Genomic DNA, 54,527 nt, shown 5'->3' with positions numbered 1-54,527 from the left:
GAACCACGGACTACCGGCAGGTCATCACCCGGGAAGTCGTACTCGGACAGCAGTTCGCGAACTTCCATCTCGACCAGTTCCAGCAGCTCTTCGTCATCTACCATGTCACACTTGTTCATGAACACGATGATGTACGGAACGCCTACCTGACGACCCAGCAGGATGTGCTCACGAGTCTGCGGCATCGGGCCGTCAGTCGCTGCTACTACCAGGATCGCGCCGTCCATCTGGGCAGCACCGGTGATCATGTTTTTAACGTAGTCGGCGTGACCCGGGCAGTCTACGTGCGCGTAGTGACGGGTAGCGGTGTCGTATTCTACGTGGGAGGTGTTGATGGTGATACCACGCTCACGCTCTTCCGGTGCCTTGTCGATCTGGTCGAAGGCGAAAGCTTTACCACCGAAGTGCTTGGCCAGCACGTTGGTGATAGCTGCAGTCAGGGTGGTTTTACCGTGGTCAACGTGGCCGATGGTACCCACGTTAACGTGCGGTTTATTACGCTCAAATTTTTCTTTAGACATGATCGTCCCTCTAAACTAACGCTGAGTACGCGGTGGCAAGCTAACCACAGAACAGTTTATATGATGGATTTGAATCTGGTGGGGAAGAGAGGCTGGTGCTGACAGACAGGTTCGACTGCCGACTTCACCCTGAGGGCGTAGCTCTTGGTATCGCCTGAGCCATATCAGCATCTTGGAGCGGGCAGCGGGAATCGAACCCGCATCATCAGCTTGGAAGGCTGAGGTAATAGCCATTATACGATGCCCGCATTTCTCTAACCCAAAGAACTCAAACCGCAGAGAAATATGGTGGAGGGAGAAGGATTCGAACCTTCGAAGGCAGAGCCGTCAGATTTACAGTCTGATCCCTTTGGCCGCTCGGGAACCCCTCCAGATGCCAGATTGTCACAGTGGTAATTCTGCTTGCACCCACTGTTTTTTATCGCTTTTGCCGAGCAAACAGGCGACAGACATCCAAGCGTCGCGCATTTTATTGTAAGGATTTGGGGGATGCAACCATTGCACCTTGCAAAATGTGGATTATTGCCGGGATCCGGGCAAAAAAGTGGAGGGATTCAGGCCAATCTGGATGCGTCCCTTGTCGCTCTCCACCCCTTGGTGTATGGTCGCCGTGCCAAAGAAACAGTGATGACACCATGACGACAGAGCATAACCCCTATCTGCAATTCACCCGCGAAAAATGGGCGTTATTGCGCGATTCGGTCCCCCTGACCCTGACCGAACACGATCTGCAAACCCTGCGCGGGATCAACGAAAAGGTGTCATTGAAGGAGGTAGAGGAGATCTATCTGCCCCTCTCCCGCCTGCTCAATCTCTATGTCAAAGCCAAGCAGCGCCGTAGCCGGGTACTGGAACAGTTCCTCGGCCAGTCGCGCGGCAAGGGTACTTATATCATCAGCATCGCCGGCAGTGTGGCGGGGGGCAAAAGCACCACGGCTCGTATCCTGCAAGCACTGCTGGAACGCTGGCCGGAGCACCCGCGGGTGGAGCTGGTCACCACCGACGGCTTTCTCTACCCAAACAAGGTCTTGGAAGAGCGTGGCCTGATGCGCCGCAAGGGGTTCCCGGAATCCTACGACATCCGCCATCTGGTGGAGTTTGTCGCCAATATCCGGGCCGGCCACGAGAAGGTGGAAGCACCGGTCTACTCCCACCTTATCTACGACATCATCCCTGACGAGAAGAAGGTGGTGGAGCAGCCGGACATCCTGATCCTGGAAGGGCTCAATGTACTGCAGAGCGGCATGGATTATCCGCAGGAACCGCACCGGGTGTTTGTCTCCGATTTCGTCGACTTCTCCATCTATGTGGATGCCGAAGCCGACCTGCTGCGCACCTGGTATATCGAGCGCTTCCTCAAGTTCCGCAGTGGCGCTTTCTCGGACCCGGACTCCTACTTCCACCACTACGCCAAGCTGACCGAGAGCGAAGCGACCCAGATCGCCAACAACATCTGGCAGGATATCAACTATCTCAATCTGCAGGAGAACATCCTGCCGACCCGAGAGCGGGCCAACCTGATCCTGACCAAGGGCAACGAGCACGCCATCGAACAGATCAAGCTGCGCAAATAAGGACGGCAGTTCGCACAGTTCCGGATAGCCGGATAACCCGGATAACAAAGAGGGGACCCGCAGGTCCCCTCTCTTTTTTGTCGCTAACGATTATCGTCAGGCGCAACGCTCAATCACCCCGGCGCAGGGAGAGTTCGCCACCCAGATAGAACTTGGTGCCCTCTTCCGTCTCGAGCCGCAGGGCGCCGCGATCGTCGATACCACGGGCGATACCGCGGATCTCCTGCTCCCCCATCAAGAGACGGACAGGGCGACCGGCAAAGTGGTCGAGCCGGTTCCACTGATCGACAAAGCTCGCCAATCCGCTCTGCTCGAAGGTCTGCATCGCCCGCTGCAGATAGGCGATCATCCGGGCAGCGAGCTCATTGCGATCAACCAGCTCGGGATTGATGTGGCGCAACTCGGCCCAAGCCTGATCGATCTTCTCCCCTTCGCGGGACGGCATCGCCAGATTGAGGCCGATACCGATCACCAGATGGCAACTGGCACCGGCGCTGCCGCTCATCTCCACCAGAATACCCGCCAGCTTGCGCCCCTGATAGTAGAGATCGTTGGGCCACTTCAGCTCGACGCCGTGATAACCGAGCGACTCCAGCGCCTCTACCACGGCAACACCAACCGCCAGACTCAGCCCCATGGCGGCAGCCATCCCCTGCTCCAGCCGCCAGTACATGCTGAGGATCAGCTGGCAACCAAACGGCGAGACCCAAGGCTTGCCACGACGACCGCGCCCGGCGGTCTGGCACTCGGCAAGGCAACTCTCGCCAGAGCGCAGTTGATTGACCCTCTCCAGCAGATGCTGGTTGGTCGAACCGATCACCGGGAAGCAGTGCACCGGCGCCATCGGGGCCAGCGCCTGCAGCTTCGCCTCGTCATAGAGCGCCATCGGCACCGCCAGCCGGTAGCCTTTGCCGGTCAGGCTAAAGAGATCCAGCCCCAGCTCCTTGAGTGCGGCCATATGCTTGCTCACTGCCGCCCGGCTGATGCCGAGCTGCTCGCCCAGCTGTTCGCCGGAGTGAAACTGGCCGTCGCTGAGCAGGGTGATCAGGGTCTGTCTGATTGGAGTCAACGTCATGAGAGCACCTCATCGAGCCAGGTTTCACCCTGCGCGCCCATGAAGCGCACCTCGTGTTCCAGCACCACACCAAACTTCTGCTCCACGCTGTCGCGCACGTGGGCCGCCAACGCGATCAGCTCCATGGCGCTGGCGCCCCCCAGATTGACCAGTACCAGCGCCTGCTCCTGATGAACGGCGGCGCGGCCGATGGCAAATCCCTTGAGACCGCACTGATCGATGAGCCAGCCAGCCGCCAGCTTGGCTTGCCCCTCCCCGGCCGGATAACAGGGCATCTGCGGATATGTCAGTTTGAGCGAATCGGCCAGCGCGGCGGGCACCACCGGATTCTTGAAGAAACTGCCGGCGTTGCCGAGTACGGCGGGATCCGGCAGCTTGGCCTTGCGGGTGGCGCAGACGGTGTCGAAGATGGCCTGAGCACTCGGCTGGCCGCCAAGCGCGGCCAGCGGGCCATAGCCCAGCACCGGCTGCCACGCCTTGGGCAACTTGAGGCCGACCGCGGTGATCAGATGGGAGTCCTGATACTCGTGCTTGAAGATGCTGTCGCGATAGCCGAAGCGGCACTGCTGCGCCTCGATCCGCTCGATCTCGCCGCTCTGCCAGTTGAAGGCCTCGACATAGGCACAGAAGTTCGCCAACTCGACCCCGTAGGCGCCGATGTTCTGCACCGGAGCAGCCCCGACCGTGCCGGGGATGAGCGCCAGATTCTCCAGTCCGTACCACCCCTGTTGCAGGGTATGGCAGACCAGCTGATGCCAATCCTCACCCGCTGCGACATGGAGCAGCCAGTGATCGCCCTGATCCTGAGCGGTAATTCCCTTGAGCCGGTTGAGCACCACCAGACCGTGGAAGTCGGTCGTAAACAGCACATTGCTGCCACCACCCAGGTTCAGACGGGGCAGTGTATTCAGCTCGGTATCACTTCGCAGGGCAGCCAGATCAGCGATCAGCTCCACCTCGGCCAACCAGAGGCAGTAAGCATCGAGGGCGAGGGTGTTGAGTTTCAACAAGGAGGCGTTGGCATTCAGTTTCATCTGTCTATCCCGGCTTGGTGCAAGGACGCAGTCTACCTCAAGTTGCCGGTGACGAAAAATCTGTGCTCTTTTCGGACGAATAACAGTGGTTTAGAGTAGTCAGCTTCAACTGTTGAGGAATAACTCATGAACAACCAGTTTGCCGTCATCGGCCTGGGCCTGTTTGGCAGCGCGCTGTGCGAAGAGCTGCAGCGGCAGGATGCCGAGGTGCTGGCTATCGATATCGACGAGAGCAAGACCCGCCAAATCGCCACCCTCTGCAACCACGTCGTCGTGGCGGATGCCACCGATGAGGCCACCGTCGCCGAGCTGGGGCTGGCCAACTTCGACATCGTCTTCGTCGCCATCGGTGACAACCTGGAAACCAGCATCCTCACCACCCTCGTATTGAAAGAGGCGGGTGTGAAGAAGGTGTGGGTGAAGGCACGCGACAAGTTCCACGCCAAGATCCTGCAGAAAGTGGGCGCCGACAAGGTGATCAACCCCGAGTGGGACATGGGCCGCCGGGTCGCGCAGAGCATGCTCGACAACCGCCTGTTCGACTATCTGGAACTGGGTCACGACATGGTGCTGACCGAGTTTGTCATCGGCTTGCAGCAAAATGGCAAGGCGCTCAGCGACTTCCACCTGTTGCAGCAGAACGACTTCCAGCTGCTCGCCATCAAGCGCGGCGATGTGCTGCACAACGTGCTGACCGGCAAGATGGAGCTGCAACTGGGTGACATCCTCATCCTGGCAGGCAACAAACACGCGATCGACCACTGGCTGGAAACCCTATGACCCGTTGGCGCAACAGCTTTGCCTTCGCCCTTCACCGGGAGGATGACTCCCGCTGGAGCGAGGCCAAGCTGATCCTTGGCAGCTTTCTGATCATCCTGCTGATAGGTACCGTCTTTCTGGTGCAGCCCTCCAGCCATAACGGCGAGGTGAGCTTCATCAACGCCCTGTTCACCGCCACCTCGGCCATCTGCGTGACAGGTCTTGGCGTGGTGGACACCGGCACCGCCTTCACCCTGCAGGGGCAGATTTTTCTGATCATGTTGATGGAGATTGGCGGGCTGGGGCAGATGACCATGACCCTGCTGCTCATCGCCATCTTCAGCAAGCGGGTCGGCCTGCGCCAGCAGGTACTCGCCAAGGAGGCGCTGGGACAGGAGGGCTCGGTCAACATCATCCAGCTGGTGAAGCGTATCGTGCTGTTCGCCTTCATCGCCCAGCTGATCGGCACCGGCCTGATGGCCATTCGCTGGGTGCCCGAAATGGGTTGGAGTCGCGGCCTCTATGTCAGCTTCTTCCACGCTGTCTCAGCCTTCAACAACGCAGGTTTCTCGCTGTTTGCCAACAACCTGATCAGCTACCGGGATGACCCCCTCATCTGTCTGACCATCGCCGGCCTGCTGATCCTCGGTGGTATCGGCTTTACCGTTATCGTCGATCTGGTGCGCAACCGTCGCTGGCGCAAACTGAAGCTGCACAGCAAGCTGATGATCCTGATGACGCCGGCCCTGTTGCTGCTGGGGACCGTGATCTTCTGGCTGCTGGAGCGCAACAACCCGGGCACTTTTGGCAACGCCGGTATTGGCGGCCAGCTGCTGGCGGCCTTCTTCCAGTCGGCCAGCGCCCGTACCGCAGGTTTCAACTCCATCGACATCGGCCAGATGGTGCCCGCCTCGCTGCTGTTCATGATGATGCTGATGTTTATCGGTGCCGGTGCCACCTCCACCGGTGGTGGTATCAAGGTGACCACCTTTGCCGTGGTGCTGCTGGCGACCAAGGCGTTTCTTACCAAGCGCCCTCACGTCACCGCCTTCGGCCGCACCCTGTCGCCCCAGATCGTCACCCGCTCGCTCGCCATCATCATCGTCAGCACCATGGTGCTGATGCTGGCCATGTTCCTGCTGATGATCACCGACGCCCTGCCGTTCGACAAAATCATGTTCGAAACCATCTCGGCGTTTGCCACCGTCGGCCTCTCCACCGGCATTACCCCGAGCCTGAGCGGCCCGGGTAAGTTCATTCTGGTGCTGGTGATGATCTGCGGCCGTCTCGGCCCGCTCACCCTCGCCTTTATGCTGGCCCGCCCGAGCGAGACCCGCATCAAGTATCCGGAAGAGAGCGTCTACACCGGCTAATGGCTGCTGATCATTACGCCGACAAAAAGAGAGGGGCCATCATGGCCCCTCTCTTTTTCCTGCTGACACCCCATGGTCAGGCCGCCTGGCTTTTGGTCGTCCGCTTGCCCGTGATCCTGCCCGCACTTCTGCCTGAACTCTTGCGAGGTGCAGCGCCGCCAGCAGCCGGACTCTTGCGCTTGGCAAAGCGCCGCTTGCCGGCACCCGGCGCCTCCTTGGGCAGGGCGCTGAAGCTGGCGCCAGAGTCCTGCCGCGCCCCCTCGATCAGGCCGTGCAGCTGCTCGGTGAGCGGCCCCATAAACTGCTGATAGCTGCCGTGACGCTCGGCGATCTGGCCGAGGCTCTGCTCCCACAGCGCCGTCATATCCGGCGTGGTGGCAGTGGCAGGCAGCGCCTGCACCAGTGCCCGCCCGGTCGGTGTCGCCTTGATGCTCTTGCCCTGACGCACCAGAAAGCGGCGCTTGAACAACAGATCGATAATGCCCGCACGGGTCGCCTCGGTGCCAAGGCCGTCGGTCTCGCGCAGGGTTTTGCGGATCTCGGGATCCTGCACATAGCGGGCGATGCCGGTCATGGCCGCCAGCAGGGTGGCATCGGTGAACGACTTGGGCGGCTGGGTCATCTTCTCCTGTAGCTCACCCCGCTCGCACAGCAGCTGCTCCCCCTCTTTAAGAGCAGGCAGGGTTCCGGCCTTCTCTTCGTCGTCATCCTCCTCCACTCCGAGCAGCGCCTTCCAGCCCGCTTTCAGAATGCGGCGTGCCTTGGCCTGAAACAGGCCACCGGCGATGCGCAGAAGCACCTTGCTGTCGTTGTATTCGAACGGGGGATAGAACTGCAGCAGGTACTGGCGGGCAATCAGGCCGTAAAGCTTCGCCTCGTCGGCCCCCAGCGTGGCGGGGTTGCCCTGCTTCTCGGTGGGGATGATGGCGTGGTGGGCATCCACCTTGCTGTCGTTCCACGCCTTGCTGCGGATCTTGCCGTCCGCCTCGCTCACAGCCTTGGCCAACGCTGGAGCAGTGGCGGCGATGGCGCCGCGCACCTGCTCGGCCCGGTTGAAGTGGTCGGTCGGCAGATAACGGCTGTCGGAGCGCGGATAGGTGATGAGCTTGTGGCGCTCGTAGAGACTCTGGCAGATGTCGAGCACCCGCTTGGCATCCATGCCGAAGCGCTTGGCGGCATCAATCTGCAGGCTGGAGAGATTGTAAGGCAGCGGCGCCGCCTGCTTGCGGGCCTGCACCTCCACCGATTCGACCTGTGCGGGCTGACCGTTGATCCGGCTCACCACCTTGTCGGCCAGCGCCCGGTTGAGCACCCGCCCCTCCTCGTCCTGCCACGGCAGGCAGGCTTCGGACGGCAGCCACTTGGCGGTGAAGCGCTCGTTGCTATCGGTCAGCAGATGGGCCAGCACCTCGTAGAAGGGTTTGGGGACGAAGGCCTCGATCTCGAGATCCCGCCGTACCACCAGCCCGAGCAGCGGGGTTTGCACCCGACCGACCGAGAGCAGCTCGCTGCAACCGGCCTTGCGTCCGAGCAGGGTGTAGGCGCGGGTCATGTTGATGCCGTAGAGCCAGTCGGCCCGACTACGAGCCAGCGCCGAGACCGCCAGCGGCACGAACTCCTTGTTGTCTCTGAGCTTGTCGAGGGCGCGGCGCACCGCGGGCGGGTTGAGATCGCTGATGAGGCAGCGCTGCACCGGCCTGGTTTTCGGGTAGCCGAGAAAGTCGATCACCTCGTCCACCAGCAGTTGTCCTTCCCGGTCCGGGTCACCGGCGTTGACCACGCAGTCGGCCTGCTTGATCAGCCGCTTGATGACGGTGAGCTGGGTTTTGGTCTTGGGTTTGGCCACCAGCTGCCACTGGGCGGGGACGATGGGGAGATGCTCCATCCGCCACTGCTTGAAGGCGGCGTCATAGGCATCGGGCTCGGCCTGCTCCAGCAGGTGGCCGATGCACCAGGTGACCACATCCCCCTGGGCGGTCTCGATAAAACCGTCGCCCTTCTTGTGTGGCTTGGGCAGGGCATCGGCAATGGCGCGCCCCAGAGTGGGCTTCTCGGCGATGAAGAGTCGCATCGGTGACTACCTGAAACACTGTATATGCAGACAGTATACAGCGCCTACCGGTAAAGCCCAACCGCGACTATTCGTCGAACGGATTGTCGTGAATGGCGGCAAACAGCCGCGCCTGATTGAGCACGGGGGCATAGTGGAAGGCGTTGTCGCCATCCTCCGTCAGCAGATAGTCGGTCAGCTGCTCGCGCACCGCCTCTTGCAGGATCTCCAGCTTCCACGGCTTGGCGAGGTAATAGTGCAATCCGCCGCGATTGACCGCCTCTATGGTCGCCTCCAGCCCCGCCTGCCCGGTCAGCAGCAGCTTGCGGCTGGCCCGGGTCGCGCTACGCCGGTTCAGCTCCACCAGAAAATCGACCCCCAAGGTCCCCGGCATGATGTGATCGCAGAGGATCAGCGCCAGCCTGCCCCCCTCCCGCTCCCACTCGTGCACCACCTCGCGCGCCTCATCGACGCTCTCGGCGCCATCCAGCTCGAAATGGCTGCGAAACGGTGCGAGGTCGTGGAGCACCGCCTCCAGCACCTCCCGCTCATCGTCCACGCACAGGATCAGATAGTGTTTGTTCATTGCTCCTCCTTGGCGGCGCACCACGGCACGCCTTCTTATGGCAGATGCGTCCGCTCAGGCCGCATGCTCGTTGTGGCGGGGCTCTCCCCCGTAGTCGGCCATCCCGATATCCCCCAGCGGCAGGCAGACCCGCATCCGGGTGTAACGCCCCGGCTCGGAGGCCACCTCGATCCGGCCGTGATGCTGCTGCACTATCTGCAGCGAGACGCTAAGGCCAATGCCGAGGCCGAAGTGCCCCTCCCGCTTGGTGGTGAAGTTGAGATCGAAGATCCGCTGCCACAGCTCGGGCTCGATGCCGCAGCCGCTATCCTCCACCTCCACCATCACCCAGCCGGGCTCCGGCAGGCCGGTGCGCACCGTCAATCTTCCCGGCTCGCTCATGGCATCCAGACTGTTGGCAATGAGGTTGGTCCACACCTGCTGCAGGGCGGCGGGATGGCAGCGCACCAGCGGCAGGGGTTGGTACTCCTTGCAGAGCTCATGCTGCTTGAGGCGGTTTTCGAACATCAGCAGGGTATCTTCCAGCCCCTCGTGCAAGTCCACCAGCGAGGGCTCGTCCCTGTCCTGCCGGGCATACTGCTTGAGGCTCTTGACCAGATCGCCGATGCGGCGGGCACACACCTCGATATTGCGCAGGAAGCTGCCGGTCTGCTGGAACAGCTCCAGCTGCACCAGCAGTGCTTCCCGCTCACTGGCGGTGCGCCCGGCAAACCAGCGTTGCCAGCTCAGCTCGTCATCCAGATTCATCTGCACCGCCAGCCGCGCTTGCTGACGCTCGCCAAAGCGCCGCTCGGCCTGCCGGGTCTTGTCGCGGATCTCGCTGGTCGAGACCGGCTGGGAGGAGAGCGCCTGACAGAGGGTCTGATTGCCCAGCCCCTTGAGGGGGGCGGGCAGTTCGAGGTTGATGAGATCGGGAATGGCGGCGCGCAGGGTCTCGCTACCGCGGATAATGGCCGCCACCGGGTTGTTGAGCTCGTGGGCAACACCGGCCACCAGCTGGCCCAGCATCGCCATCTTCTCGCTCTCCATCAGCTGGGCATGAGCCGCTTCGAGGGAGTCGAGAGTCTGTTGCAACCGCATCTCGGTGCGGATGCTGTTCTGCAGGCGGCGGTTGAAGTGACGCAGCAGCAGGTTGGTAAAGGAGGGGAGCAGCTCGCTGCGCGCCTCCATGACGCGGGAGAACTGCAGCTTGTCGAGCTTGATCACCTCGGCACCGGTCAGGGTCACTCCGGTGGTAAAGGCGGGTTCGCCGGTGACGAAAGACATGCCCCCCACCAGCGCGCCGGAGCGGTAGTGCACCACCTCCTGGTCGACCCCGTGGGCGTCGCGCTTGCGCAGTACCACCTCCCCCTTGGCGATAAACCAGAGGAAGCTGTTGGGCTCCCCCTCGCGGGTCAGCACATGGCCCGGGCTGTAGTGGCGGCAGACCCGCGCCTCATCGTTGCCTTCGAAAAACTGGTAGAGGCCGTCGATCACCACCCGCGACAACTCCTCGTCGCTGCAGCGGGTGTAATCCATAAAGCCCTGACGATACTCGGCCAGCTGGCGATCGACATGGGCCCGCAGCAGCCGCTGGTTGTCGAGCACGGTCGCATAGCTCAGCAGATCCGCCTCTGGGCAGTGGAGCACGAACTGGCTCGCCTGCTCGATGACGGCGCGGCGCAGGCTACCATCGCGCCAGGGGCGCTGCAGGTAGTAGTCGAGGCGGCCAAGGTTGACTGCCTCGATGATCGATTTCATCTCGGGCTGGCTGCCCAGCAGGATCTTGCGGCACGCCTCGTGCTGGCTGCCGAGGCGGATCAGAAAGTCGGCCCCGCGGCCATCCCCCAGATCGCTATCGCACACCACCACGGCCGGCGGCTGCCCCTTGCGCTCCAGCTCCTCAAGCGCCAGCTCGGCCGACTCCTGCCCGGTGGCGACCACCAGCGCAAAGCGGCTGAGCAGCGGGGCCAGCTCCTGTTCGAACTCGGCCAGCAGCTGGACATCGGCGGCGACACACAGCAGGGAGAAAGGGCTCATCAGCGACACTCCGTTGAGGCTCGATCCCGACTATATCAACGAATCCGTCAGGGTTTTGCGAGGGGGCTAACAGCGGCAGAAGAAAGTAAAATAATCATTAAATCGACAATTTGCAGAACTAAATTCGACAAATCAGTCAATAACAAAACATTAATCACAATGTGACGCACATCTTAAAATTCAAACCATGATTGAGGTCAACGCCCCCTGCGCCTCCGATGACTACCATGTACCTACTACTATGTTGGTATTCATCGACCACAGGACACAGCCCCCATGATTGGAAAACTGATAAGAAAAACCTGGTTCTGGCTCCTGCTGCTGGGCGCCATGCTGGGTATCGCCGCCCTCGGCGTCACCGTGACCGTGCTGCACAAGACCAGCTCCACCGAATTCTGCGTCTCCTGCCACTCCATGCAGACCCCGCTGGCCGAGTATCAGGGCAGCGTCCACTTCCAGAACACCAAGGGGATCCGCGCCGAGTGTGCCGACTGCCACATCCCGGGCGACCCCACCTCCTATCTGTGGACCAAGATCCGCGCCGTGAAGGATATCTATCACGAGGCGATCGGCACCCTCGACACGCCCGAGAAATACGAGGCCCACAAGCTGCGGATGGCCCAGACCGTGTGGGACGAGCTGAAAGCCAATGACTCCGCTACCTGCCGCAGTTGCCACAGCTACGCAGCCATGGACATTCTGGCCCAGCGCCCCAACGCCCGTGCCGAGCACCCCATCGCCATCAAGGATGGCCAGACCTGCATCGACTGCCACCGCGGCGTCGCCCACATCATGCCCGACATGAGCGGTCTGGCTGCCGCCGGTGCCAGCGAACTGGCGCAAGCCGCCGCCCAGACCCCGGCCAGCGTCACCACCCGCTACGCCATCGCCACCACCCCGCTCTATCTGGATGCCAGCGCCAAGACCGATGAAGGCACCCTGATGCCCTCCACTCAGGTTGAGATGATGGGCAAGGAGAATGGCCGCGCCCGGGTGCGCATCGATGGCTGGCAGCAGGATGGCGTGAGCGAAGTGTTCTACGCCGCCCCCGGCAAACGGATCCTCAGCGTACTGGTCGGCGATGCCGCCAAGAAAGCGCTGGTCACCGGCAAGAGCGAAACCGACAGCGCCACCAACCTTACCTGGCATCAGGTCAGCCTGACCGCCTGGGTAGACGAGAGCCAGCTCATCGGCGATCAGGGCAAGCTGTGGCAATACGCCTCCACCCTGATGTCCAACAACTGCACCGGTTGCCACGGCCTCACCGCGCTGGATCACTTCAACGCCAACCAGTGGATCGGCGTCATCAAGGGGATGGAGTCTCGTACCTCCCTCACCCCGGAACAGGCACGCATGCTGACCCAGTATGTCCAGAAACACGCCAGCGACATGAGCGCGGCCCACTGAGGCTGGTAGAGGAGAATCCCAATGACCCGTTTTAACGACAAGAAGACCAATCTCTCCCGCCGCAACCTGCTCAAGGGGCTCGGTGCCTGCGCCGCCCTGCCCCTGCTCGGCGGCATTTTCCCGAAAAGCGCGCTGGCGCAAGCCATCAGCACCGCACTGAGCCAGTTCCCGACCCTGGTGCCCGCCCAGAAGGGCATTCTGACTGGCGCCCACTGGGGTGCCTTCGAGGCGATCGTCGAAAATGGCCGCATGGTGCGCGTCCAGCCGGTGGCCGATGATCCGGCGCCGAACGATCTTATCGATATGGCACCGTTTCAGGTGCACGCCAAGAACCGCATCAAGTACCCCATGGTACGCAAGAGCTGGCTGGAGCATGGCCCGGGCGCCAAACCCGAGCTGCGCGGTGCCGACGAGTGGGTGCGGGTGAGCTGGGAGAAAGCCATTGAACTGGTGGCCAGCGAGATCCAGCGCGTCCAGTCTGATTTCGGCCCGCAGGCGATCCACGCCGGTTCCTACGGCTGGAAGAGTGTCGGCATGTTCCACAACAGCCGCACCCTGCTGCACCGCCTGATGAACCTCTCCGGCGGCTTCACCGGTTATGCCGGTGACTACTCCACCGGCGCGGCTCAGGTGATCATGTCCCACGTGATGGGCTCCATCGAGGTGTACGAGCAGCAGACCGCCTGGCCCAACGTGGTGGAGAACGCCGAACTGGTGGTGCTGTGGGGGGTCAACGCTCAGGTGACCCTGAAGAACAGCTGGAACATGCCGGATCACGAAGGTCAGGCCGGCTTCAAGGCCCTGAAAGAGAAAGGCACCCGCGTCATCAGCATCGATCCGGTCTACAACGAGACTGCCAAGCTGGTCGGCGCCGAGTGGATTGCCCCGAACGCCTACACCGATGTGGCCATGATGCTGGGTGTGGCCCACACCCTCTACAGCGAGAAGAAGCACGATCAGGCCTTCCTCGATCGCTACACCGTCGGCTTCGACAAGTTCCTGAACTACCTGCTCGGCAAGGATGACGGTCAGCCGAAGAGCGCCGAGTGGGCGAGCACTGTCTGCGGCGTCGATGCCAAGGTGATCCGCCAGCTGGCCCTCGATATGGCCGCCAAGCGCACCATGATCATGGCCGGTTGGGGCATGCAGCGTCAGCAGCATGGCGAACAGCCGAACTGGATGCTGGTCACTCTGGCCTCCATGCTGGGCCAGATCGGCCTGCCGGGCGGCGGCTACGGCTTTAGCTACCACTACTCCTCCGGTGGCAGCCCCACCGCCAAGGGCGGCATTCTGGCGGGTATCTCTGCCGGCAATGCGCCGAAGAACAGCCCGGCACCGATCCCGGTGGCCCGCATCGCCGACTGTCTCGCCAACCCGGGCAAGACCATCGACTTCAACGGCCGCAAGGTGATCTATCCGGACATCAAGCTGGTCTACGTGGCGGGCGGCAACCCCTTCCACCACCATCAGGACACCAACAACCTGCTGCAGGCGTGGCGCAAGCCGCAAACCGTGATCGTCCACGAGCCCTACTGGACGGCGACTGCCAAGCACGCCGACATCGTGCTGCCGGTCACCACCAGCTACGAGCGCAACGATCTGGAGATGGGGGGCGACTACTCCCAGCGCTATGTCTTCCCGATGCACCAGTGCGTGCCACCCCAGTTTGAAGCCCGCAACGACTTCGACATCTTCAGCGCCATCGCCGCCAAGCTGGGCGTGCAGGAGCAGTACACCGAAGGGAAGGACGAGATGCTGTGGCTCAAGCAGATGTACGACGGCATGGCGGCGCAGGCCCGCGGTGCCCGCGTGGCGCTGCCGCCGTTCAACATGTTCTGGGAGTCCAACAACTACATCCGCTTCCCGATCCCCGAGGCCAACCGCCAGTGGATCCGTCACGCCGATTTTCGCGAGAACCCGCTGCTCAACCCGCTCGGTACCCCGTCCGGCAAGATCGAGATCTTCTCCAACACGGTGGCGGGGATGGGTTACGCCGACTGCGCCGGTCATCCCAAGTGGTATGAGCCCAAGGAGTGGGTGAAGAGTGAAGTGGCGGCGCGCTATCCGCTGTCGCTCAACACCTCCCACCCGACCCAGCGGCTGCACTCCCAGCTCGACAACACCCCGCTGCGGGACAAGTTCGCCATCGCCGACCGCGAGGCGATCATGATCCATCCCGCCGACGCCAAGGCCCGTGGCATCGCCCAGGGGGATCTGGTGCGCGCCTTCAACGAGCGCGGCCAGATTTTGGTGGGCGCCCTGCTCTCCGAAGATGTGCGTCAGGGGGTGGTGCGGATCTGCGAAGGGGCCTGGTATGACCCGGCCAAGCCGGGCGAAGCGGGCAGCATCTGCAAGAACGGCAACGTCAACTGCCTCACCTTCGACGAGGGCTCGTCCAGTCTGGCGCAAGGCAACTGCGGCCACATGGCCCAGCTGCAGATCGAGAAGTACACAGGCCCGGTGCTGGCCAACACCGCCCACGCGGTACCGGCCAACGGCTAAGGCGGTTGCTACCGGACAAAACGGCGCCATCATGGCGCCGTTTTTTTTATCCCGGTTGTGGCGGGGAGATCCCTTGTCGGGATAAGTGCCAGCGCCAATAGCGAAGATCGGCAGATCCCCTCGCACAGCGCTGGCGGCGCTCGCTGGCACCGTGAGGGGGCCTGATTATCCTGTATAAATTTAATTTATGACTTTTCCGATAATGACCCGATTTTTACTTATACCAATAACCAGGCGCCCCATGGTGGCTCTGCCCGGCTCTTATGGCGCCCCAGAGGGCAGCGCCCGATCACCATAAGGACGCGCCATCCACGCCAATAAAAACGGCGCCCGAAGGCGCCGATTTTTTATCGCTGCGATGACAGGAGAGAGGGAAATCAGAACTCGCCCTCTTCCATATACTCCTGTGCGCACTCCACCAGTTGCGGCCAGAGCTCTTCCGGCACCCAGGCATCCGGGTCATCTTCGTCGCCATCGTACTGGCTCCAGAAGTAGCGGCGCAGGCCGGAGGCAAAGTCGTCGCTGATCTCGGCAAGCTCCGAGAGCGGCCCCAGCCAGGCGATGCGACGCAGGCCGGAGGCGAGATCGTTGATGGCATCCATCAGGGTGCGATCGTCGAAGCTCTGCTCCACCAGCAGGGTGAAGCGGTCGCGCGCCTGCTCGGTCTGCTCCTCTTCCAGCTCGCCCACGTCAGCCAGCAGATCGACATAATCCTCCAGCAGGTAGGCAATCAGGCCATCCCGATCTTCAAACCACTGGATCTGGGCACCCTTGATCCCCAGAACCGAAGCATCGAATGAGTCGTCGAGGTGACACAGTGCCCATGGATCATCAGTCATGGTTCTCTTCCTCAGGCTAAAACAGGTGCCATATCTTATGCCTAGCTCTCCACTCTTGCCACCTTGGGCAGCGAGAGAGAGGCGGCCAGCCCGCCCAGCTCGGCGCGCCCCATGATGAAGCTGCCACGGTAGGCTTCCGCCAGATCGGAGACGATGTTGAGGCCAAGGCCCGAGCCCGGCACCTTCTCGTCGAGCCGCACCCCGCGCAGCACCGCCTTGGCGATCTGATCCTCGCTCATGCCGGGGCCGTCATCCTCGATGCGCAAGGTGATCCAGCCCCCCAGTTCGGCGCTGGAGATGCGAAGCTCGCTGGCAGACCACTTGAAGGCGTTCTCCAGCAGGTTGCCCACCATCTCGTCGAAGTCCTGCTCCTCCACCCCGACCGCCAGTTCGGCCGGCACCTGCAAGTCCACCGTCTTGCCCGGATAGAGGCGGGAGAAGGCGCGGCAGATATACTCCACCCGAGCCCGCACCGGGGTCGAGACCCCGAGGATCTTGGCGGCGCCGGTCACCCGCGCCTTGCCGAGGTGGTAGTCAATGTGGCGCTGGATCTGGTCGAGCTGCTCGCCGATGGCGGCCTGATCCTCGGGCGAGAGCTGGGCCACCTGATTGCGCATGATGCTGAGCGGCGTCTTGAGGGCGTGGGCCAGATTGCCGGTGTGGGAGCGGGCCCGCTGCAACAGTTCGCCGTAGTGGTGCAGCAGCCGGTTGATATCCTCCACCAGCGGCTGGATCTCCAGCGGATAGCGCAGCCGGAACCCCTCCTGATGGCCCTGATGCACCCGCCCCAGCTCGCGCCGCAACAGGTTTAAGGGGCGCAGGCCGTAGACAATCTGGAACATGAAGCCCAGCACCAGACCGGTCGCGGCAAAGCCGAGGCCGAGGAACAGGCTGATGCGGGTCTTGTTGAGGGTCTGGGTCAGGGCACTGCTGTCTTTCGCCATCACCAGGGTAAACAGCCGATCCGAGCCCGGCAGCAGCACGGCCCGGGTCATGATCAGCAGCGGCTCCTTGTTGGGCCCCTTGCCAAAGAAGAGGTCGGGGTCGCCAAAGGCGGATTTGAGGCCGCGGCTCTCCAGATGGGTATCCCACAGGGAGCGGGAGCGCCCTACCACCTTGTGATCCAGCTCCAGCTGCCAGTAGTAGCCGGAGTAAGGCTGGCTGAAACGGGGATCTGACATCGGCTCGGTCACCACCGGCAGGCCGGTTTTCGCCACTTCCAGCCGGGAGAGCAGATCATAGAGCTGCAACCGCAGGCCGTCGGCTTCCGCCTCCTGCCAGTAGTTGCGCATCATGGTCTGCAGACTGAAGCCGGTGGCGAACAGAAACAGCCCGCACCACACCAGCGCGATGGCGAGCAGTCGCCCCCGCAGGGTTCTCACCAGCCTCATTCGTTGATCCGGTACCCGAGGCCGCGCACTGTCTCAATCAGATCGGGGTTGGTCTTCTTGCGGATCCGGCCGATGAACACCTCGACGGTGTTGGAGTCGCGGTCAAAATCCTGAGCATAGATGTGGTCGATCAGCTCGCTGCGCGACACCACCTTGCCCCGATGCTGCATCAGGTAACCGAGCACCCGGAACTCGTGGGCAGTCAGCTTGATGGGGGTCCCTTCGTACCACACCTGCGACGCCGCCATGTCGAGGCGCACCCCGCCGATCTCCAGAATGGAGCTGGCGTTGCCCGCTGCCCGGCGCACCAGCGCATGGACCCGCGCCACCAGCTCGGCCACCTGGAACGGCTTGGTGAGGTAGTCGTCGGCACCGGCGTTGAGCCCCTCGATCTTCTCGTGCAACTGACCACGGGCGGTCAGCACCAGCACCGGGGTATCGATCCCCTTGCTGCGCCACTCCTTCAGCACGCTCAGGCCATCGCGCCCCGGCAGACCGAGGTCGAGAATGATGGCGTCGTAGGGCTCGGTCTCGCCGAGAAAACCGGCCTCGTTGCCATCGTGGCAGAGGTCGGTGACAAAGCCGGAGAGGCGCAGCTGTTCAGCCAGCTGGCCAGCCAGAATTTTTTCGTCTTCAACAATCAGAATTCGCATGAACAGGCTTCCACAAAGAGGTTACTCATCATCCTCGACCGGGGGCTTGGGTGGCTCGAACAGCCGCTCCAGATGGTGGCCCTTGGCCCACACCATCTCCAGGTTGTCGGCCCGATAGGCCACCTTGAGCACGCTGTTCTCCCGATCGATCACGCGCAGTTCATAGAGCCAGATACCATCCTCTTCCCCCAGATCGACCCGCAACACCCGCACCGGCAATCTGGATGCCACCTCCATCATTTCGTGGAAGGGCCGAACCCGTCCCTCATGGACAGCTTGCTGCAACAGGGCTTCGTCAGGCGTCAGCGCCTGCGCCAGCACTGGCAACAACAACCCGATCAGAGGGAGCGCTCTATTCATGGATGATTCATCTCCAAAAACCTAACATAATGGCGTTTATAGTCTGCCAGCCATGAATCCGGAATGAATATGATCCCCCGCAGTTTCCTGCTGATCCTCTGCCTGCTGAGCGCCTCAAGCTGGGCTGCCCAGAGCCGCCTCGACATGGCCGGGCTGGTCAAACTGTTGCTGGCGCAAGGGTATCACGACATTCGCGAAGTGGAGCTGGAAGGGGACAAATTCGAGGTCAAAACCCTCGACCGCCAGAATGAAAAGGTACATCTCATCGTCGATGCCTACACTGGCGAGATCAAAAAACAAGAGGCCGACTAGGCCTCTTTTGCTTTCCAGCGCAGGCGCCACGGGCGCAGCAGCTTCTCCCGCCGTGGCCAGAGCAGGGCGCAGGCCAGCAGCAGGTAGATGAGCGGCTCCAGCCAGCCACTCTTGAGCGACCACCAGTAGTGCACCGGCACCAGCAGGGCTACCGCATAAACCCAGTTGTGCAGCTTCTGCCACGCCGCCCCCATCCGCCGCTGCAACGCCGGCAGCGAGGTGATGCCCAGCGCCAGCAACAGCAGCAGCGCCACCATCCCCACCACGATATAGCGGCGCTTGACCAGCTCGCCACCAATCAGCCCCCAGTCAAACTGCAGATCCAGCCCCAGCCACACCATGAAGTGGAGCAGCGCCCAGACCATGCACCAGAGCCCGAGGGGGCGGCGCAGCTTGATGAGCTGCCCCTGCCGCCAGCGTTTGGCCAGCGGCGAGACCAGCAGAGTGAGCAGCAGCAGGTTGAGCGCCCCCTTGCCGAGGTAGTGGATAAGTTCGGGCACCGGATCCCCCCCCAGCAGACCGGCCGGCAGGGCGTACCCCAGCCAGAGCAGAAAGCCGAGGGAACCCAGATGCACCAGCGCCCGCAAGCCGCTGATATGTGAGGCTTTCAGTTTCAGTACCATTGGCGCAGATCCATCCCCTGATAGAGCGAGGCGACCTCGTCACCATAGCCGTTGAACATCAGAGTCGGCTGGCGCTTGGCACCGAACAGCCCACCCTCGCCGATGAACCGCTCGCTGGCCTGACTCCAGCGCGGGTGATCCACCTGCGGGTTGACGTTGGCGTAGAAGCCATATTCGTTGGGGGCGAGCAGATTCCAGGTGGTGGACGGCATCTCCTCCACCAAGCGGATCGAGACGATGCTCTTGATGCTCTTGAAGCCGTACTTCCACGGCACCACCAGCCGGATTGGCGCCCCGTTCTGGGCGGGCAGAGTCTTGCCGTAGAGCCCCATGGCGAGGAAGGAGAGAGGGTGCATCGCCTCGTCGATACGCAGCCCTTCCACATAGGGATAGTCGATACCGCCGCCCAGCGAGGCTGAGGCCTGACCGGGCAGCTGTTTCGGATCGAACAGGGTCTCGAAGGCAACAAACTTGGCGCGGCTGGTGGGTTCGGCACGGCGGATGATCTCGGCCAGCGAGATGCCATTCCAAGGCAGCACCATGGACCAGGCTTCGACGCAGCGCAGCCGGTAGATCCGCTCCTCCAGCTCGGTTTTGTTGATGAGATCCCACACATCCAGTGTGAAGGGGTTGGCGACCTCCCCCTCCACCTTCAACGTCCAGGGCTCGGGTTTGAGGTAATGGGCGTTGCGGGCCGGATCTGTCTTGTCGGTACCCAGCTCGTAGAAGTTGTTGTAACTGGTCGCCTTCTCTTCCGGTGTCAGCACCAGATCGGCTGGCCGGGTGGCCTGCTTGCTGTTGAGCGGCTTGGTGGCTAACCGGGGAGCATCCTCTTTACCGCGCAGCAGATCGAGCACACCGGCCTGAGTGGGGAAAGCGAGGGTGGCGGCGCCCAGACCCAGCCCCTTGAGAATGAGGCGGCGATCCTGATAGACGGCTTCCGGGGTGACATCCTGTTCGGTGAGATGATGGGGGGCACGACGTTTGATCAACATGAAAAACTCCCGGGGCAGTTAGAGGCGACAGAGATAAGACCCGCCCCGGCAGATTTTTATTTCACACCGAATTACATCAGGTGGTACAGGGGCAGCGCCTTGGCCATGGTTCCGACCAGAAACAGCACTACGAATACCAGCAGGGGAACGATCACATTTGGCACCATCAGACTCACTCCATGAGCAGGACAGGGCCTCTAACTATGGTCGAGGGTTTGGCCGGTCACCAATGAATTTTTTTCGCGAGCGCAAGCGTATTCCTGAGTTGAAAAAGGTGATGGAGATCACACACAATTCCGCCCCCGCTTGCCGCCCCGATTGCCAGGGGTAGGCTGCCCGTTTTCGTGAAGCCAACTGAAGAGTCACGCCATGAGCCCACTGATCGCCATCGCTATCACCACAGGTATTCTCTCCGCCGTATGGGGCTGGCTGGCCGTCGCGCTAGGCCTGCTCTCCTGGGTCGGCTTCCTCGGCTGCACCAGCTATTTCGCCTCCAGCGGCGGCTATAAGGCGCTGCTGCAGACCATCTTCTGCAACGCCAGCGGCATGCTGTGGGCGCTGCTGCTGATCCATGGCGGTGACCTGTGGGGGGCCGGCGTGGCGGGTTATGTGATGACGGGCGTAGTGGCGACCCTGATGTGCGTGCAGGCCAAGCAGCAGTGGCTCGGCTATATTCCCGGCACCTTCGCCGGCTGCTGCGCCACCTTCGGGGCGGCGGGTGAGTGGCGGCTGGTGCTGCCCTCGCTGGTGATAGGTGCCCTGTTCGGTTATCTGATGAAGGCGAGCGGACTCTGGCTCTCCCAAAAGACCCTGAAGCCCCGCAACGCGGATGGCGTCACCGACCCAGCCTGAGCGATATCCACGGCGAAGCGGCCCTCCCATTCAGGGCCGTTTCGCACAGCGTTACCCTTTCGATTTGAAGTTTGCCGCCTCGATGCCGTGCCGGTTCAATAGCTTGTAGAAATCTGTACGATTCCTCCCCGCCATGTTGGCTGCCAGAGTCACGTTGCCCTCTGTGGTGCGCAGCAGCCGGATCAGATACTCCTTCTCGAATTCGGCCCGCGCCTCGTTGAACGAGGGGATGCCACCGCCACCACCGCTCAGGGCAGACTCCACCATGGATACCCCGATCACCGGGCTGCAGCAGAGGCTGGCCAGCTGCTCCACCACGTTGCAGAGCTGGCGCACGTTGCCGGGCCAGGCCGCCGCTGCCAGCATCGCCAGCGCTTCGGGTGAAAAGCCCATGGCGGCGCAGTCGCTGTTGCGACTGCGGTAGTCATCGAGGGCCTGACGGGCCAGCAGGGGGATATCCTCGCTGCGGGCGCTGAGGGATGGCAGGGTAATATTGGCGACGTTGAGGCGGTAGAAGAGATCTTCGCGAAAGCGCCCCTCCTCCATCGCCCTGACCAGATCCTGATGGCTGGAGCTGAGCACCCGCACCTCCGGGGTGCCCTGACCATACTCCTCCATCACCTGCAGCAGTTTGGCCTGCAGCGACTCCGACAGGCTACCGATCTCGTCAAGAAACAGGGTCGCCCCCTTGGCCTGCTCGAACAGACCGGAGTGGCCATCTTCCCCGAACAGCTGCAGGTCGAGGGCCGCCCAGGGAATGGCGGCACAGTTGATGGTATGCAGCGGCCGATCACGCCGCTGGCTCGCCTGATAGAGCGCCTGCGCCATCGCCCCCTTGCCGGAACCGGACGGCCCCATGATCAGCACGGGCACCTCCATGGTGGCGATGCTGTGCGCCTGGATCAGCAGCTGCTCCAGCTGGGGATTGCGGGTCAGGATCAGCGACTGCCACTCCAGCTGCTGCTTCGGGCGGGTCAGGCTGAGGGCCTGCTCTATGGTGGCCAGCAGCTCATCCTTGTCGATGGGTTTGGTCAGAAAGCTGAATACCCCGGAACGGGTCGCCTGAATGGCATCGGGGATGGTGCCGTGGGCGGTCATGATGATGACCGGCAAGCCGAGCCACTGGGCCTGGATCCGCTCGAACAACGCCAGCCCATCCATGCCACCCATCCGCAAGTCACTCAGCACCAGATCGGCGCGCTGCTGACGCAAACGGTCGAGCGCCCCCTCCGCACTGTCGGCGGTATCCACTTCATAACCCTGACTGCGCAAGCGCATGCTCATCAGTTTGAGCAGGCTGACGTCGTCATCCACCAACAGGATCCGGCTCATGGTACTACCTCGCGATGTTCATTAAGCTTGCGCTGATTGAGCTGCTCGTCGATGGCCGAGAGCTGCTCGATCTGGCGGCGCAGCTTCTGGATCTCCTGACTCTGGTCATCGCGCCGGCTATCGCGGGCCAGCAGCTCCTCGCCAAGGGCGATCCAGCTGCGCAAAAACGCCTGGGCGTCGAGACCCAGCTCCGGCAGCATCTTCTTCAGGCGCGCCAGACCTGCGCGGCGAGTGGCGACTGCCTCGGCGGGGTGAGAATCAACCATCGCCAGACTGACCCGGCTCTCGAGATCGTCAGCCCCCTTGAGGCGCTGCTGCTCCTGCACCCGCTGCTGGGGATGGCTGGCCAGCAACCAGTCGGAGTATTGCAGGCGCACCTGCATCTCCTTGTTGGCAAACTCCATTCGCTTGGCAAAAGCGACATCGGAGGACTCCTGCCGTGCCTGCGGCGGCAGCCAGGAGCAACCCGCGAGCAGCCCGGCTAGCAGGGCTGGAAATACGCGCTGTATTTTCATAGACCTCATTTCAACATCAACCTAAAGCAGACATCTGCCTGTTCATCCTTCACCAGAACCAACTCCCCTCCCAGGCTGGAGGCAGACTCGCGAGCGATGGAAAGCCCCATGCCAGAGCCTTTCAGGACACCTTGCCGCACTGTGCTGCCCTGCTCGAAGGGTTCAAAAATGCGCTGCCGGTCTGCCTCGGGGATCTCGGGCCCCTCATTGGCAACCTCCAACCAGCTCCCCTGCTCCTCTGCTCCGGCGCGGATCCAGATATTGCCACCCTGGGCACCATAACTGACGGCGTTGGAGAAGAGGTTATCGAGAATCAACCTCAACCTATAGGGCTCTGCCCACAAGGTAACCGGTTCGGTCGGCAAGTGTACACGGATCTGCTTGGACTCCAATGCCAGCCGATACTCGGCAGAAAGTTCTGCCAGCATGGGCAACAGGGGAACCGGCTCCAGCTCGAACGTCTCCTGCTGGGTGAGGCGGTTGAAATCGAGCAGCCGCTCGATAAGGGTCTGCAAGCGGCGACTGTTCTCATCCAGCATCTGGCAGATCTCCAGCTGATCCGGTGTCAAAGGCCCGACCAGCTGCTCGCAGAGCAGATCCGAACCCTCGCGCAACACCGCCAGCGGGGTCTTCAGTTCGTGGGAGACATGGCGCAGGAACTGGTATTTTTGCAGCTCCAGCTCCTTGAGTTTGTCGTGCAGCCAGAGGATCCGCTCCCCCAGCAACACCAGTTCGGCGGGGCCATCCACCGGCTGTGGATCCGGCTCGACCCCCGCGCCCAGGCTCAAGATACGCGACTCAATTTGTCGTACCGGATGGGTGATCAGGTAGGTGAAGATAAAGACCAGCAGCAGGCTGATCACCGCCACCACCGCGCTGACCCACCAGAGCTCTTTGGTCAGGGCATCAATGGCCAGACGTACCCGATCCATCTGTTCATCAACCCGGCTGCGGGTGCCCGCCTCAAGCTGCTGACTCAAGCGATTGAACTGGTCGAGGATGTCACCCGCCACCGCCTTTTTGGCCTGCGCCCCCTCCTGCAACGAGCCAAATTGCGCAAGCAGCTCATCAAGGCCGCCATAGAGCTGCGGGTCGGAGAGGGAGGTGCGATGCTCCGCCAGCAGGCGGTGATACCCCTCAAGCTGCAACCGGTAGCTGGCCAGACTGCGGCTGTCCCCCAGCACAGCAAAGCGGCGCAGGGTACGCTCGATATCGATGGCCTGTGCAGTAAGCAAGGTGGCACGGCGGGTATCCTTGACCGCCCGCTCCATCTCGTCGCTGGTGAGCTGGCTCAGGTGGGTCAGGGCATTGGTGTTGTGCCAGATCATGCCACCAAGCGGCATCAGCACCAGCACAAACCCTATCAATACCACCTGCAGCAGGGAGCGTGGGCGAACCTTGGTCATCGTCTCTTCTCTTGCGTTCTCACCGGTGCGCCAGCATAGCCCTCAGCGCCCAAAAAACAAAACCGGCCAACAGGCCGGTTCGGATTATCTGGATTGTGGTGACTCACGCCAAAGCGACAGAAGCCAGACAGATGGTCAGGATCATCGCCAGCGCGCCCGAGGCGGTCAACAGCGCCCATTTCAGCTCAACACTCATGCAAACCTCCTTTCTGCCAATCAGTGCCGGATCACAATAGATAAGACAATGTTACGCCATAGTTAATCCGATAACCGTGAGCTGCGTATACATTTCAGATGAGCCCCAACCAAGGATGGTGAACATGTTCTATCTGTGTAGCATTGGTTCCAATCTTGACCCAAATAGCCATGTCACCAAGGTGCTGGAGGAGCTGACCAGCCGTTTTGGCCGTCTGCAAACCAGCTCGGTGATCAGCACCAAGCCGGTGGGGATGCACTCCAGCCATGACTTTCTCAACTGTCTGCTGATCCTGGAGAGCGAACTGGATGCCTCCGCCCTGAAGCAGGCCTTTGTGGCCATGGAAGTGGGTCATGGCCGCGACCGCAGCGACCCCCTCTGCAAGGTGCACGACCGCCCGCTCGACATCGACATTCTCGCCAGCAACCCGCACGGCGACTTTGCTGCTGAGCAGGTCGACTCCTACCTCATCGAGCTGCTGGCCGAACTCTACGGACGCGGCGAGGTGCACGATCCCAAGGTTGCGCTGCAGCTGCATCTGCCCGCCGGCTCGGGTAAAACCGTACATATCCAGTCGATAGGTCTGGAGCCCGCAACGGTTTGCATGCCATCAGAGCACGGCCAGAGCGCGCCCCCCATCCACCTTGATGCTGGCCCCGGTCATATAGCTGTTCGCCATCAGTAACTGCACCGCCTGCCAGATAGGCTCCAGCCCTCCCTCCCGCGCCAGCGGCGTTTTCGCCAACACCTGCTGGCGCCACGCCTCGTCATGCTCGTCGAGAAACAGGATGGGGCCCGGCTCTATGGTGTTGACCCGGATTGCCGGGGCCAGTTCGCGGGCAAAGCTCATGGCCAGCGAATGGGCTCCCGCCTTGGTGGCCACATAGCTGGCAAAGCGCGGGGCCGGGGCGTGGATGTAGATATCAGTGATGTGGATGATGCTGGCGTTGGCGTTGCTCGCCAGTTGCGGTGCCAGCGCCCGGTTGAGCTGGAAAGGGGCCGCCATGTGCACCCGGTAGAACTGATCAAACTGGGCCAGCTGCGCCGCGGGCTCGGCCGCCTGTGGCTCGAACGCCGAGGCGTTGTGGATAAGCAGCGCCAGATCCTGATGGGATGCCAGCACGTCGATCAATTTGCCCACCTGCTCTTCACTCGCCAGATCGGCCTGTACCAACTCGACACCCAGAGCCCGCAGCCGCGCCAGCTCGGGTCGCTCGCTGCGATAGCTGCCGGTCACCTGCCAGCCTGCTGCCACCAGCTGCTCGCACAGATAAAACCCTAGCCGACGGCCACAACCGGTTACCAATGCACGCATAAGACCTCCCTCTCCTTTTATCCTCATCCATGAGTTGCGCCGTTAACGCAGTATCAGCCGGGTCGCACCGACGCCACTTCCGGTAACAGAGCTAGACCTGGTAACGCCCCTTGTCACCAATATCAAAATGGAGGGGCATCCGCCATTTGGCCAGCGCCAGCAGGGTGAGCAGAGCCCCGCTCACCATTGCAACCAGAGCCGCGGCCCATGCCACTTGCAACCACTCCAGCAACCACAACAGCGGCAGCAGCAATGGCACCAGCTTGATCCCGGGGATCGCAAAACAGAACTGCTCCTTGAAGGCCAGCCCGGACAGGGTGACCAGGGCGGCCCCCAGCACCAGTGCATCCGGTGCTCCGATGGACAGCAAGGCCAGTGCGGCCCATCCAGAACCCTGAAGTATCAGCCGAATCCGCTTGTCGTAGATGTGCAGCGAAAAGGCGCAGATAGCGCTTGCCAGCGCCAGCAACATCAACCATTGTGCCGGTGGCAACAGGTCACCATGACTCAGCAAGGCCGCACCGCGACAGAGTAGCAACAGCGCCGCACAGCTCAAGCCAAGGCGATAGAGGAGGACGGTCAATTTGTCTATCCCGTCCAGCGGGCTCTCGATTTCAGGGTTTGCCATACACTGTCGCCTCTACCAATCAGGAGCCACCCAATATACGGGGAGCAGGCTCCAAAGTTCTTCATTCGGGTTCAGGAGGGGTAGTTTGCGTGTAACCCATCTGCTTTGGCTACTACTGTTCCCGCTCAGCCTATGCGCCAAAGAGCTGGTAGTCTGCGGCACCATGGAGCACCCGCTCAAATTTCTCGATGCCAATCAGCAGCCCCGTGGCCTCGATATCGACATTGTCACCGCCATCTTCGGCAAGCTGGGGATCCCTGTCCGAATCGAACTGATCGACTCTGGCGCCCGCCTCACCCGCAATGCCGAAACCGGTCTCTGCGATATGGTACTGACCCACTCCTACAATGCCACACGCGAGCGCTATCTCATCTACCCCCAGCAGGCCCACGTTCGCCACAGCTGGCACTTCTTTGTACGCAAGGCAGACCTGCTGAAGATCCGTTACGAGACGCTGGCCGACCTCAAACCCTGGCGCATCGGCGTTACCAAAGACTTCTCCTATACCCCCGAGCTCACCGCGGCCATGGCAGATCCAACCTACCACTTCCAGCAAATTCCGATGAATCGGCTGCAACTGCGCAAGTTGCTGGCCGGGCGGATCGATACCGTGCCCATGCCGCTGGTCACCGCCTTCGCCCAGATCAGGGACGAGGGTCTGGAGGGCAAGCTCGACTACCTGCCCAAACCGCTCAAGAGTAGCCCCTACTTCAACACCTGGACTCGCGCCAAAGCGAACAAGAATACCCCGGCCCAGATGGCCGCCTACGATGCCGAACTGCTGCGCATGAAACGGGATGGCCGGCTCAAGGCGCTCTACGACAAGTACGGCATTCCCTATATCGACCCCTGATCAGCCGCTCAGGGCTTCACATCCCGCAGGATCGGATTCTGCAGCGAGATCAGGGTTTCAGTGGACTGGATCTCGTCGATGGTCTGGATCTTGTTGATCAGCACTATCTGCAGCTCGTCGATGGAGCGGGTCATCACCTTCATGAAGATGCTGTAGTGGCCGGTGGTGTAGTAAGCCTCTACCACCTCGTCCAGCGCCTGCAGCTTGGCCAGTGCCGAGGGATAGTCCTTGGCGCTCTTCAGATTGATCCCGATAAAGCAGCAGACGTCATAGCCCAGCTTCTTGGGGTTCACCTGCACCCGCGTCCCCTCGATGATCCCCGCCTGCTTCATCTTCTCCACCCGCACATGGATGGTGCCCGGGCTGACCGCCAGCTGCTTGGCCAGTTCGGCATAAGGAATACGCGCATTCTCCATCAGGGCGGTGAGGATGGCCTGATCGAGATTATCGATCCGGTAATTTTCCGGCATTTTTTTGCCCTCCCGTTAGCGATACGTCATTAAAGGCATCCTTATTTTGAAGAAAAAAACACACAAAGCCTATTTCCATTATCGAATATTGAATTTAGTTGGCAATCCGTTGAAGAATCACCACATCCAACGGGCTTTGAAACAGGAATTCAGCATGAAACAGCACTACATTCGCAGCCAGCAACAGATTAGCTTCGTCAAAGAGATGTTCTCCCGCCAACTCGCCCAGCAACTGGGTCTGATGGAGGTACAAGCCCCCATTCTGAGCCGGGTCGGTGATGGCACTCAGGACAACCTCTCTGGCCACGAGAATGCAGTGCAGGTCAAGGTGAAGACCCTGCCGGAGCACAGCTACGAAGTGGTCCATTCACTGGCCAAATGGAAGCGCCAGACCCTGGGTCGCTTCGGCTTCGGCCCGGGCGAAGGCATCTACACCCACATGAAGGCGCTGCGCCCGGATGAAGACAAGCTCACCCCCATCCACTCCGTCTACGTGGATCAGTGGGACTGGGAGAAGGTGATGCCGAGCGAGCGCCGCGATCTGGCCTACCTGCAGGAAACCGTGCGCGGCATCTGGGCCGCCATCAAAGCCACCGAGCGCGCGGTCTGCGCCGAGCACGAGCTGACTCCCTTCCTGCCGGCCGAGATCCAGTTCCTGCACAGCGAAGAGCTGCTGACCCGCTACCCGGATCTCGATGCAAAGGGGCGCGAGCGGGCCATCGCCAAGGAGCTGGGGGCCGTGTTCCTGATCGGCATCGGCGGTGCCCTCTCCCACGGCGAACGCCACGATGTGCGCGCCCCGGACTATGACGACTGGAGCAGCCACAGCGAGCTGGGTCTGGCCGGTCTGAACGGTGACATTCTGGTGTGGAACCCGGTACTGCAGGACAGCTTCGAGATCTCCTCCATGGGGATTCGGGTCGATGCCGAGGCGCTGCGCCGCCAGCTGGCCATCACCGGTGACGAAGATCGCCTGCAGTACGACTGGCATCAGGATCTGCTGGCAGCACGGATGCCGCAAACCATCGGCGGCGGCATCGGCCAATCTCGTCTGGCCATGCTGTTGCTGCAAAAAGAGCATATCGGTCAGGTACAGGTTGGTGTGTGGCCGGCCGAGATGAAAGCTGCCGTGCAAGGCATGCTGTAACGAATGAAGGCCATGCCGGCGCCATCGCAGCCGACATGGCAACAGGCAGGTGGCCATCGGGGTTGAGCGAGCGCATCCCCGGCTGGCTGTAAGAAGCGAGGCCAGCAGTGGCCGCGCTTCGCAATCGGGGGCTTGCCCCTGCGACCCGCTCAACCCACGTCAGGTCGCTTCACTACATTCCTCCCGGCAATCTTCGGATTGCCGTTTTTTTACGCCGAAAAACTGTGCTCAAAACCGGCCCCGATATGGCGCTGGCGCGGCAACCCCGCCTTTCTGCTGCCGGTGCAGTGGCAGGCAAACAACTGATCCACCGCCTCTTCTTGCAGATAGGTGCCGAGCGCCGCCGCCCGCTGTGGGCCGGAGAACTTCAGGTGCAGGCCACCGATGACGGTGTGGATCCGCTCATCGCCACACACCTCCTTGGCCCGCTCGATGATGTTTTCGACCCCGGCGTGACCGCAGCCGATGAAGACGATAAGCCCCTGCTCGCTCTTGTAGGCCAGCGCCGAGTCGTCGCTGATAAGGTCTTTCTCCACCCGCCCACTCCGCACTATGTAGCCAAGCAGCGAAGGCGCAGCCCGGTCGCGCCGCACAATGCTGCCGAGGAACACAAGACGATCCGAGAGCCACACCGGCTCGGCCGAGCAGTGGGGGAGCAAACCTCTGGCCGGCAGCGACTCCCGAGCCAACGCCCCCGACAGGCGATAGAGGTTACGCCGCCAGAAAGGAAGCGACAGGAAGTAGCCCCGCTCGCAGAACACGTCCGGACAGGCGATGAGCGGGATGGGTTTTGGATAGACGGGTAGCGAGCCGATCCCACCCACATGGTCGTAATGACCGTGAGAGAGCACCACATGGGTGAGCGAAGCAAGACCGATCCCCATCATGGCGGCGTTGTGGCGCAGCGCCCGGCCACGGCCGCTGTCGAACAGCACCCTGAGGCCGTCACACTCCAGCAGCAGCGCCAACCCTCGCTCGGGCAGACACTCCGGCAGATGAACGTCGTCATCCACCAGCACGGAACACTTCAGCATCTCAATCCCTCAGAAAACAAAACGCAGGCACGAGGCCTGCGTTTTTCATCGACGATCCCGTTACTGGGTCATGGTGAGGCCGTTGCTGTCGGCTCCCAGCAGCAGTTTCTTGCCGGGAACGATGCGGCCGGAGAGCAGCGCCTGCGCCAGCGGGTTCTCCACCTTCTGCTGGATCGCCCGCTTGAGGGGTCGTGCCCCGTAGACGGGGTCGAACCCGGCGTGAACCAGCTTGTTGAGCAGCGCTTCGCTCACCTCCACCTCGTAACCCTGAGCCTCGAGACGGCCCATCAGGCTCTTGAGCTGGATGCGGGCGATGGACTTGATGTGCTCCTCGCCAAGCGGGTGGAACACCACGGTCTCGTCGATCCGGTTGATAAACTCCGGCCGGAAACTGCGGGTCAGCACATCCATCAGCATGGCCTTCATCTCGTCGTAATCCTTCTCGGAGTGGTGCTCCTGAATCAGATCCGAACCAAGGTTGGAGGTCATGATGACCACGGTGTTGCGGAAATCGACGGTACGACCCTGACCATCGGTCAGGCGGCCATCATCCAGAACCTGCAACAGGATGTTGAACACATCCGGGTGCGCCTTCTCAACCTCGTCCAGCAGGATCACTGAGTAGGGACGACGGCGTACCGCCTCGGTCAGATACCCGCCCTCTTCATAACCCACGTATCCGGGAGGCGCCCCTACCAGACGGGCCACGCTGTGTTTCTCCATGAACTCGGACATATCGATCCGAACCATGGCATCCTGGGTATCGAACAGGAACTCGGCCAGTGCCTTGCACAGCTCGGTCTTACCCACCCCGGTCGGGCCGAGGAACAGGAAGGAGCCGATGGGGCGATTCGGATCGGAGAGGCCGGCACGGGAGCGACGAATGGCATTGGAGACCGCATCAACCGCCTCTTCCTGACCAATCACCCGGCTGTGCAGCTGATCTTCCATCCGCAGCAGCTTGTCGCGCTCCCCTTCCAGCATGCGGGCGACCGGAATACCGGTCCAGCGGGCCAAGACGTCTGCAATTTCCACGTCAGTGACCCGGTTGCGCAGCAGGCTGGTCTCCTGCATCTCGGCTTGGGTGGCGAGATCCAGCTGTTTCTCCAGCTCCGGAATGCGGCCGTACTGCAGCTCGGACATCCGGCCCAGGTCGCCTGCGCGGCGCGCCACATCGAGATCCTGACGGGCCTGCTCCAGCGCAGCCTTGATGTGCTGGGTACCGGCGAGGGCGGCCTTCTCGGCCTTCCACACCTCGTCCAGCTCGTTGTATTCCCGATCTTTTTCGCCAATCTCCTGATTGATCAGCTCCAGACGCTTGCGGCTGGCGTCATCGTCCTCTTTCATCAGCGCCTGCTGCTCCAGCTTGAGCTGGATGATGCGCCGCTCGAGACGATCGAGCGCCTCGGGCTTGGAGTCGATCTGCAGCCGGATGCTGGCCGCCGCCTCGTCGATGAGGTCGATGGCCTTGTCCGGCAGCTGGCGATCTGCAATGTAACGGTGCGACAGCTGAGCCGCGGCCACGATGGCGGGGTCGGTGATCTGCACATGGTGGTGCAGCTCGTAACGCTCTTTCAGGCCGCGCAGGATGGCGATGGTATCCTCCACGCTAGGCTCTTCCACCAGCACCTTCTGGAAGCGACGCTCAAGCGCTGCATCCTTCTCGATGAACTGGCGATACTCGTCCAGAGTAGTGGCACCGACGCAGTGCAGCTCGCCCCGCGCCAGCGCAGGCTTGAGCATGTTGCCCGCATCCATGGCCCCTTCGCCCTTGCCGGCGCCGACCATGGTGTGCAGCTCGTCGATAAAGAGGATGACGTTGCCCTCCTCCTTGGCGAGATCGCTCAGCACAGCCTTGAGCCGCTCCTCGAACTCGCCGCGATATTTGGCACCGGCCACCAGCGCCCCCATATCCAGCGACAGCACCCGCTTGTTCTTGAGCCCTTCCGGCACCTCGCCGTTGATGATGCGCTGGGCCAGCCCCTCGACGATGGCGGTTTTGCCGACACCGGGAGCCCCGATCAGCACGGGGTTGTTCTTGGTTCGACGTTGCAGCACCTGAATGGTGCGGCGGATCTCGTCATCCCGGCCGATCACCGGGTCGAGCTTGCCGAGTTCGGCCCGCTCGGTCAGATCGATGGTGTACTTCTCCAGCGCCTGACGGTTCTCCTCGGCGTTGGCATCCTCCACCTTCTTGCCGCCACGCACCTTGTCGATGGCCGCTTCGAGTTTCTCTTTGGTCAGCCCCTGAGCGCGCAGCAGCTCGCCCAGCGTGCCCTTCTCGTCGAGGGCCGCCAGCACGAACAGTTCGGACGAAATGAACTGATCCTTGCGCTGCTGAGCCAGCTTGTCACAGACGTTGAGCAGCCGGCCGAGGCCGTTGGAGAGCTGTACATCCCCTTCCACACCGCTGACGCGCGGCAGGCGATCCAGCTCCTCGCCGAGGCGGGAGCGCAGGGCATTGATATCCATCCCGGTCAGAGTGAGCAACGGACGGATGGAGCCGCCATCCTGATTGACCAGTGCGGTCATCAGATGAACGGGTTCGATGAATTGGTGGTCACGACCCAGCGCAAGAGACTGGGCATCGGAAATAGCAATCTGGAATTTGCTGGTAAGGCGATCGAGGCGCATTGCACTCCCCCTTCAAACAGGCAGACGCCGCTTGCGCGGCAAACAACATAACTTTCTGAGATGAAAGATGAGGCCCGTACGGGCTATTTCAAGGGGCGGTGCTGGTTATTTTTTCTGCAAGAGGGGCGAGAGCGGGATCCCCGCCCTTGCACTATGCAGGGCGGGGAGCTTCATCAGGACGCCAACCAGATGATAGAGGCCATCCGGCCGGTCTGGCCGTTGCGACGGTAAGAGTAGAACTGCTCGCTGTCGCTGAAGGTGCAGTATTCGCCACCATAGATGGCGGTGACGCCGGCGCGGGCAAGGCGCAGCCGGGCCAGCTGGTAGATATCCGCCAGCCATTTCCCCTCATTGGACGAAGAGACGAACGCAGCTGCAGCCTCGGTCTGCTCGGCTATAAAGGCCTCGCGCACCTCGCCACCCACTTCGAAGGCAGTGGGGCCGATGGCCGGGCCAAGCCAGGCCAGGATCTCACCCGGCTCGCAGCCCATGGCGGCGATGCTCGCCTCCAGCACGCCATCTTTCAGTCCGCGCCAACCGGCATGGGCGGCAGCCACCACTGTGCCAGCCCGATCGCAAAACAGCACCGGCAGACAGTCAGCGGTCATCACGATGCAGGCCTGATCCGCCTCATGGGCGCAGGCGGCATCGGCATCCGGTGCCTGCTCATAATGGCTGCTGACCGGATGAACGACGGTGCCGTGCACCTGATTGAGCCAGTTGAGGGGCCCCGGGATGGCGGCCACCTGCTGCAGCCGGACCCGGTTGGCCTCGACCCTGGCCGGTTCGTCCCCTACGTGGGCGCCCAGATTGAGACCGGCAAAGACCCCTTCGCTGACACCACCGTCACGGGTGGTCGAAAGCGCCCGGACGCGTGCTGGCGCCGGCCAGTCGGGTTCAATCCATTTCATTGCTCACTCCTTCACGCTCTATCGTTCAAATGGAAACGGGGCTCTTGGCTGCAACCAGTCAAGACGCCCCGTTTCAAGGTTCTGTGTGCTACGCGCTGTATCGGCGGGTTACGGCAGAAGTCGTCGCAACACGGCCAGATTTACCACTATTTCCAGACCAGCTCGTCCGGATTGGCCAACGTATCCGCACGCAGCACCTCCATCAGATCCAGCATGTCCTGCGGCGTGGGGGAGTGCCACTGCATGACCTCACCGGTAATGGGGTGGGCCAGCTGCAGCATGGTGGCGTGCAGAGCCTGACGACGGAAGCCGCGCAGCGCTTCGGTCAGTTCCGGCGTGGCGTTGCGCAGCGGGCGCAGACGGCCACCGTAGGCCGGGTCACCCACCAGCGGATGTTTGATGTGGGCCATGTGGACACGGATCTGGTGAGTACGACCGGTTTCCAGACGCAGACGCAGACGGGTGTGGCCACGGAACTTCTCATGTACCCGGTAGTGGGTCACGGAAGGACGACCATTGGGCACGACGGCCATATGGGTACGCTGGGTCGGGTGACGGCCGATGGGCGCATCAACGGTACCGCCGGCGGTCATGTGACCGATGGCGATCGCTTCGTACTCACGGGTGATCTGGCGCGCCTGCAGCGCTTCCACCAGATGGGTCTGGGCCGGAACGGTCTTGGCAACCACCATCAGACCTGTAGTGTCTTTATCCAGACGGTGCACGATACCGGCACGGGGTACCTCGGCAATACCGGGGTAGCGGTGCAGCAGGGCGTTGAGAATGGTGCCATCCGGCGTACCGGCGCCCGGGTGGACAACCAGACCGGCCGGCTTGTCGATCACCAGAATGTGTTCGTCTTCGTAAACGATGTTGAGCTCGATATCCTGCGCATCGAAGCGGGTGTCATCTTCCAGCTCTACATCCACATGCACCTGTTGCCCAGCAATCACCTTCTCGCGCGGGGTGTTGGCAACCTGACCATCCAGGGTCACTTTGTCCTGTAAGATCCACTCCTTGATGCGGGTTCGGGAGTAGTCGGGAAACAATTCGGCCAGGGCCTGGTCGAGTCGCTGCCCGAATTGGTGATCCTGGAATTCGCCTGTCAGTTCAATATGCTGGCTCATGTATGGTCTCTTGAGCGGGGGGTATCAATTCGAAATAATCCGGGTATTCTAGCTTTTCTTTTAGCCAAGCATAACGGATACTTTGCCAATTTCGTGGAAATGGACCGGATGTTGTTGATGGGAAAGAAGTCTCACCTGCTGATGTCGCTCGCCTTGGTCGCTACCTTGATCACAGGCTGTTCCAGCACCAAACCCAAGGTACCCGACGAACCGCCGGAGACCCTGTACCAGAAAGCACGCCTCAAACTGGATGTTGGCAATTACGTGCAAGCCACTGAATTGCTGGAGGCTTTGGACTCTCGCTACCCGTTCGGCGCCTACTCCAACCAAGTGCAGCTTGACCTCATCTATGCCTACTACAAGCAGGATGATACCGCTCAGGCGATCGCCAATATCGACCGTTTTATCCGCCTCAATCCGGCGCACAAGAACATCGATTACGTCTTCTATATGCGCGGCCTGACCAACATGGCGGCGGATTACAACTTCTTCCAGAGCCTCTTTGGCATCTCCCGCGATGACAAAGACCCGGCCTATGCCCGCCAGGCATTCCAGGACTTCAAGACCCTGTTGCAGAACTACCCCAACAGCGTCTATGCCGCCGATGCCCGTGCCCGCATGATTGGTCTGAAGAACCGTCTGGCCAAATATGACCTGAGCGTCGCCGAATACTACGTGAAGCGTGATGCGCTGGTCGCGGCTGCCAACCGGGCCAAGCTGATTGTCGAAACCTATCCCGACACAGCCGAAACCGAAAAAGCGCTGGAGATCATGGTCGAGTCTTACGACACCCTGAAGATGCCGGAGCTGGCCAAGCATGCTCGCGAAGTGCTGGCCAAGAACTACCCGGAAAACCGCCTCGCCCGCAGCTGAGTGCGAATAAACCGGTAACAGTAAAAAACCGATGCCAAGGCATCGGTTTTTTTATATCTGCAATCAGCCCGGCCGGGGAAAACCCATCATCAATAGCGGTAGTGAAGCCCCACACCGCGGGCATCCCCCTGCATGGCAACCGGCGCTACCACCACATTGCGCGATAGTGGTGTCGTAAACAGATAGCTAATCCCGGTCGCGATGGCCGCTCCGGCGATGATATCGCGCCAGTAGTGCTGCTCGGCATTCTCTCTCGACCAGCCCACAGCACCGGCCGCAATGTACGCCGGCAACCCGTAGTGCCAGCCATAACGGATCTGCAGATAGCTGGCGCCGCTGAATGCCGCCGCCGTATGGCCGGAGGGAAAACTCTGGCCAGAGCCGGATGGTCGCTCTGCATCTATGGTGAACTTCATCCCCTGCACCAGCGCCGTGGTGGTGGCAAAAGAGTAACCGAACTGCTTCAGCCCCTCGATATCATCCTCCCCCCATGAGATGAGTGCCGCCGCCACCGGAATCACTACCTGGCCGATATCACCATAGGTTTCAAAATCACTGCCGGCGTGGCTGGCAGGAACCTTGAGCAGGAAAAGTGGAACAATTACCAAACGTACATACTGCGTCATCCGACGATCCTGAAGTGGAAATAAATAGATCAATGGCACTGCTCTGCGGCAACCAGCGTCAGCAGCTGCCCCTTGTCCGAACGAAGAGAGGTCTGTGCCAGCAGCTGATAGGGGATCCCCTCCAGCAGATTTGCTATCTCCTGCGCCGTACCGTTGACCAGCACCGCATCAAATCTGGCATCGTGACAGGCAAGCACATCCCTCACCCCCTGCCCGTCCAGATTCACTACCTGCATCTCTTCATAGACAGAGAGCAGACCTAGCTCGGTTTCACCCAGCCGCCAGCCGGCGATGCGATCCCGCGTCTCGAGCGGTATCCCCTCAAGCAGATGAGTCATCTTGCCCGAAACCCCCTTGGCGGCATCGATCAGCGGGTAGACCAGCACAAAAGTGAGCAGAAACATGATGGCCACCGAGCTGGTGACATGAATGGCGCCATGTACCTCCTTGCGCCGCAACAATAGCTCCAGCGCCATCACGAACAGGATGATGGCGGGAATGTACCGCCACCCCAGCTTGCTGGCGGCTAGCTGCACTTCTGCCGGAATCTGGCTGGCAAACGGCAGCGGCAGACCCAACAGAGGGAGTGCAATGATGGCGACGCAAAACAGCAGCATGAAGTAGAGCCACCCCCGACCATAACGGGCTGCCCACACCGGCCAGCTCAGACTGACCTGACCCAGCATGATGGCAAATACCGGTAATAGCGGGAAAAGATAGAGGGTGCGTTTGGTCGAAGAGAGAGTTAACAATAAAAGAGTCCCAAGCGCCCAGCACAGCAGAAGTAGCCGCTCACGGCTCCACTCCCGCTGTTTCACCGTTTGCCAGCCCCAATAAACAATGAATGGCAACCATGGGATGGTATATTCCACCATGCCCCACAAGTAATAGAGATAGGCACCTTTCTTGATATGACCCAGTTCGGTCGAAGTGCCGGTAAGACGGCCAACCTGATTCTGCCAGAACCACTCATGCCACAAGGCATCGCCATCAGCATGATTAATTAGCTCACGAACCCAGGCTGCGACTGGCAATATAAAAAACCACAACACCAGCAAGTGTTGGAATATAAAAACGGGAACACTTTTCTCGTTTACTGCTTTGCGGGCAGCAAAGAGAAAAAGGGGCAACCAGCCGAAAAACACCGTCAGCGGCCCGATCGGCCCTTTTGCCATAAAACAGCCAGCCAGACCCAGTCCGGCAATAATCGCCATCAAGTTGCGATGCGCCAGATAATATTCGGCGAATGCCCAGAGGGTAAATACGACAAAGAAGGCGAGCGCACTGTCCGTCCTGATCCAGTGCGTATTGATAATAAATCCCTCCATGGTGCCCAGTGCGATGACCGACCAGAGTGCCGCCGACCTGTTGCCAACCAGGCGATAGGTCAGCAGGCCGGTGAAGAGCAGCATGCCTGCCGCCCAGACCACGCCCGTCAAACGCAGGGTGTTGGTTATCCCCAGCCAGGATGCAAACCCATCAAGAAACGGCAGAGCGGCCATGTAGAAGAGCGGCGGCTTCTCGATAAAGCTGCGCCCGCCCAGGGTCGGTACCACCCAGTCACCACTGCGGTACATTTCGAGCGCAATGGCCGCTTCGCGGGGCTCATCAGGCGTCCAGAGCTGATGATCAAACTGGCCAAACAGCAGCACCAGAGTCACCAGCAGCAACATCCAGCCGAGCTTGCGCCCCGAGATTTCAGGGCGTGGCATGGCTCATTCCTTCTGCAATGGTCTCCCCGCGTCCGATGGCGTAGTAGGAGAAGCCCAAGGTTTTCATCTTGTGCGGGTCATAGAGATTGCGACCGTCGATGATGAGCGGCATGGCCAGCATCTTCTTGAGCTGGGCAAAGTCAGGCGCCTTGAACTCGTTCCACTCGGTGCATATGACCAGTGCATCGGCCCCCGCCAGCGCAGCCTCCTTGGTGCCCATCAGCGACAGCTCGGGCTGGCAGCCATAAATGCGCTGCGCCTCCTTCATCGCCACCGGGTCAAAGGCCTGCACCCGCGCCCCCTCCTGCCACAGCGCCTCCATCAGCACCCGACTCGGCGCTTCGCGCATGTCATCGGTATTGGGTTTGAAGGCGAGCCCCCAGATGGCGATGGTCTTGCCCGCCAGCGACTCGCCCCGCTCTTGAAAGTGAGTGGACAGCGTATCGAAGAGCTTGAACTTCTGCCGCTCGTTGACCCGCTCCACCGCGCGGATGAGCGGCGTGTCGTAGTCGAGGGCGGCGGCTGTCGCCAGAAACGCCCTCACATCCTTGGGAAAACAGGAGCCGCCATAGCCGCAACCGGGATAGATAAACTGGTAGCCGATGCGCTGATCGGCACCGATCCCCTGCCGCACCAGCTCGATATCGGCACCAACCCGCTCGGCCAGCCCGGCAATCTCGTTGATAAAGCTGATCTTGGTAGCCAGCATGCAGTTGGCGGCGTACTTGGTCAGCTCGGCACTGCGCACGTCCATGAAGAGAATGCGGTCGTGATTGCGGTTGAAGGGTTCGTACAGCTCGCGCATCACGGCTCTGGAGCGCTCCTTGCCGGTGCCGATGACGATGCGATCCGGACGCTGGCAATCACGCACAGCCGCCCCCTCTTTGAGAAATTCGGGATTGGAGACCACATCGAACTCGAACTGCTTGCCTAGCTCTGCCTGCTGCTCCCTGACCCAGTGGAATACCTTGTCTGCCGTACCAACCGGCACGGTGGATTTGTTGACGATGATCACCTCGTCGACACGATGTTGGGCAATCGACCTCGCCACCGCCCTGACGGCGCTCAGATCGGCCGAACCATCCTCATCAGGGGGCGTACCGACGGCGATGAATTGCACGTCACCGTGGGTAACCGCCATGGATATATCCGTGGTGAATTTCAGCGAGCCATTTTGTAGCGTCTGATGCAGCAATGAATCCAGCCCGGGTTCATAAATAGGTAATTCGCCACGGGACAACCGACTTATTTTTTCTGCATCGAGATCAATACAAACAACCTGATGGCCGACATCGGCCAATACAATTGCCTGTACCAGGCCGACATAGCCACTGCCAAAAACGGTGATATTCATAACGACTATTCCATAATGCGTGATGCTGGAAACTTTACATCCTTTCCTCAATTGCACTACGGGCAATTTGTAACAAGCAATTTCAATACTGAATGACATTTCAACTATTCAGCAATGGCCAACAAATCGAGTAACAACACTAAAAACAAGTGGCTAAACACCAATTCAAAATAAAACCAAGCAATATTTTGTTACGAGATATTTCCAGATTTGGTTATCCATAAAAACTCCAGCAATTGTTACCAAGTGTTGCTGTGTGCTTGAATAAAAACTCGCTATTCAGCTACTTTCGAAAATATATCGAGCGATATAGATATCTGTGCCGTGCATATTCCCAGTGAAAATCGGCAATACCGGTTTTCATCGCCATTTGATCTCTTGCGACATTAAGACTGGAGTCGTATGAAAAACTTTCTGCCATTCTCGAAACCCGCCATGAGCGAGGCCGAGATCAACGCCGTCAGCAAGGTTCTGCAATCAGGGTGGATCACCACAGGCCCGAAAAATCATGAGCTGGAGCAGCGCTTCTGCGAGACCTTTGGCTGCCAGCATGCGGTGGCGCTCTGCTCCGCAACGGCCGGTATGCATGTCACCCTGATGGCGCTGGGGATTGGCCCGGGTGACGAGGTGATCACCCCCTCCCAGACCTGGGTCTCCACCATCAACATCATCACCCTGCTGGGGGCCACCCCCGTCTTTGTCGATGTGGACAGGGATACCCTGATGGTCAGCGCCGGGCAGATAGCGCCGCTCATCACCCCCAACACCCGGGCTATCATCCCGGTGCACTACGCCGGGGCGCCGGTCGACCTCGACCCCATCCTCGCCCTGGGTCGCCAGCACGATATTCCGGTCATCGAAGATGCCGCCCATGCGGTCGGCACCCGCTATCGCGCCCGCTGGATCGGCGAGACTGGCACCGCCATCTTCTCCTTTCACGCCATCAAGAACCTCACCTGTGCCGAGGGGGGCATGCTGGTGACCGATGACAAGGCGCTGGCCGACAAGGTGCGGATGCTGAAATTCCACGGTCTGGGGGTCGATGCCTTCGACCGGATGACGCTGGGCCGCAAGCCGCAGGCAGAGGTGATCATGCCGGGCTTCAAGTACAACCTGGCCGACATCAACGCCGCCATCGCGCTGGTACAGCTGGCCCGCCTGCCCGAGCTCAACGCCCGGCGCGCCATCCTGGTTGCCCGCTATCGGGAGCTGCTGGAGGGGTTGCCGTTCGAGCCGCTCGCTATCCCCGATTATGCCCACCTTCACGCCTGGCACCTCTTCATGGTGCGGGTCGATCCGGCCCGTTGCGGCCTCGATCGCGATCAGCTGATGCAGGCACTGCAGGAGCGCGGCATCGGCACCGGCCTGCACTTCAAGGCGGCCCATACCCAGAAGTACTACCGGGAGCGCTACCCGACGCTCTCGCTGCCAAATACCGAGTGGAACTCGTCACGGCTCTGCACCCTGCCCCTCTTCCCCGACATGACGCTCTCCGACGTGGATCGGGTCGTGGCAGCCCTGACCGACATACTGGAGTAACGACACGTGAACCATAACGATATCAAGCGGGTCTCCGTCATCATCCCCGTCTACAACGAGGAGGAGAGCCTGCCCGAGCTGCTGCGGCGCGTCACCGAGTCCTGCGAGCAGCTGAGTCAGGATTACGAGGTGATCCTGATCGACGATGGCAGCCGCGACCGCTCCGCCGCCATCATCAGCGAGGCAGCTGCCCGCGAAGGGAGCAAGCTGGTCGCTGTGCTGCTCAACCGCAACTATGGCCAGCATGCCGCCATCATGGCCGGTTTCGAGACCGCCAAAGGGGATCTGGTGATCACCCTGGATGCCGACCTGCAAAACCCGCCGGAAGAGATCCCGCGGCTGGTCACCACCGCCATGGAAGGGTATGACGTGGTCGGCACCATCCGCCGCAACCGGCAGGACTCATGGTTTCGCAAGACGGCCTCGCGCTTTATCAACAAGTCGGTACAGCGGGCCACCGGCGTCCAGATGAGCGACTACGGCTGCATGCTGCGCGCCTATCGCCGCCACATCATCGACGCCATGCTCTGTTGTCAGGAGCGCAGCACCTTCATCCCCATTCTGGCCAACAGCTTTGCCCGCCGTACCACCGAGCTGGAGGTGGGCCACGCCGAGCGCGCCCACGGCGAATCCAAATATGGCCTGATGCACCTCATCAACCTGATGTACGACCTGGTCACCTGCATGACCACGGCCCCGCTGCGCCTGCTCAGCATCGTTGGCAGCGTGGTGGCGGGGATCGGCTTCACCTTCTCGATCCTGCTGATCCTGCTGCGCCTGCTGATGGGCGCCGACTGGGCAGCAGACGGCGTCTTCACCCTGTTTGCCATTCTCTTCACCTTTGTCGGCGTGCAGCTGATCGGGATGGGTCTGCTGGGTGAGTACATCGGCCGCATGTACACCGATGTGCGCGCTCGCCCCCGCTACTTCATTCACCAAATCGTTCGCTCCACCCCGGATGCTTCGCAACAGGAAACTCAATCATGAACGTTGTCGTCTTTGCCTATCACGATATCGGCTGCACCGGTATCGAGTCCCTGCTTCAGGCCGGCTATCAGATCCAGGCGGTCTTTACCCACGCCGACGACCCGGGCGAGAACCGCTTCTTCGACTCGGTCGCCCAGCTCTGTGCCGAGCACGACCTGCCGGTCTTCTCCCCCGAAGACGTAAACCATCCGCTCTGGATTGAGCGCATTCGCGAGCTGGCACCCGAGGCCATCTTCTCCTTCTACTACCGCAACATGCTCAAGCAGGAGATCCTCGATATCCCGACCGTCGGGGCCTTCAACCTGCACGGCTCCCTGCTGCCCGCCTATCGCGGCCGCGCGCCCATCAACTGGTGTCTGGTCAACGGCGAGACCGAGACCGGCATCACCCTGCACCGGATGACGGCCAAACCCGATGCCGGCGATATCGTCGCCCAGCAGGCGGTGGCCATTGCCGACGACGACACGGCGCTGACCCTGCATGGCAAGGTACGCCAAGCTGCCCATGCCCTGCTGGAAGGTGAACTGGTCAAACTCAAGCGCGGGGAGAGCCGCTTCACCCCGCAGGACGAGAGCAAGGCGAGCTACTATGGCCGCCGCACCCCGGCCGATGGCGAACTGCACTGGCACCGCCCGGCCCGCGAGCTCAACAATCTGGTACGCGCCGTCACCCAGCCCTATCCGGGGGCCTTCAGCTTTGCCGGCGATCGCAAGCTGACGGTCTGGAAGTCGCAGCCGCTGGCGATCCAGAGCGACCAGCAGCCGGGCACCATTCTCTCCCACGACCCGCTGCGCGTGGCCTGTGGTGAAGGAGTGCTGGAGATCCTGGCCGGTCAGGCCGAAGGGGGGCTCTATGTACGCGGCGCCCAGCTGGCCCGCGAACTGGGGCTGGTCGAAGGAATGAAGATCGGCGCCAAGGCGAGCAATGCCCTGCGCAAGGCACGCCTGACCCGGGTGCTGATCCTCGGCGTCAACGGCTTCATCGGCAACCACCTCACCGAGCGTCTGCTCCAGGATGGCGGCTACGAAGTGTATGGCCTCGACATCGGCTCCAGCGCCGTGGATCGCTTCATCGGTCACCCCAACTTTCACTTCGTGGAGGGGGACATCAGCATCCACACCGAGTGGATCGAGTATCACATCAAGAAGTGCGACGTGATCCTGCCGCTGGTAGCCATCGCCACCCCCATCGAGTACACCCGTAACCCGCTGCGGGTGTTCGAGCTCGATTTCGAGGAGAACCTCAAGATCGTCCGCTACTGCGTCAAGTACAACAAGCGCATCATATTCCCCTCCACCTCAGAGGTGTACGGGATGTGTGACGATCACAGCTTCGACGAGGATGAATCCCGCCTCATCGTCGGCCCCATCAACAAGCAGCGCTGGATCTACTCCGTCTCCAAACAGCTGCTGGATCGGGTCATCTGGGCCTACGGCAAGAAAGAGGGGCTCAACTTCACCCTGTTCCGTCCCTTCAACTGGATGGGGCCGCGCCTCGACAGTCTGGACTCCGCCCGCATCGGCAGCTCTCGCGCCATCACCCAGCTCATTCTCAATCTGGTGGACGGTACCCCGATCCAGCTGGTGGATGGCGGCGCCCAGAAGCGCTGCTTCACCGATATCGAGGATGGCATCGAAGCCCTGTTCCGCATCGTCGAGAACAAGGGCGATCGCTGCAACGGCCAGATCATCAACATCGGCAACCCGGACAACGAGGCGAGCATTCGCGAGATGGCGGAGGTGCTGCTCGCCAAATTCGATGCCCACCCGCTGCGCGACCACTTCCCGCCGTTCGCCGGCTTCAAGCTGGTAGAGAGCAAGTCCTTCTACGGTGACGGCTATCAGGATGTCTCTCACCGTCGTCCGAGCATCCGCAATGCCCGCAAGCTGATCGACTGGGAACCGACCATCGATATGGAAGAGACCATCGGCAAGACGCTGGACTTCTTCCTGCAAGGGGCGGTCACCACAGGAGTCGAGCATGACTGAGGTGGGTCTGCGGATCGACGTCGATACCTTCAGGGGGACCCGTGACGGGGTTCCCCGCCTGCTGCAGTTGCTCGACCGGCATCAGGTGAAGGGGAGTTTTTTCTTCTCGGTCGGTCCCGACAACATGGGGCGCCACCTGTGGCGCCTGCTCAAGCCCCGCTTCCTGCTCAAGATGCTGCGTTCCAACGCAGCATCTCTGTATGGGCTCGATATCCTGCTGGCCGGCACCGCCTGGCCCGGCAAGCCTATCGGCAGAGAGCTGGGCTCCCTGATGCGCGACACCGACAGCGCCCGTCACGAGGTGGGGCTGCACGCCTGGGATCACCACGGCTGGCAGGCCAACACCGGTCGCTGGGACGAGGCCGAGCTGATCCGCCAGACCCGGCTCGGAGTCGATGCCCTGAGCGAGATCCTGGGGCGCGAAGTGGATTGCTCCGCAGCAGCAGGCTGGCGAGCCGATCCGCTCACCACCCAGGCCAAGGAGCAGTTCGGCTTTCGCTACAACAGCGACTGCCGCGGCTGCGGCCTGTTCCGCCCCATTCTGGAGGATGGACGGCCCGGCACCCCTCAGATCCCGGTCAACCTGCCCACCTTCGACGAGGTGGTGGGGCATCAGGTGACGGTCGACGGTTTCAACCACTTCCTGCTGGAGCAGCTGGCGACCCCTACGGCGCAGGGCCCCCATGTCTACACCATCCACGCCGAGGTAGAGGGGATCGTCATGGCAGATCAGTTCGATGCCCTGCTCGGCGAGGCCAAAGCGCGTGGCATCCGTTTCGTCCCCCTTGGCGAGCTGCTCCCGTCCGACCCGACTCAACTACCGACCGGTCACCTGCTGCGCGGCACCCTGCCGGGACGCGAAGGGTGGCTCGGCTGCAAGGCAGCCCCATGAACCAGCTCACCAGATTGCAACCGAGGATCTCATGAAGATGACCCGATGGGCCCTGCCCCTTTTCTTTCTGCTCTTTTACCTGCTGCCGCTCAACCAGCGGATGCTGTGGAGCCCGGACGAAAACCGTTACGCCGAAATCAGCCGGGAGATGGTCACCACGGGTGACTGGGTGGTGCCCCACTTCCTCGGCCTGCGCTACTTCGAGAAACCCATCGCCGGTTACTGGTTCAACAGCCTCAGCCAGCTGATGTTCGGCGAGAGCAACTTTGCCGTCCGCTTCGCCTCGGCCGCCTCGACCGGGCTGAGCGCACTGCTGGTCTTCTGGTTTACCCTCCAGCTCTGGCAGTGCCGGCGCAAGGCGTGGTTCGCCAGCCTCATCTATCTCTCGACCTTGATCGTCTACGGCATCGGCACCTACAGCGTGCTGGACGCCATGGTGACCCTCTGGCTCAACGCCGCCATGGTGAGCTTCTACCTCATCCGGCAGGAGGGGCCGCCCGGCCGCAGGATGGCGGGCTATCTGCTGTTTGGTCTCGCCTGCGGCATGGGCTTTCTCACCAAGGGGTTTATCGCGCTGGCGGTGCCGGTAATCGTACTTGTCCCATATATGCTGACCCGGGGGCGCCTGCTCGAACTGGTGCGCTTCGGACCGCTGGCCATCCTGAGCGCCGCCCTGCTGGCCGCCCCCTGGGCCATCGCCATTCATCAGCGGGAGCCGGACTACTGGCACTACTTCTTCTGGATTGAGCACATCCAGCGCTTCGCCTCGGAAGATGCCCAGCACAAGTCCCCCTTCTGGTACTACCTGCCGATGGGACTGCTCGGCACCCTGCCCTGGCTGGGGCTGCTGCCGGGCGCACTGAAGCAGGGGTGGCAGGAGCGCAAGGTCGGCCCGCAGACTCTCTATCTGCTGGCCTGGCTGGTACTGCCCTTTATCTTCTTCAGCATCGCCAAGGGCAAGCTGCTCACCTATATCCTGCCCTGCTTCGCCCCGCTGGCCATCCTGCTCGCCAACAGCGCGGTCAATGCCCTCAGGGAGGGTCGCGCTCAGCCATTTCGCCTCAACGCCTGGATCAACGGCCTGTTCGGTCTCGTCTGCGTAGGGGTGCTGGCGGTACTGGCCTTCTCGCCACAACATGCGGTCTACGGCCGCTACGAGATGGGCAAGCTGGCCATTGCCATGGCGATCTTCGCCAGCTGGTCGCTGCTCGGCTTTATCCAGCTGGTGGCTCCCGTCCGCAGCTGGCAGCTGAGCGCCCTCTGCCCCATGGTGCTGGCCGTAGCCCTGCCGCTGGCACTGCCGTTATCGCTGGTGGACTCCAAACTGCCGGAGCACTTCATCAAGGCCAACCGGGAGATCCTGATGGAATCCCACACCCTGCTGGCCAACGAGGTGGGCACCGCCTCCTCCATCGCCTGGGAGACCAAACGCAGTGAGGTCAACCTGTTCGACAGCATGGGCGAGCTGAGATATGGCCTTGGCTATCCGCAGGGCAAGGGGCGCTATGTCACGCAAGAGGAGTTCCCGAACTGGCTGGCACAGGCTCGCCAGGAGGGGCAGGTCGCCCTGCTGCTGCGCACCGACGATGACGAGCAGATCGCCGCGCTGCCCCCGGCAGACAAGACCATTCGCAGCCACCGCTTCACCCTGCTCGTCTACCACGGGAATCGCTGATGGATATCCTGCTCCTCCTGCTGGTCAGCCTCCTCACCAGTGCGGGCCAGATGCTGCAAAAGCAGGCGGTCATCAGCTGGCAACGCATACCGCAAGGCCACTGGCAGAAGCTCACCTCTCCCTGGTTGCTGGGGAGCATTGCAGCCCTTGGCTGCGGCATGCTGCTCTGGATCTATCTGCTGCAACGGCTGCCGCTGAGCATGGCCTACCCCATGCTCAGCCTCAATCTGGTGCTGGTGCTGCTCGGCTCGCGCCTCTTTTTCCGCGAGCCGGTGAGCTGCCGCAACTGGCTGGGGGCTGCCGCCATCATTGTCGGCGCCCTGCTGCTGGGAGGTCTGTTATGAAGGGTTATCTCTACGTGTTGGGCAGCATAGTGCTGGTTACAGTGGCGCAGCTCTGCATGAAGTGGGGGGCGATAAGCCTCCCTGAGTGGCAGGCTGATCCCGCCGTGATGCTGGCTCACCCCCTGCCGCTCCTCACCATCGCCATCGGCATCCTCTGCTACGGGCTGTCGCTGCTCTGCTGGCTGGCGGCGCTGCACTCCACCCCGCTCAATATCGCCTACCCGCTGCTCAGCACCAGTTACGGGCTGGTCTATCTGCTGGCGGTGAGCATGCCGGCCTTTGCCGAGCCGCTGGTGGCGAGCAAGGCGGCAGGCGTTGCGCTTATCTTCTTCGGCGCCGTGCTGGTCGGCAGCAAACCGGCGACAGGCAAGCCGGAGCGGCAAGATCCCCCTGCCGATCCCTGAGGCAGTTTTAAGCAAAAAGAAGAGGCGGCACCCTGTGCCGCCTCTTCTCATTTTCCACCTGACCAGCGCCTGTTACTTCGCGACGTTGCCCGCCACGTTCAGGGCATCCCAGGTGCGGGAGAAGGGCGGCGCGTAGGCAAAGTCCAGCATGCCTAGCTGCTCGGTAGTCACCCCCATGGTGATGGCGACCGCCAGTGCATCAATGCGGTGTACCGCTCCCTTGCGACCGAGGATCTGGCCGCCCAGCAGCCGCTTGCTGCCCGCCTCGTACACCAGCTTGACGTGAATGTCGGACTGACCCGGGCAGTAGTTGGTGTGGCACTTGTCCTTGATCACCACGGTGCGATAGTCGATCCCCATCGCCCTGGCTTCCTGCTCGGAGAGGCCGGTACGGCCCGCCTCCAGCCCCAGCACCTTGAGCGCGGCGGAACCCAGAGTCCCCGGAAACTCCTGCTCTGCACCCGCGAGATTCTCGCCTACCATGCGCCCCAGCTTGTTGGCGATGGTGGCGAGCGGCACATAGACCTGCTGCTGCTTCACGCTATGCCAGACGCTGGCACAGTCACCGGCCGACCAGACGTTGGCCAGCGAGCTGCGCCCCTGCCGATCTACCTTGATGGCGCCGTTGCCGAGTCGCTCGATGCCGGTATCCGCCAGAAACTCGGTGTTGGGCTTGACCCCGGTACAGACCACCACGATATCGGCCTCGTACTCGCCCTGGCTGGTTCGCACGCCGGTCACCCGGCCATCCCCCAGCAGCGCTTCAACCCGCTCGCCAAGATGGAGGGAGACCCCCTGCTCACGCAGCTCGGTTTCGATGTGCTGGGTGATCTCGCCATCAAACGCATCGGGAATAACCCGATCCGCCAGCTCGATGAGACGCACCTCTTTGCCCTGATGCACCAGCGCCTCGACCACCTCCAGCCCGATAAAGCCGGAACCGATCACCACGGCGCGGCGATTGTTCTTGTCTTGTACCGCCGCCTTCAGCGCCAGTCCGTCGGCCATCCGGCGCAGACCGAATACCCCCTCCTGCTGCAAGCCGGGGATGGGTGGCATCACTTCGCGGGCGCCGGTGGCGATCATCAGCCGATCGTAGCGATCGGTGAAGGTGTCGCCGTTGTGCTCGACAGTCAGCGTCTGCGCGGCAGCATCCAGACTCAGCACCCTGTGGCCAATCTTGACCTCGATCCCCTTGGCGGCGAACTGCTCCGGGGTGAACTCGGCCATGTAGCCTGGCTCCTGAAACTCGTCGCCGACGAAGTAGGGCAGGCCACAGGCACCGAAGGAGATCACCTCGGATGCCTCATACACCACGATTTCGGCATCGATGGCCAACCGGCGCGCCTTGGCGGCCGCACTCATACCGGCGGCTTCGCCACCGATGATCACGATTCTCATAGTTGCTCCTGTCAATGACGCAGGGAGGGCATGCCCTCCCTGTGGTTGATGGCGGGAAGGTTACCCCTCCCGCAGCGGATCAGATGGTGGACTCTTCGCCGTCCAGACTCACTTCGTGATCGCTGTTGAATACATTCATGTCGGTCTCCCCCAGCAGGCGGCTGGTGACCGTGCCCGCGGTGATGGAGCCGGAGACGTTGAGCGCGGTACGGCCCATGTCGATCAGCGGCTCGATGGAGATGAGCAGACCGGCCAGCGCCACCGGGAAGTCCAGCGCGGAGAGCACGATCAGCGCGGCAAAGGTGGCGCCGCCGCCAATGCCGGCCACTCCGAAGGAGCTGACGGTGATGATGGCGATCAGAGTCATGATGAAGCTCGGATCCATCGGGTTGACCCCGACAGTCGGTGCAATCATCACAGCCAGCATGGCCGGATAGATACCGGCACAGCCGTTCTGACCGATGGTGGAACCGAAGGAGGCGGCGAAGTTGGCGATCCCCTCCGGAATACCCAGCGACTTGGTCTGGGTCTGCACGTTCATCGGGATGGAGCCCGCACTGGTACGGGAGGTGAAGGCAAAGGCCAGCACCGGCGTGATCTTCTTGAGGAAGCGAGCCGGGTTGATGCCGACCATGCCGACCAGCAGCAGGTGCACGGCGAACATGATGGCAATCGCGCCGTAAGAGGCCATCACGAAGCTGAGCAGATTGATGATGTCAGCGTAGTTGGAACCGGATACTACCTTGGTCATCAGGGCCAGCACGCCAAACGGGGTCAGGCGCAGCACCAGGGTCACCATCCGCATCACGATGGCGTGGGCCACGGCGATGAAGTGGCTGAAGCTGGCGAAGATCTCCGGCTTCTTGCGGGCAATGCCGGTAGCAGACAGACCGATGAAGATGGAGAAGATCACCACGGCGATGGTAGAGGTCTTGCGACCGCCGGTCATGTCGAGGAAGGGGTTGGCCGGAATGAACTCCAGTACCATCTTGGCAAAGGACATGCTCTCGACGCTGCCGAGGGTGCTCTGCAGCGCCGCACCGCGAGCGCTTTCCGCAGCACCGGCAGTGAGCCCTTCCGCAGTCAGACCAAACAGGTTGGACATCAGGATGCCCGCCCCGGCGGCGATGGCGGTGGTGAAGATCAGCACGCCGATGGTCATGGCGCTGATCTTGCCAAGGGCGGTACCGCCGTTGAGCTTGAGGATGGCGCTGATGATGGAGACCATGATCAGCGGGATGATGATCATCTGCAGCAGCTTCACATAGCCGCTACCGACGATATCGAGATAGTCGATGGTCTGGCCAATCACCGCAGACCCCGCTCCGTAGAGCAGCTGCAGGGCGGCCCCGAACAGGATACCCAGCCCCAGACCGGCAAACACCCGGCGGGTGAAGCTCACATGTTTTTGCTGCAACCGATAGAGGAAGAACAGCAAGAAGGCCGCAATGGCCAGATTACCGATAACGCTAAGTGTCATGAGATGACCCCCCAAAAAGCGGGCAATGCCCGGGAAACAAGAGCAAGCACGACGCATGCCCTGGCAACCGTGTCGGACGGCCTGACCCGTCACGACATAAACAAGGGGGTCTGAGCCCCCTTTGTTTTACAAACTTATGGCTTCTGCTGTTTCGCTCGCATGATGTTGATGATCTCGATATCCGTATCCAGCATCCCCTCTTTGGAGAGCCGGCCCAGATTGGCGATGGTCTGGTCCACATCGTCGGAGACGATCCCCTCGCTCTGGGGCACATGCAGGTTGTTGATGGCCATCAGGGAGGATTTCACCGCCGCCGAGGTGGAGGTAGAGACCTTCATGGAGCAGGCGCTGCCGGCGCCGTCACAGATGATGCCGGAGACATCGCCAATCATGTTGTTGATGCAGTGGCTGATCTGCTCGAACTGGCCGCCCAGCAGCCAGGTGATGGCCGCGCCGGAGCCCATGGCGGCGGTGCTGGCGGCACAGAGGGCCGACAGCTTGTTCTGATAAGTCTTGATGTAGATGGCCACCAGATGGCTCATCACCAGCGCCCGGGTCAGCTGCTCGTCGCTCGCCTTGAGGAAGCGAGCTGCTGCTACTACCGGCATGGTGGCGGCAATACCCTGATTGCCGGAGCCGGAGTTGGACATGGCGGGCAGCATGGCGCCATCCATCCGCGCATCGGAAGCAGCGGAGGAGAGGCGCATCGCCAACGTCATCAGGTCGTCGGAGAGCAGCTTGCGCTCCACCTGCTCGGTGAGGATCTTGCCGATGCGCAGGCCATAGCCCTGCAGCCCCTCGTCCGCCAGCGCCTGATTCATGGTGGCGGCTTCGCGGATGAAGTCGATCTCCGCCAGCGGCACCTGCAGGGCAAAATCGACGATCTCGCGCAAGGTCATGGCAGGCTTGCTGGAAGGGGCAGGCTGGATCTGCACGCCGGGAGCGTTGTCCTGCTGCATCAGCACCTCGCCATCCTTCTCCATCAGGATGATGCGGGTGTGGTCGGTACAGATCACCACCCGGGCGCTGTGACCCTCCACCTCGGCCAGCACCTCGGCGTAGAGCACGTCCGGCACATCCTTCACGTCCACCTTGATGGCGGGCAGCAGCGCCTTGGCGGCTTCCACCTGCTCTGAAGTGAGAGTCTTGAGCACCTCCAGCCCGGCATCCGGGTTGCCCCCTGTGATGCCGACCGCAGCAGCCACCGGCAGGCCGATCATGCCGGTGCCCGGCACCCCGACTCCCATGCCGTTCTTGAACAGGTTGCCGCTGACCCAGACACTGATACGGGTCGGATCCTGCCCCAGCAGCTTGCGGCAGTTGGCCGCAGCCAGGGCGACCGACATCGGCTCGGTGCAGCCAAGGGCCGGCACCACTTCACGCTTGAGCAGGGTAATAAAGTCGGTCCATTGTGCTTTCATCTGTGCAATCTCATCTTGGTGGCGCAATGCCTGTCATCGCCACAGGCAACAGCATGGCAAAAAGGGTGACCGGGGGTCAGCATCAATTCGGGGCGCGCCGCAACGGCGTCGCGAGAGAGGTAGCCGCCTGATGGCAGCTCCATGCAAATCAACTGAATTTGATTCTAATATCAATAAAATCAAATTAAGTTGCGCAATATCGCTTTTTTCAGCGCCATTATGCCCGTCTTTTAACAAAGTGCGACAAATTGTGAGGCAACGCACAGCGGGCGGGCCCGCCTAGAGGTGATAGCGGGCCAGCAGCTGCTTGTAGGCGGGGGTCTGCTTGAACAGTTTCAGGGCGGCAGAGAAACGGATAGCCAGCTGATCGTGGCCGGGTTTGTGGGTAAATCCGAGAAAGTTGCGGCTATCGTCGGTCAACATATAGGAGCCGTGGCTCACCTGATCCTGCAGCCCCTGGGTGTGCAGCAGATACCGTCCGACCAGCTCGTTGAGCACCACTCCGTCCAGCCTGCCCGCCATCATCAGGTGGAGCTGCTTGACGGCATTCCCCTCCCCTGTCATCGGCACCCGGATCACCCCGGTATCGGTCAGAAAGGATTTGCTGTAGGCATAGTCGGCCTGAATGCCGACCCGCAACCCCTTGAGGTCGGCCAGCCGGGCAACGTGGAGCGGGCGATCCACCGGATAGAAGAGCACCTCGCCACTGTAGGAGAGCGGCTCTTCGGGATAGTGGAGCCAGCTCTTGCGGGCTTCGGCAAAGAAGATGTCGATCACCGCATCCCCCTCGCGCAGCATCGCCTGCTGCAATACCCGCTTCCAGGGGAGCACCCTGATTTCGGTGCGATAGCCAAGCTGCTGCAGCACGGTACAAGCCAGATCGAGATCGGCTCCCATCAGTCGACCACCATCATCGCGCATCACGTAGGGCGGCCACAGTTCGGTCAGCAGCGTCAGGGTCGGCTGCTCGTCCGCCGCAACCGCCGAACCGGCACCAAACAACGAGGCCAGCAACCAGCCGTACAAGCCAATCCTTCGCCAACCCTGACACCACATCATGGAGATCCCTCATGGTCCGTATGGATTGAGGATATACAAGGGATGGGCAATAAAAAAGGAGGCCGAAGCCTCCTTGATATCCACTCTCTGAATGGCACTTACAGTGCTTTCAGGATTGCCTCGACGCTGGCCTTGGCATCGCCAAACAGCATCTGGGTATTTTCCTTGAAGAACAGCGGGTTCTGGACACCGGCGTAACCAGTGTTCATGGAGCGCTTGAAGCCGATGACGTTCTGCGCTTTCCACACTTCCAACACCGGCATACCGGCGATCGGGCTGCCCGGATCTTCCATCGCGGCCGGGTTGACGGTGTCGTTGGCACCGATCACCAGCACGGTGTCGGTATCGGCGAAGTCCTCGTTGATCTCGTCCATTTCCAGCACGATGTCATACGGTACTTTCGCTTCCGCCAGCAGCACGTTCATGTGGCCAGGCAGACGACCGGCAACCGGGTGGATACCGAAGCGCACCTTGACGCCGCGGTCACGCAGCTTCTGGGTGATCTCGGCAACCGGATACTGAGCCTGTGCCACCGCCATACCATAGCCCGGGGTGATGATGACGGAGCTGGAGTTCTTCAGCAGGTCAGCCACTTCCTCGGCGCTGGTTTCGCGGTATTCGCCCATCTCCTGATCAGCCGTGGAGGCCACGCCATCGGAGCCGAAGCCACCGGCGATCACGGAGATGAAGGAGCGGTTCATCGCCTTGCACATGATGTAAGAGAGGATCGCACCGGAGGAACCCACCAGCGCGCCGGTGACGATCAGCAGGTCATTGGAGAGCATGAAGCCTGCCGCCGCCGCCGCCCAACCGGAGTAGGAGTTCAGCATGGAAACTACCACCGGCATGTCGGCGCCACCGATGGAGGCAACCAGATGCCAGCCAAAGGCGAAGGCGATCAGGGTCATCACCAGCAGAGCGAAGGTGGAGCCACCGGCGTTGACGAAGTAGACCATCAGGGCCAGAGAGGCGACCACAGCCAGCAGGTTCAGCTTGTGGCGGTGCGGCAGCATCAGCGGCTTGGAGGAGATGAGACCACGCAGCTTGCCGAACGCCACCACGGAACCGGTGAAGGTCACCGCACCGATGAAGACGCCGAGGAAGATCTCGACCAGGTGGATGTTCAGCATGGCGCCGGTCAGGTGCTCGACCTGGGCAACGCTGGCTGCCTGCTCGAACGCCGCACGGGCGGCTGCCAGAGTGGCATCCAGGTTGGAACCGACGGAGACAACCACTTCAGCCGGGGCGGAGGGGTGCAGATCGATAAAGCTGTTGAAGCCCACCAGCACTGCCGCCATACCCACGAAGCTGTGCAGCACGGCCACCAGCTCGGGCATCTCGGTCATCTCGACCTTGAGCGCCAGACGCACGCCGATGGCACCACCGATCACCATGGCCAGAATGATCCAGTGAACGCCACTGGTCTCCGGGTTGAACACGGTCGCGATCAGGGCGATGGCCATACCCGCGATACCGAACAGGTTGCCATGTTTGGCCGTCTCTTGCTTCGACAGTCCCGCGAGACTGAGGATGAAGAGCACGGCGGCAACGATATAGGATGCTGTTACCAGTCCTTGAGACACGTTAAACCCCCTTAATCCTTACGGAACATCTTCAGCATGCGCTGAGTGACGGTGAAGCCGCCGAAGATGTTGATACTGGCAATCAGCACGGCGATGAAGGCCAATGCGGTAACCAGAGTCGACCCTTGCCCGATCTGCAGCAGGGCACCGACCACGATAATGCCGGAGATGGCATTGGTGACCGACATCAGCGGCGTGTGCAGGGCGTGAGAGACGTTCCACACCACGTAGTAACCGACCACACAGGCCAGGATGAATACGGTGAAGTGGGAGAGGAAGGCTGCCGGGGCAACGGAGGCGATCCAGCCGAAGGCGGCGATGCCGAGAGCACCGAACACGAACTTCTTGTTGGAGGGCTTGGCCTCTTCCTTCTTGGCGGCCGGTTTGGTGGCGGCCGGTTTCTGCGGGGCAGCAGAGACGGAGATGGCGGGCGGCGGGAAGGTCACTTCACCGGCCTGGATCACCGTCATGTTGCGCTGAACCACGTCTTCGAAGTCGATGGCAACGTTGCCGTCCTTCTCCTTGCACATCAGCTTCATCAGGTTGACCAGGTTGGTACCGTAGAGCTGGGAGGATTGGGCAGGCAGGCGACCCGGCAGATCGGTGTAACCAATCACCTTGACGCCGTTGGCGGTGACATGCAGTTCGCCCGGCACTGTGTATTCACAGTTGCCGCCAGCCTGAGCGGCCATGTCC

The 54,527-nt window shown here is 61.5% G+C and carries 50 protein-coding genes and 2 tRNA genes (1 of these 52 only partly in view); 18 read left to right on the top strand and 34 right to left on the bottom strand.

What is annotated here, in order from left to right; genetic code table 11:
• From AAHA41_RS15830 to AAHA41_RS15820, 3 genes are all read right to left on the bottom strand, one after another.
• On the bottom strand, nucleotides 1–521 hold a 521-nt coding region (locus AAHA41_RS15830), incomplete at its 3' end, for a GTP-binding protein (RefSeq protein WP_342697332.1).
• Nucleotides 522–694: 173 nt separating this feature from the next.
• Nucleotides 695–769 (bottom strand) — tRNA-Gly (locus tag AAHA41_RS15825).
• Nucleotides 770–807: 38 nt separating this feature from the next.
• Nucleotides 808–892, bottom strand: a tRNA-Tyr gene (locus AAHA41_RS15820).
• Between the two features lie 264 nt (nucleotides 893–1,156).
• Here AAHA41_RS15820 and coaA point away from each other — a divergent pair.
• A complete protein-coding gene (gene coaA / locus AAHA41_RS15815; RefSeq protein ID WP_033114855.1) occupies nucleotides 1,157–2,095 on the top strand; it encodes a type I pantothenate kinase in 939 nt (312 codons plus the stop codon).
• 109 nt (nucleotides 2,096–2,204) lie between these two features.
• Here coaA and birA read toward each other — a convergent pair whose 3' ends face one another.
• Together birA and murB are read right to left on the bottom strand one after the other, a co-directional pair.
• Entirely contained in the window at nucleotides 2,205–3,170 is a 966-nt protein-coding gene (gene birA / locus AAHA41_RS15810) for a bifunctional biotin--[acetyl-CoA-carboxylase] ligase/biotin operon repressor BirA (protein WP_320655693.1), read from the bottom strand.
• Entirely contained in the window at nucleotides 3,167–4,204 is a 1,038-nt protein-coding gene (gene murB, locus AAHA41_RS15805) for a UDP-N-acetylmuramate dehydrogenase (RefSeq protein ID WP_323070082.1), read from the bottom strand. The genes birA and murB overlap by 4 nt, the downstream gene beginning before the upstream one ends.
• A 126-nt stretch (nucleotides 4,205–4,330) precedes the next feature.
• Between murB and AAHA41_RS15800 the strand changes: the two genes are divergently transcribed.
• Together AAHA41_RS15800 and AAHA41_RS15795 are read left to right on the top strand one after the other, a co-directional pair.
• Nucleotides 4,331–4,984 (top strand): TrkA family potassium uptake protein, encoded by a 654-nt coding sequence (locus AAHA41_RS15800; RefSeq protein WP_041209574.1) that lies wholly within the window; start codon nucleotides 4,331–4,333, stop codon nucleotides 4,982–4,984.
• Nucleotides 4,981–6,336 carry a TrkH family potassium uptake protein gene (locus AAHA41_RS15795; RefSeq protein ID WP_323070083.1) on the top strand — a complete coding sequence of 452 codons (1,356 nt, stop codon included), beginning with the start codon at nucleotides 4,981–4,983 and terminating at the stop codon, nucleotides 6,334–6,336. Before AAHA41_RS15800 ends, AAHA41_RS15795 begins: the two co-directional genes overlap by 4 nt.
• Nucleotides 6,337–6,412: 76 nt before the next feature.
• Here the strand turns inward: AAHA41_RS15795 and AAHA41_RS15790 are convergent, their stop codons facing one another.
• From AAHA41_RS15790 to AAHA41_RS15780, 3 genes are all read right to left on the bottom strand, one after another.
• The gene (locus AAHA41_RS15790; RefSeq protein ID WP_323070085.1) at nucleotides 6,413–8,407 is read right to left on the bottom strand and encodes a DNA topoisomerase III; all 1,995 of its coding nucleotides are present in this window, start codon (nucleotides 8,405–8,407) and stop codon (nucleotides 6,413–6,415) included.
• Between the two features lie 67 nt (nucleotides 8,408–8,474).
• Nucleotides 8,475–8,972 (bottom strand): response regulator, encoded by a 498-nt coding sequence (locus tag AAHA41_RS15785; protein ID WP_323070086.1) that lies wholly within the window; start codon nucleotides 8,970–8,972, stop codon nucleotides 8,475–8,477.
• Between the two features lie 54 nt (nucleotides 8,973–9,026).
• Nucleotides 9,027–10,991 (bottom strand): ATP-binding protein, encoded by a 1,965-nt coding sequence (locus AAHA41_RS15780; protein ID WP_201909027.1) that lies wholly within the window; start codon nucleotides 10,989–10,991, stop codon nucleotides 9,027–9,029.
• Between the two features lie 276 nt (nucleotides 10,992–11,267).
• On the opposite strand from AAHA41_RS15780, the gene AAHA41_RS15775 reads away from it, so the two are divergent.
• Nucleotides 11,268–12,398, top strand: a complete 1,131-nt coding sequence (locus tag AAHA41_RS15775; RefSeq protein WP_043850759.1) for a NapC/NirT family cytochrome c — start codon at nucleotides 11,268–11,270, stop codon at nucleotides 12,396–12,398.
• A 21-nt stretch (nucleotides 12,399–12,419) separates the two neighbouring features.
• On the top strand, nucleotides 12,420–14,900 hold the full coding sequence (torA, locus tag AAHA41_RS15770; protein ID WP_323070088.1) for a trimethylamine-N-oxide reductase TorA: 2,481 nt from the start codon (nucleotides 12,420–12,422) through the stop codon (nucleotides 14,898–14,900).
• A gap of 377 nt (nucleotides 14,901–15,277) precedes the next feature.
• Here torA and AAHA41_RS15765 read toward each other — a convergent pair whose 3' ends face one another.
• The 4 genes from AAHA41_RS15765 to AAHA41_RS15750 are packed head-to-tail and all read right to left on the bottom strand — an operon-like array spanning nucleotide 15,278 to nucleotide 18,143.
• Nucleotides 15,278–15,739, bottom strand: a complete 462-nt coding sequence (locus tag AAHA41_RS15765; protein WP_041209567.1) for a hypothetical protein — start codon at nucleotides 15,737–15,739, stop codon at nucleotides 15,278–15,280.
• Nucleotides 15,740–15,780: 41 nt separating this feature from the next.
• On the bottom strand, nucleotides 15,781–17,130 hold the full coding sequence (locus tag AAHA41_RS15760; protein ID WP_042031866.1) for a sensor histidine kinase: 1,350 nt from the start codon (nucleotides 17,128–17,130) through the stop codon (nucleotides 15,781–15,783).
• On the bottom strand, nucleotides 17,127–17,783 hold the full coding sequence (locus tag AAHA41_RS15755) for a response regulator transcription factor (protein ID WP_005339826.1): 657 nt from the start codon (nucleotides 17,781–17,783) through the stop codon (nucleotides 17,127–17,129). Before AAHA41_RS15755 ends, AAHA41_RS15760 begins: the two co-directional genes overlap by 4 nt.
• Nucleotides 17,784–17,804: 21 nt before the next feature.
• Nucleotides 17,805–18,143: a hypothetical protein gene (locus tag AAHA41_RS15750; protein ID WP_033114843.1), complete on the bottom strand. Its 339-nt coding sequence runs from the start codon at nucleotides 18,141–18,143 to the stop codon at nucleotides 17,805–17,807.
• A gap of 63 nt (nucleotides 18,144–18,206) precedes the next feature.
• On the opposite strand from AAHA41_RS15750, the gene AAHA41_RS15745 reads away from it, so the two are divergent.
• On the top strand, nucleotides 18,207–18,455 hold the full coding sequence (locus AAHA41_RS15745) for a PepSY domain-containing protein (protein ID WP_041209565.1): 249 nt from the start codon (nucleotides 18,207–18,209) through the stop codon (nucleotides 18,453–18,455).
• On the opposite strand, the gene AAHA41_RS15740 is transcribed toward AAHA41_RS15745, so the two are convergent.
• Both AAHA41_RS15740 and msrP read right to left on the bottom strand, forming a co-directional pair.
• Nucleotides 18,452–19,078, bottom strand: coding sequence for a protein-methionine-sulfoxide reductase heme-binding subunit MsrQ (locus AAHA41_RS15740; protein WP_139395592.1), 627 nt, complete (start codon nucleotides 19,076–19,078; stop codon nucleotides 18,452–18,454). The genes AAHA41_RS15745 and AAHA41_RS15740 overlap by 4 nt on opposite strands.
• Nucleotides 19,069–20,073, bottom strand: a complete 1,005-nt coding sequence (gene msrP, locus AAHA41_RS15735) for a protein-methionine-sulfoxide reductase catalytic subunit MsrP (RefSeq protein ID WP_323070089.1) — start codon at nucleotides 20,071–20,073, stop codon at nucleotides 19,069–19,071. The genes AAHA41_RS15740 and msrP overlap by 10 nt, the downstream gene beginning before the upstream one ends.
• Nucleotides 20,074–20,442: 369 nt before the next feature.
• On the opposite strand from msrP, the gene AAHA41_RS15730 reads away from it, so the two are divergent.
• Complete coding sequence (locus AAHA41_RS15730) at nucleotides 20,443–20,925, top strand: DUF1097 domain-containing protein (protein WP_041209562.1); 483 nt, start codon at nucleotides 20,443–20,445, stop codon at nucleotides 20,923–20,925.
• Between the two features lie 51 nt (nucleotides 20,926–20,976).
• Here the strand turns inward: AAHA41_RS15730 and AAHA41_RS15725 are convergent, their stop codons facing one another.
• The 4 genes from AAHA41_RS15725 to AAHA41_RS15710 form a co-directional block, all read right to left on the bottom strand.
• Nucleotides 20,977–22,257: a sigma 54-interacting transcriptional regulator gene (locus AAHA41_RS15725; RefSeq protein WP_043850754.1), complete on the bottom strand. Its 1,281-nt coding sequence runs from the start codon at nucleotides 22,255–22,257 to the stop codon at nucleotides 20,977–20,979.
• A complete protein-coding gene (locus AAHA41_RS15720) occupies nucleotides 22,254–22,772 on the bottom strand; it encodes a hypothetical protein (RefSeq protein ID WP_323070090.1) in 519 nt (172 codons plus the stop codon). The genes AAHA41_RS15725 and AAHA41_RS15720 overlap by 4 nt, the downstream gene beginning before the upstream one ends.
• Nucleotides 22,773–22,777: 5 nt before the next feature.
• Complete coding sequence (locus AAHA41_RS15715; protein ID WP_323070091.1) at nucleotides 22,778–24,178, bottom strand: HAMP domain-containing sensor histidine kinase; 1,401 nt, start codon at nucleotides 24,176–24,178, stop codon at nucleotides 22,778–22,780.
• Nucleotides 24,179–24,281: 103 nt separating this feature from the next.
• Complete coding sequence (locus AAHA41_RS15710; RefSeq protein ID WP_005341891.1) at nucleotides 24,282–24,374, bottom strand: YnhF family membrane protein; 93 nt, start codon at nucleotides 24,372–24,374, stop codon at nucleotides 24,282–24,284.
• 124 nt (nucleotides 24,375–24,498) lie between these two features.
• Here AAHA41_RS15710 and AAHA41_RS15705 point away from each other — a divergent pair, with 124 nt between their 5' ends.
• A complete protein-coding gene (locus AAHA41_RS15705) occupies nucleotides 24,499–25,059 on the top strand; it encodes a 2-amino-4-hydroxy-6-hydroxymethyldihydropteridine diphosphokinase (RefSeq protein WP_323070092.1) in 561 nt (186 codons plus the stop codon).
• Here the strand turns inward: AAHA41_RS15705 and AAHA41_RS15700 are convergent.
• Both AAHA41_RS15700 and AAHA41_RS15695 read right to left on the bottom strand, forming a co-directional pair.
• Nucleotides 24,985–25,689, bottom strand: coding sequence for an SDR family oxidoreductase (locus AAHA41_RS15700; protein ID WP_323070093.1), 705 nt, complete (start codon nucleotides 25,687–25,689; stop codon nucleotides 24,985–24,987). The genes AAHA41_RS15705 and AAHA41_RS15700 overlap by 75 nt on opposite strands.
• A gap of 91 nt (nucleotides 25,690–25,780) precedes the next feature.
• Entirely contained in the window at nucleotides 25,781–26,317 is a 537-nt protein-coding gene (locus tag AAHA41_RS15695; RefSeq protein WP_323070095.1) for a DUF2301 domain-containing membrane protein, read from the bottom strand.
• 85 nt (nucleotides 26,318–26,402) lie between these two features.
• Here AAHA41_RS15695 and AAHA41_RS15690 point away from each other — a divergent pair, with 85 nt between their 5' ends.
• The gene (locus AAHA41_RS15690; RefSeq protein WP_323070096.1) at nucleotides 26,403–27,170 is read left to right on the top strand and encodes a transporter substrate-binding domain-containing protein; all 768 of its coding nucleotides are present in this window, start codon (nucleotides 26,403–26,405) and stop codon (nucleotides 27,168–27,170) included.
• 8 nt (nucleotides 27,171–27,178) lie between these two features.
• On the opposite strand, the gene asnC is transcribed toward AAHA41_RS15690, so the two are convergent.
• Nucleotides 27,179–27,640, bottom strand: coding sequence for a transcriptional regulator AsnC (gene asnC, locus AAHA41_RS15685; protein WP_005339783.1), 462 nt, complete (start codon nucleotides 27,638–27,640; stop codon nucleotides 27,179–27,181).
• 154 nt (nucleotides 27,641–27,794) lie between these two features.
• Between asnC and asnA the strand changes: the two genes are divergently transcribed.
• On the top strand, nucleotides 27,795–28,787 hold the full coding sequence (gene asnA, locus AAHA41_RS15680) for an aspartate--ammonia ligase (RefSeq protein WP_043850747.1): 993 nt from the start codon (nucleotides 27,795–27,797) through the stop codon (nucleotides 28,785–28,787).
• 209 nt (nucleotides 28,788–28,996) lie between these two features.
• Here asnA and AAHA41_RS15675 read toward each other — a convergent pair whose 3' ends face one another.
• From AAHA41_RS15675 to rluD, 4 genes are all read right to left on the bottom strand, one after another.
• Entirely contained in the window at nucleotides 28,997–29,821 is an 825-nt protein-coding gene (locus tag AAHA41_RS15675) for an MBL fold metallo-hydrolase (RefSeq protein ID WP_323070097.1), read from the bottom strand.
• 60 nt (nucleotides 29,822–29,881) lie between these two features.
• Nucleotides 29,882–32,455, bottom strand: a complete 2,574-nt coding sequence (clpB, locus tag AAHA41_RS15670) for an ATP-dependent chaperone ClpB (protein WP_198505654.1) — start codon at nucleotides 32,453–32,455, stop codon at nucleotides 29,882–29,884.
• A 173-nt stretch (nucleotides 32,456–32,628) separates the two neighbouring features.
• Nucleotides 32,629–33,366: a peptidoglycan editing factor PgeF gene (pgeF, locus tag AAHA41_RS15665; RefSeq protein ID WP_323070098.1), complete on the bottom strand. Its 738-nt coding sequence runs from the start codon at nucleotides 33,364–33,366 to the stop codon at nucleotides 32,629–32,631.
• 146 nt (nucleotides 33,367–33,512) lie between these two features.
• Complete coding sequence (rluD, locus tag AAHA41_RS15660) at nucleotides 33,513–34,493, bottom strand: 23S rRNA pseudouridine(1911/1915/1917) synthase RluD (protein ID WP_041209551.1); 981 nt, start codon at nucleotides 34,491–34,493, stop codon at nucleotides 33,513–33,515.
• Nucleotides 34,494–34,610: 117 nt separating this feature from the next.
• On the opposite strand from rluD, the gene AAHA41_RS15655 reads away from it, so the two are divergent.
• Nucleotides 34,611–35,366: an outer membrane protein assembly factor BamD gene (locus AAHA41_RS15655; protein ID WP_033114826.1), complete on the top strand. Its 756-nt coding sequence runs from the start codon at nucleotides 34,611–34,613 to the stop codon at nucleotides 35,364–35,366.
• Nucleotides 35,367–35,455: 89 nt separating this feature from the next.
• On the opposite strand, the gene AAHA41_RS15650 is transcribed toward AAHA41_RS15655, so the two are convergent.
• Genes AAHA41_RS15650 through AAHA41_RS15640 form a run of 3 tightly spaced genes read right to left on the bottom strand, consistent with a single transcriptional unit; the run spans nucleotide 35,456 to nucleotide 39,058 of the window.
• Complete coding sequence (locus AAHA41_RS15650) at nucleotides 35,456–35,992, bottom strand: phosphatase PAP2 family protein (protein ID WP_209297612.1); 537 nt, start codon at nucleotides 35,990–35,992, stop codon at nucleotides 35,456–35,458.
• A gap of 29 nt (nucleotides 35,993–36,021) precedes the next feature.
• Nucleotides 36,022–37,704 (bottom strand): phospholipid carrier-dependent glycosyltransferase, encoded by a 1,683-nt coding sequence (locus tag AAHA41_RS15645; protein WP_323070099.1) that lies wholly within the window; start codon nucleotides 37,702–37,704, stop codon nucleotides 36,022–36,024.
• Complete coding sequence (locus AAHA41_RS15640; RefSeq protein ID WP_185228113.1) at nucleotides 37,691–39,058, bottom strand: UDP-glucose/GDP-mannose dehydrogenase family protein; 1,368 nt, start codon at nucleotides 39,056–39,058, stop codon at nucleotides 37,691–37,693. The genes AAHA41_RS15645 and AAHA41_RS15640 overlap by 14 nt, the downstream gene beginning before the upstream one ends.
• Before the next feature lie 402 nt (nucleotides 39,059–39,460).
• Here AAHA41_RS15640 and arnB point away from each other — a divergent pair, with 402 nt between their 5' ends.
• The 7 genes from arnB to arnF are packed head-to-tail and all read left to right on the top strand — an operon-like array spanning nucleotide 39,461 to nucleotide 46,887.
• The gene (arnB, locus tag AAHA41_RS15635) at nucleotides 39,461–40,597 is read left to right on the top strand and encodes a UDP-4-amino-4-deoxy-L-arabinose aminotransferase (protein WP_323070100.1); all 1,137 of its coding nucleotides are present in this window, start codon (nucleotides 39,461–39,463) and stop codon (nucleotides 40,595–40,597) included.
• A gap of 6 nt (nucleotides 40,598–40,603) precedes the next feature.
• Complete coding sequence (gene arnC / locus AAHA41_RS15630; RefSeq protein ID WP_323070101.1) at nucleotides 40,604–41,584, top strand: undecaprenyl-phosphate 4-deoxy-4-formamido-L-arabinose transferase; 981 nt, start codon at nucleotides 40,604–40,606, stop codon at nucleotides 41,582–41,584.
• Entirely contained in the window at nucleotides 41,581–43,572 is a 1,992-nt protein-coding gene (arnA, locus tag AAHA41_RS15625) for a bifunctional UDP-4-amino-4-deoxy-L-arabinose formyltransferase/UDP-glucuronic acid oxidase ArnA (protein WP_323070102.1), read from the top strand. The genes arnC and arnA overlap by 4 nt, the downstream gene beginning before the upstream one ends.
• Nucleotides 43,565–44,464, top strand: coding sequence for a 4-deoxy-4-formamido-L-arabinose-phosphoundecaprenol deformylase (gene arnD / locus AAHA41_RS15620; RefSeq protein ID WP_323070103.1), 900 nt, complete (start codon nucleotides 43,565–43,567; stop codon nucleotides 44,462–44,464). Before arnA ends, arnD begins: the two co-directional genes overlap by 8 nt.
• 31 nt (nucleotides 44,465–44,495) lie before the next feature.
• Nucleotides 44,496–46,139 (top strand): lipid IV(A) 4-amino-4-deoxy-L-arabinosyltransferase, encoded by a 1,644-nt coding sequence (arnT, locus tag AAHA41_RS15615; protein ID WP_323070104.1) that lies wholly within the window; start codon nucleotides 44,496–44,498, stop codon nucleotides 46,137–46,139.
• Complete coding sequence (locus tag AAHA41_RS15610; RefSeq protein WP_265782000.1) at nucleotides 46,139–46,483, top strand: EamA family transporter; 345 nt, start codon at nucleotides 46,139–46,141, stop codon at nucleotides 46,481–46,483. The genes arnT and AAHA41_RS15610 overlap by 1 nt, the downstream gene beginning before the upstream one ends.
• Entirely contained in the window at nucleotides 46,480–46,887 is a 408-nt protein-coding gene (gene arnF / locus AAHA41_RS15605) for a 4-amino-4-deoxy-L-arabinose-phosphoundecaprenol flippase subunit ArnF (protein WP_104016302.1), read from the top strand. The genes AAHA41_RS15610 and arnF overlap by 4 nt, the downstream gene beginning before the upstream one ends.
• 72 nt (nucleotides 46,888–46,959) lie before the next feature.
• On the opposite strand, the gene AAHA41_RS15600 is transcribed toward arnF, so the two are convergent.
• The 6 genes from AAHA41_RS15600 to pntA all read right to left on the bottom strand — a co-directional run.
• On the bottom strand, nucleotides 46,960–48,288 hold the full coding sequence (locus tag AAHA41_RS15600; protein WP_323070105.1) for a CoA-disulfide reductase: 1,329 nt from the start codon (nucleotides 48,286–48,288) through the stop codon (nucleotides 46,960–46,962).
• Nucleotides 48,289–48,367: 79 nt separating this feature from the next.
• Nucleotides 48,368–49,768 (bottom strand): L-cystine transporter, encoded by a 1,401-nt coding sequence (locus AAHA41_RS15595; protein ID WP_042031893.1) that lies wholly within the window; start codon nucleotides 49,766–49,768, stop codon nucleotides 48,368–48,370.
• A 134-nt stretch (nucleotides 49,769–49,902) separates the two neighbouring features.
• Complete coding sequence (locus tag AAHA41_RS15590) at nucleotides 49,903–51,189, bottom strand: L-serine ammonia-lyase, iron-sulfur-dependent, subunit alpha (RefSeq protein WP_185228108.1); 1,287 nt, start codon at nucleotides 51,187–51,189, stop codon at nucleotides 49,903–49,905.
• A 279-nt stretch (nucleotides 51,190–51,468) separates the two neighbouring features.
• Nucleotides 51,469–52,248, bottom strand: coding sequence for a transporter substrate-binding domain-containing protein (locus AAHA41_RS15585; protein WP_323070106.1), 780 nt, complete (start codon nucleotides 52,246–52,248; stop codon nucleotides 51,469–51,471).
• A gap of 98 nt (nucleotides 52,249–52,346) precedes the next feature.
• Complete coding sequence (pntB, locus tag AAHA41_RS15580) at nucleotides 52,347–53,831, bottom strand: Re/Si-specific NAD(P)(+) transhydrogenase subunit beta (RefSeq protein ID WP_041209536.1); 1,485 nt, start codon at nucleotides 53,829–53,831, stop codon at nucleotides 52,347–52,349.
• Between the two features lie 11 nt (nucleotides 53,832–53,842).
• On the bottom strand, nucleotides 53,843–54,527 hold the 3' portion of the coding sequence (gene pntA / locus AAHA41_RS15575; RefSeq protein ID WP_323070107.1) for a Re/Si-specific NAD(P)(+) transhydrogenase subunit alpha. 842 nt of this gene lie beyond the right edge of the window; the window shows 685 of its 1,527 coding nt (coding positions 843–1,527); the start codon falls outside the window, past its right edge; it ends in the stop codon at nucleotides 53,843–53,845.

This window comes from Aeromonas sp. SER (assembly GCF_038739615.1).
Classification (GTDB): Bacteria; Pseudomonadota; Gammaproteobacteria; order Enterobacterales; family Aeromonadaceae; genus Aeromonas; species Aeromonas jandaei.
Note: the sequence above shows the minus strand (reverse complement) of the source record. Positions and strands in the feature narration are given on the sequence as shown.

Bases quoted from the DNA above. Each gene is read 5' to 3' on its own strand.
- coaA (WP_033114855.1), top strand. From the start codon at position 1,157: ATGACGACAGAGCATAACCCCTATCTGCAATTCACCCGCGAAAAATGG.
- birA (WP_320655693.1), bottom strand. From the start codon at position 3,170: ATGACGTTGACTCCAATCAGACAGACCCTGATCACCCTGCTCAGCGAC.
- murB (WP_323070082.1), bottom strand. From the start codon at position 4,204: ATGAAACTGAATGCCAACGCCTCCTTGTTGAAACTCAACACCCTCGCC.
- AAHA41_RS15800 (WP_041209574.1), top strand. From the start codon at position 4,331: ATGAACAACCAGTTTGCCGTCATCGGCCTGGGCCTGTTTGGCAGCGCG.
- AAHA41_RS15795 (WP_323070083.1), top strand. From the start codon at position 4,981: ATGACCCGTTGGCGCAACAGCTTTGCCTTCGCCCTTCACCGGGAGGAT.
- AAHA41_RS15790 (WP_323070085.1), bottom strand. From the start codon at position 8,407: ATGCGACTCTTCATCGCCGAGAAGCCCACTCTGGGGCGCGCCATTGCC.
- AAHA41_RS15785 (WP_323070086.1), bottom strand. From the start codon at position 8,972: ATGAACAAACACTATCTGATCCTGTGCGTGGACGATGAGCGGGAGGTG.
- AAHA41_RS15780 (WP_201909027.1), bottom strand. From the start codon at position 10,991: ATGAGCCCTTTCTCCCTGCTGTGTGTCGCCGCCGATGTCCAGCTGCTG.
- AAHA41_RS15775 (WP_043850759.1), top strand. From the start codon at position 11,268: ATGATTGGAAAACTGATAAGAAAAACCTGGTTCTGGCTCCTGCTGCTG.
- torA (WP_323070088.1), top strand. From the start codon at position 12,420: ATGACCCGTTTTAACGACAAGAAGACCAATCTCTCCCGCCGCAACCTG.
- AAHA41_RS15765 (WP_041209567.1), bottom strand. From the start codon at position 15,739: ATGACTGATGATCCATGGGCACTGTGTCACCTCGACGACTCATTCGAT.
- AAHA41_RS15760 (WP_042031866.1), bottom strand. From the start codon at position 17,130: ATGAGGCTGGTGAGAACCCTGCGGGGGCGACTGCTCGCCATCGCGCTG.
- AAHA41_RS15755 (WP_005339826.1), bottom strand. From the start codon at position 17,783: ATGCGAATTCTGATTGTTGAAGACGAAAAAATTCTGGCTGGCCAGCTG.
- AAHA41_RS15750 (WP_033114843.1), bottom strand. From the start codon at position 18,143: ATGAATAGAGCGCTCCCTCTGATCGGGTTGTTGTTGCCAGTGCTGGCG.
- AAHA41_RS15745 (WP_041209565.1), top strand. From the start codon at position 18,207: ATGAATATGATCCCCCGCAGTTTCCTGCTGATCCTCTGCCTGCTGAGC.
- AAHA41_RS15740 (WP_139395592.1), bottom strand. From the start codon at position 19,078: ATGGTACTGAAACTGAAAGCCTCACATATCAGCGGCTTGCGGGCGCTG.
- msrP (WP_323070089.1), bottom strand. From the start codon at position 20,073: ATGTTGATCAAACGTCGTGCCCCCCATCATCTCACCGAACAGGATGTC.
- AAHA41_RS15730 (WP_041209562.1), top strand. From the start codon at position 20,443: ATGAGCCCACTGATCGCCATCGCTATCACCACAGGTATTCTCTCCGCC.
- AAHA41_RS15725 (WP_043850754.1), bottom strand. From the start codon at position 22,257: ATGAGCCGGATCCTGTTGGTGGATGACGACGTCAGCCTGCTCAAACTG.
- AAHA41_RS15720 (WP_323070090.1), bottom strand. From the start codon at position 22,772: ATGAAAATACAGCGCGTATTTCCAGCCCTGCTAGCCGGGCTGCTCGCG.
- AAHA41_RS15715 (WP_323070091.1), bottom strand. From the start codon at position 24,178: ATGACCAAGGTTCGCCCACGCTCCCTGCTGCAGGTGGTATTGATAGGG.
- AAHA41_RS15710 (WP_005341891.1), bottom strand. From the start codon at position 24,374: ATGAGTGTTGAGCTGAAATGGGCGCTGTTGACCGCCTCGGGCGCGCTG.
- AAHA41_RS15705 (WP_323070092.1), top strand. From the start codon at position 24,499: ATGTTCTATCTGTGTAGCATTGGTTCCAATCTTGACCCAAATAGCCAT.
- AAHA41_RS15700 (WP_323070093.1), bottom strand. From the start codon at position 25,689: ATGCGTGCATTGGTAACCGGTTGTGGCCGTCGGCTAGGGTTTTATCTG.
- AAHA41_RS15695 (WP_323070095.1), bottom strand. From the start codon at position 26,317: ATGGCAAACCCTGAAATCGAGAGCCCGCTGGACGGGATAGACAAATTG.
- asnC (WP_005339783.1), bottom strand. From the start codon at position 27,640: ATGCCGGAAAATTACCGGATCGATAATCTCGATCAGGCCATCCTCACC.
- asnA (WP_043850747.1), top strand. From the start codon at position 27,795: ATGAAACAGCACTACATTCGCAGCCAGCAACAGATTAGCTTCGTCAAA.
- AAHA41_RS15675 (WP_323070097.1), bottom strand. From the start codon at position 29,821: ATGCTGAAGTGTTCCGTGCTGGTGGATGACGACGTTCATCTGCCGGAG.
- clpB (WP_198505654.1), bottom strand. From the start codon at position 32,455: ATGCGCCTCGATCGCCTTACCAGCAAATTCCAGATTGCTATTTCCGAT.
- pgeF (WP_323070098.1), bottom strand. From the start codon at position 33,366: ATGAAATGGATTGAACCCGACTGGCCGGCGCCAGCACGCGTCCGGGCG.
- rluD (WP_041209551.1), bottom strand. From the start codon at position 34,493: ATGAGCCAGCATATTGAACTGACAGGCGAATTCCAGGATCACCAATTC.
- AAHA41_RS15655 (WP_033114826.1), top strand. From the start codon at position 34,611: ATGGGAAAGAAGTCTCACCTGCTGATGTCGCTCGCCTTGGTCGCTACC.
- AAHA41_RS15650 (WP_209297612.1), bottom strand. From the start codon at position 35,992: ATGACGCAGTATGTACGTTTGGTAATTGTTCCACTTTTCCTGCTCAAG.
- AAHA41_RS15645 (WP_323070099.1), bottom strand. From the start codon at position 37,704: ATGCCACGCCCTGAAATCTCGGGGCGCAAGCTCGGCTGGATGTTGCTG.
- AAHA41_RS15640 (WP_185228113.1), bottom strand. From the start codon at position 39,058: ATGAATATCACCGTTTTTGGCAGTGGCTATGTCGGCCTGGTACAGGCA.
- arnB (WP_323070100.1), top strand. From the start codon at position 39,461: ATGAAAAACTTTCTGCCATTCTCGAAACCCGCCATGAGCGAGGCCGAG.
- arnA (WP_323070102.1), top strand. From the start codon at position 41,581: ATGAACGTTGTCGTCTTTGCCTATCACGATATCGGCTGCACCGGTATC.
- arnD (WP_323070103.1), top strand. From the start codon at position 43,565: ATGACTGAGGTGGGTCTGCGGATCGACGTCGATACCTTCAGGGGGACC.
- arnT (WP_323070104.1), top strand. From the start codon at position 44,496: ATGAAGATGACCCGATGGGCCCTGCCCCTTTTCTTTCTGCTCTTTTAC.
- AAHA41_RS15610 (WP_265782000.1), top strand. From the start codon at position 46,139: ATGGATATCCTGCTCCTCCTGCTGGTCAGCCTCCTCACCAGTGCGGGC.
- arnF (WP_104016302.1), top strand. From the start codon at position 46,480: ATGAAGGGTTATCTCTACGTGTTGGGCAGCATAGTGCTGGTTACAGTG.
- AAHA41_RS15600 (WP_323070105.1), bottom strand. From the start codon at position 48,288: ATGAGAATCGTGATCATCGGTGGCGAAGCCGCCGGTATGAGTGCGGCC.
- AAHA41_RS15595 (WP_042031893.1), bottom strand. From the start codon at position 49,768: ATGACACTTAGCGTTATCGGTAATCTGGCCATTGCGGCCTTCTTGCTG.
- AAHA41_RS15590 (WP_185228108.1), bottom strand. From the start codon at position 51,189: ATGAAAGCACAATGGACCGACTTTATTACCCTGCTCAAGCGTGAAGTG.
- AAHA41_RS15585 (WP_323070106.1), bottom strand. From the start codon at position 52,248: ATGATGTGGTGTCAGGGTTGGCGAAGGATTGGCTTGTACGGCTGGTTG.